General features: G+C 69.8%; 52 protein-coding genes (2 of these 52 cut by a window edge). 26 read left to right on the top strand and 26 right to left on the bottom strand.

Going from position 1 to position 56,284, the window contains the following annotated elements:
- Both WFJ97_RS13850 and pth read left to right on the top strand, forming a co-directional pair.
- Positions 1-149, top strand: the end of a protein-coding gene (locus WFJ97_RS13850; RefSeq protein WP_247624845.1) for a 50S ribosomal protein L25/general stress protein Ctc. 460 nt of this gene lie to the left of the window's left edge; only the last 149 of its 609 coding nucleotides appear in the window; its start codon lies beyond the left edge, outside the window; it ends in the stop codon at positions 147-149.
- Positions 150-249: 100 nt separating this feature from the next.
- Complete coding sequence (gene pth / locus WFJ97_RS13845; RefSeq protein WP_336641943.1) at positions 250-831, top strand: aminoacyl-tRNA hydrolase; 582 nt, start codon at positions 250-252, stop codon at positions 829-831.
- A 79-nt stretch (positions 832-910) separates the two neighbouring features.
- On the opposite strand, the gene WFJ97_RS13840 is transcribed toward pth, so the two are convergent.
- From WFJ97_RS13840 to sdhC, 8 genes are all read right to left on the bottom strand, one after another.
- The gene (locus WFJ97_RS13840; protein WP_247624843.1) at positions 911-1,558 is read right to left on the bottom strand and encodes a hypothetical protein; all 648 of its coding nucleotides are present in this window, start codon (positions 1,556-1,558) and stop codon (positions 911-913) included.
- A 22-nt stretch (positions 1,559-1,580) separates the two neighbouring features.
- Positions 1,581-2,585, bottom strand: a complete 1,005-nt coding sequence (gene trpS / locus WFJ97_RS13835; RefSeq protein ID WP_336641942.1) for a tryptophan--tRNA ligase — start codon at positions 2,583-2,585, stop codon at positions 1,581-1,583.
- 41 nt (positions 2,586-2,626) lie between these two features.
- Positions 2,627-3,466, bottom strand: coding sequence for an exodeoxyribonuclease III (locus WFJ97_RS13830; protein ID WP_247634313.1), 840 nt, complete (start codon positions 3,464-3,466; stop codon positions 2,627-2,629).
- Between the two features lie 10 nt (positions 3,467-3,476).
- Entirely contained in the window at positions 3,477-4,631 is a 1,155-nt protein-coding gene (locus WFJ97_RS13825; RefSeq protein WP_336641941.1) for a YihY/virulence factor BrkB family protein, read from the bottom strand.
- 97 nt (positions 4,632-4,728) lie between these two features.
- On the bottom strand, positions 4,729-5,496 hold the full coding sequence (locus tag WFJ97_RS13820; protein WP_247624840.1) for a succinate dehydrogenase iron-sulfur subunit: 768 nt from the start codon (positions 5,494-5,496) through the stop codon (positions 4,729-4,731).
- 2 nt (positions 5,497-5,498) lie between these two features.
- Complete coding sequence (sdhA, locus tag WFJ97_RS13815) at positions 5,499-7,325, bottom strand: succinate dehydrogenase flavoprotein subunit (RefSeq protein WP_336641940.1); 1,827 nt, start codon at positions 7,323-7,325, stop codon at positions 5,499-5,501.
- 19 nt (positions 7,326-7,344) lie between these two features.
- A complete protein-coding gene (locus WFJ97_RS13810) occupies positions 7,345-7,788 on the bottom strand; it encodes a succinate dehydrogenase hydrophobic membrane anchor subunit (RefSeq protein WP_336641939.1) in 444 nt (147 codons plus the stop codon).
- Complete coding sequence (gene sdhC / locus WFJ97_RS13805; protein WP_247624837.1) at positions 7,788-8,225, bottom strand: succinate dehydrogenase, cytochrome b556 subunit; 438 nt, start codon at positions 8,223-8,225, stop codon at positions 7,788-7,790. The genes WFJ97_RS13810 and sdhC overlap by 1 nt, the downstream gene beginning before the upstream one ends.
- 178 nt (positions 8,226-8,403) lie before the next feature.
- Here sdhC and WFJ97_RS13800 point away from each other — a divergent pair, with 178 nt between their 5' ends.
- The 9 genes from WFJ97_RS13800 to WFJ97_RS13760 all read left to right on the top strand — a co-directional run bounded on the left by WFJ97_RS13800 (position 8,404) and on the right by WFJ97_RS13760 (position 18,917).
- Complete coding sequence (locus tag WFJ97_RS13800) at positions 8,404-9,519, top strand: mannose-1-phosphate guanylyltransferase (protein WP_247624836.1); 1,116 nt, start codon at positions 8,404-8,406, stop codon at positions 9,517-9,519.
- Between the two features lie 149 nt (positions 9,520-9,668).
- Positions 9,669-10,763, top strand: a complete 1,095-nt coding sequence (locus WFJ97_RS13795; protein WP_247624835.1) for a BMP family lipoprotein — start codon at positions 9,669-9,671, stop codon at positions 10,761-10,763.
- A gap of 98 nt (positions 10,764-10,861) precedes the next feature.
- Complete coding sequence (locus WFJ97_RS13790) at positions 10,862-12,370, top strand: ABC transporter ATP-binding protein (RefSeq protein WP_336641938.1); 1,509 nt, start codon at positions 10,862-10,864, stop codon at positions 12,368-12,370.
- Complete coding sequence (locus tag WFJ97_RS13785; protein ID WP_336641937.1) at positions 12,367-13,638, top strand: ABC transporter permease; 1,272 nt, start codon at positions 12,367-12,369, stop codon at positions 13,636-13,638. Before WFJ97_RS13790 ends, WFJ97_RS13785 begins: the two co-directional genes overlap by 4 nt.
- A complete protein-coding gene (locus WFJ97_RS13780) occupies positions 13,635-14,915 on the top strand; it encodes an ABC transporter permease (protein WP_247956569.1) in 1,281 nt (426 codons plus the stop codon). The genes WFJ97_RS13785 and WFJ97_RS13780 overlap by 4 nt, the downstream gene beginning before the upstream one ends.
- 7 nt (positions 14,916-14,922) lie before the next feature.
- Positions 14,923-15,321 (top strand): cytidine deaminase, encoded by a 399-nt coding sequence (locus WFJ97_RS13775; protein WP_247624831.1) that lies wholly within the window; start codon positions 14,923-14,925, stop codon positions 15,319-15,321.
- Positions 15,318-16,613, top strand: a complete 1,296-nt coding sequence (locus WFJ97_RS13770; protein ID WP_336641936.1) for a thymidine phosphorylase — start codon at positions 15,318-15,320, stop codon at positions 16,611-16,613. Before WFJ97_RS13775 ends, WFJ97_RS13770 begins: the two co-directional genes overlap by 4 nt.
- 67 nt (positions 16,614-16,680) lie before the next feature.
- Complete coding sequence (locus tag WFJ97_RS13765; RefSeq protein ID WP_336641935.1) at positions 16,681-17,796, top strand: adenosine deaminase; 1,116 nt, start codon at positions 16,681-16,683, stop codon at positions 17,794-17,796.
- A gap of 2 nt (positions 17,797-17,798) precedes the next feature.
- Entirely contained in the window at positions 17,799-18,917 is a 1,119-nt protein-coding gene (locus WFJ97_RS13760; RefSeq protein WP_336641934.1) for a polysaccharide deacetylase family protein, read from the top strand.
- 9 nt (positions 18,918-18,926) lie between these two features.
- Here WFJ97_RS13760 and WFJ97_RS13755 read toward each other — a convergent pair whose 3' ends face one another.
- From WFJ97_RS13755 to WFJ97_RS13720, 8 genes are all read right to left on the bottom strand, one after another.
- Positions 18,927-19,685, bottom strand: a complete 759-nt coding sequence (locus tag WFJ97_RS13755) for an alpha/beta hydrolase (RefSeq protein ID WP_336641933.1) — start codon at positions 19,683-19,685, stop codon at positions 18,927-18,929.
- A 37-nt stretch (positions 19,686-19,722) separates the two neighbouring features.
- The gene (locus tag WFJ97_RS13750) at positions 19,723-21,018 is read right to left on the bottom strand and encodes a flavin-containing monooxygenase (RefSeq protein ID WP_336641932.1); all 1,296 of its coding nucleotides are present in this window, start codon (positions 21,016-21,018) and stop codon (positions 19,723-19,725) included.
- Between the two features lie 81 nt (positions 21,019-21,099).
- Positions 21,100-22,257, bottom strand: a complete 1,158-nt coding sequence (locus WFJ97_RS13745; protein ID WP_336641931.1) for a mannitol-1-phosphate 5-dehydrogenase — start codon at positions 22,255-22,257, stop codon at positions 21,100-21,102.
- Positions 22,254-22,688, bottom strand: coding sequence for a PTS sugar transporter subunit IIA (locus tag WFJ97_RS13740; protein ID WP_247624824.1), 435 nt, complete (start codon positions 22,686-22,688; stop codon positions 22,254-22,256). The genes WFJ97_RS13745 and WFJ97_RS13740 overlap by 4 nt, the downstream gene beginning before the upstream one ends.
- Positions 22,689-22,751: 63 nt before the next feature.
- Positions 22,752-24,368, bottom strand: coding sequence for a PTS mannitol transporter subunit IICB (locus tag WFJ97_RS13735; protein ID WP_336641930.1), 1,617 nt, complete (start codon positions 24,366-24,368; stop codon positions 22,752-22,754).
- Complete coding sequence (gene ptsP / locus WFJ97_RS13730; RefSeq protein WP_336641929.1) at positions 24,365-26,050, bottom strand: phosphoenolpyruvate--protein phosphotransferase; 1,686 nt, start codon at positions 26,048-26,050, stop codon at positions 24,365-24,367. The genes WFJ97_RS13735 and ptsP overlap by 4 nt, the downstream gene beginning before the upstream one ends.
- Positions 26,050-26,325, bottom strand: coding sequence for an HPr family phosphocarrier protein (locus WFJ97_RS13725; RefSeq protein WP_247624821.1), 276 nt, complete (start codon positions 26,323-26,325; stop codon positions 26,050-26,052). Before WFJ97_RS13725 ends, ptsP begins: the two co-directional genes overlap by 1 nt.
- A complete protein-coding gene (locus WFJ97_RS13720; protein ID WP_247624820.1) occupies positions 26,322-26,636 on the bottom strand; it encodes a PTS sugar transporter subunit IIB in 315 nt (104 codons plus the stop codon). Before WFJ97_RS13720 ends, WFJ97_RS13725 begins: the two co-directional genes overlap by 4 nt.
- Before the next feature lie 171 nt (positions 26,637-26,807).
- Here WFJ97_RS13720 and WFJ97_RS13715 point away from each other — a divergent pair, with 171 nt between their 5' ends.
- Complete coding sequence (locus WFJ97_RS13715; protein WP_336641928.1) at positions 26,808-28,727, top strand: BglG family transcription antiterminator; 1,920 nt, start codon at positions 26,808-26,810, stop codon at positions 28,725-28,727.
- 38 nt (positions 28,728-28,765) lie between these two features.
- Here the strand turns inward: WFJ97_RS13715 and WFJ97_RS13710 are convergent, their stop codons facing one another.
- The 3 genes from WFJ97_RS13710 to WFJ97_RS13700 form a co-directional block, all read right to left on the bottom strand.
- Entirely contained in the window at positions 28,766-29,029 is a 264-nt protein-coding gene (locus tag WFJ97_RS13710; RefSeq protein ID WP_247624818.1) for an HPr family phosphocarrier protein, read from the bottom strand.
- A 66-nt stretch (positions 29,030-29,095) separates the two neighbouring features.
- Positions 29,096-30,766 (bottom strand): phospho-sugar mutase, encoded by a 1,671-nt coding sequence (locus WFJ97_RS13705; RefSeq protein WP_336641927.1) that lies wholly within the window; start codon positions 30,764-30,766, stop codon positions 29,096-29,098.
- Positions 30,763-31,596, bottom strand: a complete 834-nt coding sequence (locus tag WFJ97_RS13700; protein WP_247624816.1) for a purine-nucleoside phosphorylase — start codon at positions 31,594-31,596, stop codon at positions 30,763-30,765. Before WFJ97_RS13700 ends, WFJ97_RS13705 begins: the two co-directional genes overlap by 4 nt.
- Positions 31,597-31,645: 49 nt before the next feature.
- On the opposite strand from WFJ97_RS13700, the gene WFJ97_RS13695 reads away from it, so the two are divergent.
- Positions 31,646-33,094 (top strand): NAD(P)H-quinone dehydrogenase, encoded by a 1,449-nt coding sequence (locus WFJ97_RS13695; RefSeq protein WP_336641926.1) that lies wholly within the window; start codon positions 31,646-31,648, stop codon positions 33,092-33,094.
- Between the two features lie 60 nt (positions 33,095-33,154).
- On the opposite strand, the gene WFJ97_RS13690 is transcribed toward WFJ97_RS13695, so the two are convergent.
- Both WFJ97_RS13690 and WFJ97_RS13685 read right to left on the bottom strand, forming a co-directional pair.
- A complete protein-coding gene (locus WFJ97_RS13690; RefSeq protein ID WP_336641925.1) occupies positions 33,155-34,921 on the bottom strand; it encodes an acetyl/propionyl/methylcrotonyl-CoA carboxylase subunit alpha in 1,767 nt (588 codons plus the stop codon).
- 78 nt (positions 34,922-34,999) lie between these two features.
- Positions 35,000-35,656, bottom strand: coding sequence for a Maf family protein (locus WFJ97_RS13685; protein WP_336641924.1), 657 nt, complete (start codon positions 35,654-35,656; stop codon positions 35,000-35,002).
- Positions 35,657-35,695: 39 nt separating this feature from the next.
- Between WFJ97_RS13685 and WFJ97_RS13680 the strand changes: the two genes are divergently transcribed.
- From WFJ97_RS13680 to WFJ97_RS13655, 6 genes are all read left to right on the top strand, one after another.
- Positions 35,696-36,943, top strand: coding sequence for a class I SAM-dependent RNA methyltransferase (locus WFJ97_RS13680; RefSeq protein WP_336641923.1), 1,248 nt, complete (start codon positions 35,696-35,698; stop codon positions 36,941-36,943).
- A gap of 13 nt (positions 36,944-36,956) precedes the next feature.
- On the top strand, positions 36,957-37,616 hold the full coding sequence (locus WFJ97_RS13675; RefSeq protein WP_247624811.1) for a response regulator transcription factor: 660 nt from the start codon (positions 36,957-36,959) through the stop codon (positions 37,614-37,616).
- The gene (locus WFJ97_RS13670; RefSeq protein ID WP_336641922.1) at positions 37,606-38,841 is read left to right on the top strand and encodes a sensor histidine kinase; all 1,236 of its coding nucleotides are present in this window, start codon (positions 37,606-37,608) and stop codon (positions 38,839-38,841) included. The genes WFJ97_RS13675 and WFJ97_RS13670 overlap by 11 nt, the downstream gene beginning before the upstream one ends.
- Complete coding sequence (locus tag WFJ97_RS13665) at positions 38,838-39,848, top strand: hypothetical protein (RefSeq protein ID WP_336641921.1); 1,011 nt, start codon at positions 38,838-38,840, stop codon at positions 39,846-39,848. The genes WFJ97_RS13670 and WFJ97_RS13665 overlap by 4 nt, the downstream gene beginning before the upstream one ends.
- A gap of 277 nt (positions 39,849-40,125) precedes the next feature.
- Positions 40,126-41,382, top strand: a complete 1,257-nt coding sequence (locus WFJ97_RS13660) for an ROK family transcriptional regulator (RefSeq protein WP_336641920.1) — start codon at positions 40,126-40,128, stop codon at positions 41,380-41,382.
- 56 nt (positions 41,383-41,438) lie between these two features.
- The gene (locus tag WFJ97_RS13655) at positions 41,439-44,447 is read left to right on the top strand and encodes an alpha-mannosidase (RefSeq protein ID WP_336641919.1); all 3,009 of its coding nucleotides are present in this window, start codon (positions 41,439-41,441) and stop codon (positions 44,445-44,447) included.
- 29 nt (positions 44,448-44,476) lie between these two features.
- Here the strand turns inward: WFJ97_RS13655 and WFJ97_RS13650 are convergent, their stop codons facing one another.
- From WFJ97_RS13650 to WFJ97_RS13635, 4 genes are all read right to left on the bottom strand, one after another.
- Positions 44,477-44,698: an acyl-CoA carboxylase subunit epsilon gene (locus tag WFJ97_RS13650; RefSeq protein ID WP_247624806.1), complete on the bottom strand. Its 222-nt coding sequence runs from the start codon at positions 44,696-44,698 to the stop codon at positions 44,477-44,479.
- On the bottom strand, positions 44,695-46,284 hold the full coding sequence (locus tag WFJ97_RS13645; RefSeq protein WP_372491583.1) for an acyl-CoA carboxylase subunit beta: 1,590 nt from the start codon (positions 46,282-46,284) through the stop codon (positions 44,695-44,697). Before WFJ97_RS13645 ends, WFJ97_RS13650 begins: the two co-directional genes overlap by 4 nt.
- A gap of 90 nt (positions 46,285-46,374) precedes the next feature.
- A complete protein-coding gene (locus tag WFJ97_RS13640; protein WP_336641918.1) occupies positions 46,375-47,367 on the bottom strand; it encodes a hypothetical protein in 993 nt (330 codons plus the stop codon).
- 96 nt (positions 47,368-47,463) lie between these two features.
- Entirely contained in the window at positions 47,464-48,156 is a 693-nt protein-coding gene (locus WFJ97_RS13635; RefSeq protein ID WP_336641917.1) for a phosphocholine cytidylyltransferase family protein, read from the bottom strand.
- Between the two features lie 240 nt (positions 48,157-48,396).
- Here WFJ97_RS13635 and WFJ97_RS13630 point away from each other — a divergent pair, with 240 nt between their 5' ends.
- From WFJ97_RS13630 to WFJ97_RS13620, 3 genes are read left to right on the top strand one after another with little or no spacing between them, the layout of a single operon-like run.
- Complete coding sequence (locus tag WFJ97_RS13630) at positions 48,397-50,172, top strand: ABC transporter ATP-binding protein (RefSeq protein WP_336641916.1); 1,776 nt, start codon at positions 48,397-48,399, stop codon at positions 50,170-50,172.
- A complete protein-coding gene (locus tag WFJ97_RS13625) occupies positions 50,148-51,707 on the top strand; it encodes a hypothetical protein (RefSeq protein WP_336641915.1) in 1,560 nt (519 codons plus the stop codon). The genes WFJ97_RS13630 and WFJ97_RS13625 overlap by 25 nt, the downstream gene beginning before the upstream one ends.
- A 40-nt stretch (positions 51,708-51,747) precedes the next feature.
- The gene (locus WFJ97_RS13620) at positions 51,748-52,014 is read left to right on the top strand and encodes a DUF3039 domain-containing protein (RefSeq protein WP_247624800.1); all 267 of its coding nucleotides are present in this window, start codon (positions 51,748-51,750) and stop codon (positions 52,012-52,014) included.
- A gap of 16 nt (positions 52,015-52,030) precedes the next feature.
- Here WFJ97_RS13620 and WFJ97_RS13615 read toward each other — a convergent pair whose 3' ends face one another.
- Complete coding sequence (locus tag WFJ97_RS13615; protein WP_247624799.1) at positions 52,031-53,356, bottom strand: nicotinate phosphoribosyltransferase; 1,326 nt, start codon at positions 53,354-53,356, stop codon at positions 52,031-52,033.
- A 62-nt stretch (positions 53,357-53,418) separates the two neighbouring features.
- Between WFJ97_RS13615 and murI the strand changes: the two genes are divergently transcribed.
- From murI to WFJ97_RS13595, 4 genes are all read left to right on the top strand, one after another.
- A complete protein-coding gene (murI, locus tag WFJ97_RS13610) occupies positions 53,419-54,255 on the top strand; it encodes a glutamate racemase (RefSeq protein ID WP_247624798.1) in 837 nt (278 codons plus the stop codon).
- Positions 54,256-54,288: 33 nt separating this feature from the next.
- The gene (gene rph, locus WFJ97_RS13605) at positions 54,289-55,026 is read left to right on the top strand and encodes a ribonuclease PH (RefSeq protein WP_336641914.1); all 738 of its coding nucleotides are present in this window, start codon (positions 54,289-54,291) and stop codon (positions 55,024-55,026) included.
- Between the two features lie 2 nt (positions 55,027-55,028).
- Positions 55,029-55,622 (top strand): RdgB/HAM1 family non-canonical purine NTP pyrophosphatase, encoded by a 594-nt coding sequence (rdgB, locus tag WFJ97_RS13600; RefSeq protein WP_247624796.1) that lies wholly within the window; start codon positions 55,029-55,031, stop codon positions 55,620-55,622.
- 100 nt (positions 55,623-55,722) lie between these two features.
- Positions 55,723-56,284, top strand: the 5' portion of a protein-coding gene (locus WFJ97_RS13595) for a cation diffusion facilitator family transporter (RefSeq protein WP_336641913.1). Its footprint extends 359 nt past the window's final position; the window shows 562 of its 921 coding nt (coding positions 1-562); it begins with the start codon at positions 55,723-55,725; the stop codon falls past the right edge of the window.

Below are 56,284 nucleotides of genomic sequence, written 5' to 3'. Positions count from 1 at the left end.
CCGACGTGAAGCTCCCGAAGGGCTCGACGCTGCTGACCGACGCCGAGGTGCTCGTCGTCGCCATCTCCATCCCGGCCCTCGAGGTCGAAGAGGACGAGGCGCCCGCCGAGGGCGAAGAGGCTGCCGCCGAGGAGCCCGCCGCGGAGTGATCTCCGGCTGAATCACCGACAGAGGGGGCGCGATCCGATCGCGTCCCCTCTGTCGTACCCCGACCGGGCGGCCGCTGCGCCCGTGCGAGAGGATGAGGACATGACTTCCCCCTGGCTGGTGGTGGGGCTCGGCAATCCGGGTCCGCGCTACGAGGCGACCCGTCACAACATCGGGCAGATGGTGGTCGACGAGCTCGCCGCGCGCCGCAACGAGAGCTTCCGCGAGCACAAGGGCGGAGCGCGCGTCGTCGAGACCTGGCTCCGACCCGGCGGCGACAAGCTGGTGCTCGCGAAGCCGAACACCTTCATGAACGTGTCGGGCACGCCCGTGGCGGCCCTCGCGCGCTTCTACTCGGTGCCGGCGGAGCAGATCATCGTCGTGCACGACGAGCTCGACATCCCCTTCGACACCGTCAAGCTGAAGACCGGGGGAGGGCATGGCGGTCACAACGGCGTGCGCGACATCGCGCGCGCGATCACCACTCCCGATTTCCCTCGTGTACGGGTCGGCATCGGGCGCCCCGTCGGACGCCAGGATCCGGCGGACTGGGTGCTCTCGCCGTTCGGCAAGGACGAGAAACCCAACCTGCCGATCCTCGTCTCGGATGCCGCGGACGCCGTCGAGCTCCTCATCGGCGAGGGACTCCTCGCCGCCCAGCAGAAGCACCACGCACCGCGCTGAGGCGCAGGGCGCGGAGTCGTGCTGTGCAGGGTGCGGACTCGGGCTGCGTAAGGCGTCGCGTCGTGCTTCGTCGGGCGCCTCAGCTGTAGAGGCCGATCCCTCCGGCTGCCGCTCCGGCGCCGAGCGCGACCCCGGCGATGAGGAAGAAGATCGCGGGGCCGACGACCGCGACGATGAGCGCGCCGATTCCCTGGCCGCGACCGCGCTTGCGTGCGATGGCCATGATGCCCAGCACGATCGCGGCGATGCCGAGGATCGTGCCGGCCCAGAACGAGATCTCCGCCCACAGCACCTGGTCGCGGGCGGGGGAGAGGACGGCGAGCGACGAGAGGTCGTCGCTGTTGAGGCGCACGATCGCCTCGGGCACCCGTCGGCCGATCTCGTACGAGGCGAACGCCGCCACGATCGGCGTGACGACGGCGGCGACGAGAGCGAAGACCAGCGACAGCGTGCCGGTCAACTTCGACGGCCGGGGTGCCGGGTCGGGGACGGTGTAGGCACCGGTGGGGGCCGCGTATCCGCCGACCGGCACCTGATAGGCCCCGGGAGGCGCGGCGTAGCCGGGCGCCGGCGGAACGGGCGGAACGGACGCCCCGTACGCCGCAGGTGCGAGAGCCGGAGCGGCTGCGGGCGGTGCGGGCGCGACGGGCGGTGCGGCCGGCGGAGCCGGGGGAACGAAGCCTGAGGGCACGGAACCGGACGGCGGAGGAAGCTGGGGATCGGTCACGAGGTCATCCTAGGGTGAAGGGTCAGACCCGGCGGAGCAGGCCGACGCGGTCGTAGACCTGCGCGAGGGTCGCGTCGGCCACGGCATCCGCGCGTCCGGCGTTGTCCGCCAGGATGCGGTCGAGCTCGGCCGGATCGTCGAGGAGCTCGAGCGCGCGGGCGCGCACCGGTTCGAACTCCGACACGACGACCTCCGCGAGGCCCCTCTTGAAGTCGCCGTAGCCGCGTCCGGCGTATTCGTCTTCGATCGACGCGACCTGGCGGCCGGAGAGGGCCGCGTAGATCGTGAGCAGGTTCGAGACGCCGGGCTTGCTCTCACGGTCGAAGCGCACGGAGCCCTCGTTGTCGGTCACCGCGCGCATGATCTTCTTCGCGGACTTGGCCGGATCGTCGAGCATCCACAGCACGCCGGCGTCGCTCTCGGCCGACTTCGACATCTTCGACGTCGGGTTCTGCAGGTCGTAGATGCGCGCGGTGTCCTTCTGGATCACCGGCATCGGCACCGTGAACGTCTCGCCGAAGCGCGAGTTGAAGCGCTCCGCGAGGTCGCGGGTCAGCTCGACATGCTGCTTCTGGTCGTCGCCCACGGGAACCACATCGGTCTGGTACAGCAGGATGTCGGCGGCCATCAGCACCGGATACGTGAACAGCCCGACGCTCGTGGCGTCCTGTCCGTACCGCGCCGACTTGTCCTTGAACTGCGTCATGCGCCCGGCCTCGCCGAAGCCGGTGATGGTGCTGAGGATCCAGGCGAGTTCGGCGTGCGCCCGCACGTGCGACTGCACATACAGGGTCGACTGCGAGGGCTCGATGCCGGCGGCGATGTACTGCGCGGCGGTGCGGCGCGTCTTCTCGCGCAGCACTGCGGGGTCCTGAGCGACGGTGAGGGCATGCAGGTCGACGACCGAGAAGTACGCGTCGTACGAACTCTGCAGATCACGCCACTGGAGGAGCGCCCCGATGTAGTTGCCGATCTGGAGGGAGTCGGCGGAGGGCTGCATTCCTGAGTAGAGGCGAGGCTTGGTCACGCGTTCAATCCTATGGGGCGGGGGAAGCCGCCGGTGCCGGGTCAGTAGGTGTAGTCGACGACGACCGGAGCGTGGTCGCTCCAGCGCTGGTCGTACGCGGCGGCGCGGGCAACGTGGTAGCCGGTGGCGCGCTCGGCGAGTGCAGGCGTCGCGAGGTGGTAGTCGATGCGCCACCCGGAGTCGTTGTCGAACGCCTGTCCGCGCATCGACCACCAGGTGTAGGGCCCCTCGACCTCTCCGTGGAAGCGGCGGCCGACATCGACCCAGCCGAGCCCGGTGCCGACCGTGCCGTCGACACCCGTCACCTCGGTGCCCGCTGCGCCGAGGAAGCGATCGAAGTAGGCGCGTTCACGGGGGAGGAACCCGGCCTTCTTGCGGTTGCCGCGCCAGTTCTTGATGTCGAGTTCACGGTGGCCGACGTTGAGGTCGCCGGTCACCAGGGCGAGCGCATCGTCGGCGCCGAGTTCGCTCAGGCGCGGGCCGAAGGCATCGAGGAACTTCCACTTCTCGTCCTGCTTCGGGGTGTCGGCCTCGCCGGAGTGCACGTAGGCGCTGACCACGGTGAGGGGACGGTCGCCGAGCAGGAAGTCGGCCTCGATCCACCGGCCCTTCGAGTCGAAGTCCTCGGCGCCGAACGCCGTGCGGGAAGCGAGCGCCGGAACGCGGCTGGCGATCGCGACGCCGGCGCGACCCTTGGCGGTCGCCTCGTCGTGCACGAACGACCAGCCGGGCAGGGCGGCTGCGAGATGCTCGTCCTGACCGCGGACCTCCTGGAGCGTCAGAACGTCGACGTCGGCGGCGTCGAGCCATCCGCTCATGCCGTTGCGGGCGGCCGCCCGGATCCCGTTGACATTGACCGAGGCGATACGCAGATGAGGCATGTGATCCAGCCTACGGGCGGGGTCGGACATTGCCTGTCGTCACGGCGTCCGCCTCGGCGTCCGCCCGCGCATCCGTCAGCCTCTGCTGCGCGGCCTTCAGCGCGCGTCGTGCAGCCGGTCGCCGGTACCAGGGCGCCGTGTCGACGGCCTCCTGCGCTCGGCGCACCTGCACGCGGGCGGCGAGCAGGAGCGCCTGCTTCTCGGCCCGGCGCGCCGTCTCCTCGTCCGCGCGCTCGAGCGGCTGATCCTTGTCCTCGGCCGCCACCGCGATCCACGAGGCCGCCATCAGCACCACGATCGCCAGCCAGCGGCACCACAGCAGCAGACCGATGATCACGGTGAAGGAGGCGAGCAGCGGATTGCTGGGCACGTGCGAGAGCAGCAATCCGGCACCGAGCTGCAGCACGACCATCGCGCCTCCGCCGAGGATCGCACCGGGCCAGATGAATCGCCAGTGCAGATGCGTACCCGTCAGGAAGCGCACCAGCATCGCCAGCGCGGTCGCATCGAGGGCGAAGGCCACGACGACCGAGACGGTCTGCGCGCCGAACGAGAAGAACCAGGTGCCGGTGCTCCAATCGAAGAGCAGGAAGATCTGCTCCAGCGCCCAGACGCTCAGGGAGATGAGCACCGCGCCGACGAGCATGGCCCCGCCGAAGACGATCGCCGCGAAGAAGTCGCGCACCTTGAGCAACCAGTACGGGCGCGCATCGAACGGCAGTCCGAAGAGGTCGCGCACCGCGCGTCGGGTGAAGGTCACCGCGCTCACCGCCGTCCACAGCGCCACGCCGACGGCGATCGCTCCGGTGACACCGAGAATGCCCGTGGAGTCCTGAGCGATCTGGGTGACGTCCTCGACCGAGAACAGGCCGCCCTCCGGGGCGATCAGCCCCGGGATGTACGTGTTGACCAGGCGCACGAGGGCTTCGATCGCGAGGCTGCTCGCTCCGAGCCAGAGACCCGCGCCCGCGAAGCCGACGTACAGCAGCGCGAAGAGGGCGAAGAGCACGTAGTAGCTCATCCCCGCCGACAGCAGGAAGCCGTTGCTGAACGCGAAGTTGCGCCAGACCCGTACGGGGAAGGCGGCGAGGGTGCGGTCCTTCAGCTCCGTCACACGCTCGATGGGTGCCTCGAGCCGCGCGCGGAGGGGACGGGGAGCGGACATGCCCTCCACATTATCGATCGGTGACAACGGGCCGAAACGCGAGAACGGGCGGCTCCCCGAGGGAGCCGCCCGTTCTCGAACGAATGCCGGATGCAGGTCAGGGGCGTCCGCGCAGAACGGCCTGCTTGACCTCGGCGATCGCCTTCGTGACCTCGATGCCACGGGGGCAGGCCTCGGAGCAGTTGAAGGTCGTGCGGCAGCGCCAGACGCCCTCCTTGTCGTTGAGGATGTCGAGACGCACGGCGGCGTTGTCGTCGCGCGAGTCGAAGATGAAGCGGTGCGCGTTGACGATCGCCGCCGGGCCGAAGTACTGACCGTCGGTCCAGAAGACGGGGCACGACGAGGTGCACGCGGCGCACAGGATGCACTTGGTGGTGTCGTCGAAGATCTCGCGGTCGGCGATCGACTGGGTGCGCTCCTTGCCCTTCTCGGGAACGGAACTCGCGACGAGGAACGGCTGCACCTCGCGGTAGGAGGCGAAGAACGGCTCCATGTCGACCACGAGGTCCTTCTCGAGGGGAAGTCCCTTGATGGCCTCGACGTAGATCGGCTTCGAGATGTCGAGGTCCTTGATCAGCGTCTTGCAGGCGAGACGGTTGCGACCGTTGATGCGCATGGCATCCGATCCGCAGATGCCGTGCGCGCAGGAGCGACGGAAGGTCAGCGAGCCGTCGACCTCCCACTTGATCTTGTGGAGCGCGTCGAGCACGCGGTCGGTGGAGTAGAGCTCCACGTCGTAGTCGACCCAGTGCGGCTCGGAGTCGACCTCGGGGTCGAAGCGGCGGATGTTGAAGGTGACGATGAAGGACTGGATCCCGGTCTCTTCGGTCGTGTCTGCGGGGGCCTCGGCGATGGCGTTCGACATGCTCAGTACTTCCTCTCCATCGGCGGGTAGTTCAACTCGCCCTGCTCGTTCTTGGTGAAGACGACGGGCTTCCAGTCGAGCTTGATGTGGTCGCCCGGGTCGGACGAGTGCGCGTCTCCGGTGAGGTACGCCATCGTGTGCTGCATGTAGTTCTCGTCGTCGCGCTTCGGGAAGTCGTCGCGCATGTGGCCGCCGCGGCTCTCCTCGCGGTTCTGCGCGGCGTAGACGACGACCTCGGCGATGTCGAGCAGGAAGCCCAGCTCGACGGCCTCGAGGAGGTCGGTGTTGAAGCGGTGGCCCTTGTCGTCGACGTGCACGTTCTTGTAGCGCTCGCGCAGCTCGGCGATGACGCCCAGCACGTGCTGGAGCGACTCGTGCGTGCGGAAGACCTGGGCGCCCTTGTCCATCTCGTCCTGCAGCGTCTTGCGCAGTACGGCGATGCGCTCGGTGCCCTGGTTGTTGCGCAGGCCCTCGAGCATGTCGGAGACGAAGGCCGCCGGGTTCTCGGGGAGCGGAACGAACTCGGCCGTCTTGACGTATTCGACCGCGTTGCGGCCGGAGCGCTTGCCGAACACGTTGATGTCGAGCAGCGAGTTGGTGCCGAGACGGTTGGCGCCGTGCACCGAGACGCACGCGCACTCGCCGGCTGCGTAGAGACCCGGGACGATCGTGTCGTTGTCGGCGAGCACCTCGCCGTTGTTGTTCGTGGGGATGCCGCCCATCGCGTAGTGCGCGGTCGGCATCACGGGCACCGGCTCGACGACCGGGTCGACGCCCAGATACGTGCGGGCGAACTCGGTGATGTCGGGGAGCTTGGTCTCGAGGACCTCGGCACCCAGGTGCGTGCAGTCCAGCAGCACGTAGTCCTTGTGCGGGCCGGCGCCGCGGCCCTCCGCGACCTCCTGCACCATGCAGCGCGCGACGATGTCGCGAGGAGCGAGGTCCTTGATGGTCGGCGCGTAGCGCTCCATGAAGCGCTCGCCCGAGGCGTTGCGCAGGATCGCTCCCTCACCGCGGGCACCCTCGGTGAGCAGGATGCCGAGGCCGGCGAGACCGGTCGGGTGGAACTGGAAGAACTCGAGGTCCTCGAGCGGGAGGCCCTTGCGCCAGACGATCCCGACGCCGTCACCCGTGAGGGTGTGCGCGTTGGAGGTGGTCTTGAAGATCTTGCCGAATCCGCCGGTGGCGAAGATCACGGCCTTCGCCTGGAAGACGTGCAGCTCACCGGTGGAGAGGTCGTAGGCGACGACGCCGGAGACCTGCGTCTTGCCGTCGGCATCCTTCACCGTCAGCAGGTCGAGCACGTAGAACTCGTTGAAGAAGTTGATGCCGAGCTTGACGCAGTTCTGGAACAGCGTCTGCAGGATCATGTGGCCGGTACGGTCGGCCGCGTAGCAGGCGCGGCGCACCGGCGTCTTGCCGTGCTCGGCCGTGTGACCGCCGAAGCGACGCTGGTCGATCTTGCCCTCGGGCGTGCGGTTGAAGGGGAGGCCCATGTTCTCGAGGTCGATGACCGCGTCGATGGCCTCCTTCGCGAGGATCTCCGCCGCGTCCTGGTCGACGAGGTAGTCGCCGCCCTTGACCGTGTCGAAGGTGTGCCACTCCCAGGAGTCCTCCTCGACGTTGGCGAGCGCCGCGGCCATGCCGCCCTGCGCCGCGCCCGTGTGCGAGCGGGTCGGGTACAGCTTCGAGATCACCGCGGTCTTCGCACCGGGGCCCGCCTCGATCGCCGCGCGCATGCCGGCGCCGCCGGCGCCCACGATGACGATGTCGAACTGGTGGTAGTGCACGCCGTCACGGACGACGGAATCCTGCGTCTCGGTAGTCACTTCTCGTATGCCTTCTTCTTTAGTTGCCCAGCGACTGGCACGAATCCCACAGCGTGCTCGACTCGGTCACACCCAAGCAGGGGTCGAACGTGAACACGACGAGCGTGCCGAGCAGGATCAGCAGTCCGGCGGCGAGGCCGAGTGCCCAGATGAGCGCCTTGCGGGCGGTGTTGTTCGTGACGTAGTCGTTCACGATCGTGCGCATGCCGTTCGCGCCGTGGATCAGTGCGAGCCACAGCATCAGCACGTCCCACCACTGCCAGAACGGGGTCGCGAACTTGCCGGCGATGAACGCGAAGTCCAGGGCGTGGATGCCCTCGCCGACCATGAGGTTGATGAAGAGGTGGCCGAAGATCAGCACGACGAGCACGATGCCCGAGGCGCGCATGAAGATCCAGCCCCACTTCTCGAGGTTGAATCCGCGGCGGCGACGGGCCGGCGCTGCGATGGTCTGCGCGGACATCAGTGTCCACCTCCCGTGAATCCGGCGAACGCGAGCATGAGGTGTCGCGGCACGAAACCGGCCATGATGATGCCCCACACCAGCAGCACGCCCCAGAAGAGCTGTCGCTGGTACTTCGCGCCCTTCGACCAGAAGTCGACGGCGATGATGCGGAGGCCGTTCATCGCGTGGAACACGATGCCCGCGACCAGGACCACCTCGCCGATCGCCATGATCGGGTTCTTGTAGGTGCCGATGACGGCGTTGTACGCCTCGGGTGAGACCCTGATCAGCGCCGTGTCGAGCACGTGCACCAACAGGAAGAAGAAGATGGCGACTCCGGTGATGCGGTGAAGCACCCACGACCACATGCCTTCGCGACCCCGGTAGAGGGTGCCGCGGGGGGTCTTGGACGTGGTTTCCGAAATCGACGGTGTCAAGCGAGCGCTCGTGGACACGGTCGTCCTCCCTGGATCGATGTGCGTCGGTCGCATGCCGCCAGGCACGCCCGATCGGTGTCCATCCTATTCCCGTCTTCCAGCGGGGGGCGACGAAGGGGAACCTAACTCCGGCGCGTCTTGAGGCGTTCTTGAGCAGCACCGGGAGTCTGCGATCACCCCGGGATACCCTGGCGGCATGACGCAACCGATCGAAGACTTCTACGCCGTGATCCCCGCGGGCGGAATCGGCAGCCGGTTGTGGCCGCTGTCCCGGGCGGATGCGCCGAAGTTCCTGCACGACCTCACCGGATCGGGTCATTCGCTGCTGCGCGACACCTGGGATCGGCTCGTCCCCCTGGCGGGCCCCGATCGCATCGCCGTCGTCACCGGTCGCGCCCACCGCGCCGCGGTCGAGGAGCAGCTGCCCGGCATCGCCGATCTCAACGTCTTCCTCGAATCCGAGCCGCGCGAGTCCGCTGCCGCGATCGGCCTCGCCGCCGCCATCCTCCACCGCCGCGACCCCGATGTGATCATCGGGTCGTTCAGCGCCGATCACGTCATCCGCGGTACGCGCGTGTTCGAGTTCGCAGTGCGGGATGCCGTGGAGGTCGCCCGCGAGGGCTACATCTGCACCATCGGCATCTCACCCACGGAGCCGGCCGTCGGATTCGGCTACATCAAGATGGGCGCCGAGCTCGTGGTCGACGGCGCGCGCGAGGCGGCGCTCGTCGACACCTTCGTCGAGAAGCCGGACCTCGAGACGGCGAAGGGATATCTCGCCGACCGCGGTTATCTCTGGAACGCGGGGATGTTCATCGCGAAGGCGAGCGTGCTGCTCGACGAGCTCGCGGCGAACGAGCCCGAGCTGCACGCGGGACTGCAGGAGTTGGCCGAGGCCTGGGACGACCGCGAGGCCCGCGGTCCCGCGGTCGATCGGATCTGGCCGCGTCTGAAGAAGATCGCGATCGACTACGCGGTGGCCGAGCCCGCCGCGCGCCGCGGGCGCCTCGCCGTGGTCCCGGGCCACTTCGACTGGGACGACGTGGGGGACTTCGCCTCGCTCACGAAGCTCATCACGAACGGGCGCAAGAACGATCTCGCGGTCCTCGGGCCGCACGCCCGGGTGCTCTCGGATGCCGCGACCGGAATCCTCGTGAGTCAGACCTCGCGGGTGATCAGCCTGGTGGGCGTTCAGGACATCGTGGTGGTCGATACGCCCGATGCGCTGCTGGTCACGACGGTCGAGCACGCGCAGCGGGTGAAGGGTGTCGTGGAGTCGCTCAAACTCACGGGACGGGGCGACGTGCTCTGATGAGCAGCGCCTCGTGCTCATCGGCGCTCCAGGTTTCGAGTTTGTAAAGATTCACCGGAGCGAGGGCCGCCGGTATACGAAAAGCGTGAAACAGTAGGTAACTTTGATCGATCCGCGAGGGACGCGGTTCCGTTCAGGGAGGCACTGAGTTGACCATCTCCACCACCAAGAAGCTTCTCGGCGCGACCGTCGCCGCGAGCGTCATCTTCGCTCTCGCCGGCTGTGGCCAGGCACCGGCCGAATCGGGCGGCGACGCGGGCGGCGACACCCCCGACTTCCTGCCCTGCATCGTCTCCGACATGGGCGGCTTCGACGACAAGTCGTTCAACCAGCTCTCGTTCGAGGGCGCCACGAAGGCCGCCGATGAGCTCGGTGTCAAGCTGAAGGACGTCCAGTCCAACGCCGAGACCGAGTACGGTCCCAACATCACGAACCTCGTCGACGAGGGCTGCAACGCGATCGTCGCCGTGGGCTTCGCCCTCTCGGCCGCCACGGTCGAGGCTGCCACCGCCAACGAGGACGTCGACTTCATCCTCGTCGACGACGCCGCCGACAACGACTTCGACGGAACCAAGGACGCGGACAACATCAAGCCGCTCCTCTACGACACCGCCCAGGCCGCCTTCCTCGCGGGCTACCTGTCGGCCGGCTACTCGAAGACCGGCAAGGTCGGCACCTTCGGTGGCATGGAGTTCCCGACCGTCACGATCTTCATGGACGGCTTCAAGCAGGGCGTCGACCACTACAACGAGGTCAAGGGCACCGACGTCCAGGTCGTCGGTTGGGACGGCAAGACCGGCTCGTTCACGGGTGGCTTCGAGGCCAACCAGGACGCCAAGCAGGTCGCCGTCAACGTTCTCGACCAGGACGTCGACGTCATCTTCCCCGTCGGCGGCCCGATCTACCAGTCGGCGCAGCAGGCCATCAAGGAGTCCGGTAAGGATGTCGCGCTGATCGGCGCCGACGCCGACCTGTTCGAGACCGACCCGAGCACGGAGGACGTCGTGCTCACCTCGGTCCTCAAGGCCATGGACCTCTCGACCTACGAGGCCGTCCTCGCCAGCGGCAAGGGCGAGTTCGACCCGGAGACCTACATCGGCACGCTGGAGAACGAGGGCGTCGGCATCGCCGACCTCCACAACTTCGCCGACAAGGTCGACGCCGGCCTGCAGGACGAGGTCACCCAGCTGCAGCAGGACATCATCGACGGCACCGTCACCGTCAACTCCTACCTGAGCGAGTGATTCACTGAGAACGGGGAGGCCGACGCTCGTCGGCCTCCCCGTTCCGTCCTGTCGGGAGGCATTCCCGACGCTCCGGTCTGCTGAATAGGATCGAATACATGAAGCTTGAACTGCGCGGCATCACGAAGAGATTCGGGGCGCTGACAGCCAACGACCACATCGATCTCACCGTCGAAGAGGGTGAGATCCACTGTCTTCTCGGAGAGAACGGCGCCGGGAAGTCGACGCTGATGAACGTTCTCTACGGCCTCTACCAGGCCGACGAGGGAGACATCCTGCTGGACGACGTCGTCCAGCACTTCGACGGACCCGGCGACGCCATGGCGGCCGGCATCGGCATGGTGCACCAGCACTTCATGCTGATCCCCGTCTTCACCGTCGCCGAGAACGTCATGCTCGGCCATGAGCAGACCCGATTCGGAGGTCGTCTCGACCTCGCGGCCGCTCGCGCGAAGGTGCGCGAGATCTCGGACCGCTTCGGATTCGCCGTCGACCCCGACGCCCTCGTCGAAGACCTCCCGGTCGGCGTGCAGCAGCGCGTCGAGATCATCAAGGCGCTGTCGCGCGAGGCGAAGGTGCTCGTGTTCGACGAGCCGACCGCCGTGCTCACCCCCCAGGAGACCGACGAGCTGATGGCGACGATGCGCCAGCTCAAGTCGCAGGGCACGTCGATCGTCTTCATCACCCACAAGCTCCGCGAGGTCCGTGAGGTCGCCGATCGCATCACCGTGATCCGTCTCGGCAAGGTCGTCGGCGAGGCATCGCCCACGGCCTCGAACGAGGAACTCGCCTCGCTCATGGTCGGCCGCGCGGTCGAGCTCACCGTCCACAAGGACGTACCGACGCTGCGCGAGAACGGTCTCAGCGTGCAGGGCCTCACCGTCACCGACCGCTCCGGCATCGTCCTCGTCGACGACGCGAGCTTCGAGGTGCACGGGGGAGAGGTCCTCGCGATCGCCGGTGTGCAGGGCAACGGCCAGACCGAGCTCACCGAGGCGATCCTCGGCCTGCAGGACCACGTGCGCGGAAGCATCCGCCTCGACGGCGAAGAGCTCGTCGGACGCAGCGTGCGGCAGATCCTCGACGCGGGTGTGGGCTTCGTGCCCGAGGACCGCAGCGTCGACGGTCTCGTCAAGGAGTTCTCGATCTCGGAGAATCTCATGCTCGACCGGTCGTTCGGCGGGGAGTTCGTCTCCGCCGGAACCGTGCGCCGTGGCGCTCTCGACGAATTCGCCCGCGCCAAGATCGCCGAGTTCGACATCCGTACGCAGGGACCGGCGCAGGCCGCCGGCCGTCTGTCGGGCGGTAACCAGCAGAAGGTCGTCCTCGCCCGCGAGCTCAGCCGCGACCTCGCGCTGTTCGTCGCCGCGCAGCCGACCCGTGGAGTCGACGTCGGATCGATCGAGTTCATCCACAAGCGCATCATCGACACGCGCGATGCCGGTGTTCCGGTGATCGTGATCTCGACCGAGCTCGACGAGGTCGCCGCCCTCGCCGACCGGATCCTCGTGATGTACCGCGGCCGCGTCGTCGGCATCGTGCCCGGCAACACCCCCCGCGATCAGCTCGGTCTGATGATGGCGGGCATGAACGGAGAGAGCGCATGAGCGTCGCAGAGACCAAGGGACCGCTCGCCGAGCCGGAGACCGTCGTGGCCCCCTCGCGGTGGCGCGTCGCGTTCCAGCAGATCGTCTCGGGCAACGCGATCATCTCGGTGCTCGCCGTCCTGATCGCGGTCGTCGTCGGCTCGATCATGATCGCGGCGACGAACGAAGAGGTGCAGGAGACGGCGGGGTACTTCTTCGCCCGTCCCGGTGACATGATCGCCGCCGTCTGGCAGGCCGTCAGCGGTGCGTACGCCGCGCTGTTCCGCGGCGCGATCTACAACTTCAACGCCGACGACTTCGCCACCGGCATCCGTCCGCTGACCGAGACGCTCAAGTTCGCGACGCCGCTGATCGCGGCCGGACTCGGCGTCGGCCTCGCGTTCCGCGCCGGGCTGTTCAACATCGGTGGTCAGGGGCAGATGCTCATGGCGGCCGCGGCCGGCGGATACGTCGCGACGCAGATCGACATGCCGTTCCCGCTGCACCTGATCGCCGCCGTCATCGCCGGTATGGTCGCCGCAGCCCTGTGGGCCGGTATCGCCGGACTGCTCAAGGCGCGCACCGGCGCGCACGAGGTGATCACGACGATCATGCTCAACCACATCGCCTTCTACCTGCTGGCCTGGATGCTGGCGACGCAGGGCATCCTGCAGGCTCCGGGGTCGAGCAACCCGAAGACGGCTCCGATGCCCGACTCCGCGGTGCTCCCGTCGCTGCTCGGCGATTCCTACAAGCTGCACTGGGGCTTCGTCGTGGCACTCGCCGCCGTCGCCTTCACGTGGTGGCTGCTCGAGCGTTCGTCGCTCGGTTTCCGCTTCCGCGCGGTGGGGGAGAACCCCGCGGCGGCCCGGGTCGCGGGTATCGACGTCGGCAAGATGTACTTCGTCGTCATGCTGATCGCCGGTGCGCTGGTGGGTATCGCCGGCATCAGCCAGATCCTCGGCACCGAGACCAGCGGTTTCGGCGGTTCGATCGACGCGGGCATCGGCTTCGACGCCATCACGGTCGCTCTGCTCGGGCGCTCCTCGCCGATCGGCATCCTCGGCGCCGGACTCCTCTTCGGGGCGTTCAAGACCGGTGGTTTCACGATGCAGTCCTCGCAGGGCATCCCGATCGAGATCGTGCTCGTCGTGCAGTCGCTGATCGTGCTCTTCATCGCCGCGCCCCCGCTGGTGCGCGCGATGTTCGGTCTCCCGCAGCCCGGGCGTCCCTCACGCAAGAAGACCCGAGCGGCCAAGAAGTCGCAGAAGCAGGAGGTGTCGGCATGAGCGCCGTCACGAATGCCGCCGTCGCGATCGAGGAGCCGCGCGCCGTCGCCGTCGCCTCGTGGAAGGCGCCGATCATCTTCGGGATCTTCACGGTCCTGTTCGCCCTCCTGCCGTTGCTCGCCCCGCGCGACGGGGAGACGACCTTCCGGCTGGCCTCGGCCGACGCGTTCTTCGCGATCCCGGACGTGATCCTGCCCGCGAACGCGACCGCCTGGGTCGCCGTCGTGGTGCTCGCCGCGGTCACCGTCTTCGCGTTCGTGCGGGCATCCGCTCGTCGCAGCATCCCGCTCTGGCTGGTGATCGTCTACGTCGCGGCCCTCCTGCTGGGCTTCCTCGCCTGGGCCGCCGCCGGTGAGACGCTGCGCATGATCAGCCTGCTCGGGGGAGCGCTGGCCCTGGCCACGCCCCTGATCTTCGGCGCCCTGGGCGGCGTGATCGGTGAGCGCGCCGGTGTCGTGAACATCGCGATCGAGGCGCAGCTGCTGGCGGGTGCCTTCTCGGCGGCGATCGCCTCGTCGATCACCGGTTCGCCGTGGGCGGGTCTGGTCGCCGCGATGGGGGCGGGCATGCTCGTCTCGCTCGTGCTCGGCGTCTTCACGATCACGTACTACGTCGACCAGGTCATCGTCGGTGTCGTGCTCAACGTGCTGGTGATCGGTCTGACGACCTTCCTCTTCCGCGTGGTGCTCGCCCCGAACACCGAGACCCTCAACAGCCCGGCCACGTTCGACACCGTGTCGATCCCCGTGCTGAGCGAGATCCCGGTCATCGGCCCGATCCTGTTCCGCCAGTCGTTCATCGTCTACCTGATGTTCTTCGTGGTCGCGCTCGTCTGGTTCGGTCTGTACCGCACCCGGTGGGGTCTGCGCCTGCGCGCGGTCGGCGAGCACCCGCAGGCGGCCGACACGGTCGGCATCAAGGTTCTGGCGACCCGCTACCGGGCGATCCTGCTCGCCGGTGCCGTCGCCGGCATGGGCGGCGCGTTCTACACGCTCGTTTCGGTGCCGCGCTTCAACCAGGAGATGACGGCGGGCGCGGGCTTCATCGCCCTCGCCGCGGTGATCTTCGGTAAGTGGGACCCGATCAAGGCCACACTCGCGGCGCTGCTGTTCGGCTTCGCCACCAACCTGCAGGGCGTGCTCAGCGTCATCGGATCCCCGGTGCCGAGCCAGTTCATGCTCATGCTGCCGTACGTCGTGACGATCTTCGCGGTCGCCGGCCTCGTCGGGAAGTCGCGGGCCCCCGCGGCTGACGGCGAACCGTACATCAAGTCCTAGGAGAGACATGACAGACATCGACTGGGACGAGCTGCGCCAGGTCGCCACGTCCGCCATGGAGAAGGCCTACGCCCCCTACTCGCGCTACCGCGTGGGGGCTGCGGCACTGGTGGGAGACGGGCGCATCGTCGCCGGCTGCAACGTCGAGAACGCGTCGTACGGCGTCACCCTGTGCGCCGAGTGCGCTCTCGTCGGCGATCTGCACATGTCCGGCGGCGGCCAGCTCGTCGCCTTCGTGTGCGTGAACAACGACGGGCAGACGATCATGCCGTGCGGCCGCTGCCGTCAGCTGCTGTTCGAGCACGCGATGCCCGGAATGCTGCTCGAAACCGTCTCCGGCATCCGCACGATCGACGAAGTACTGCCGGATGCGTTCGGCCCCCGCGACCTGGAGGACGCACGATGAGCACGGTGGAGCCCTACGACGCGGTCGACGTCATCCGCGCGAAGCGCGATGGCGGAGCCGTTCCGGAACCCGCCCTGCGATGGATGGTCGACGCGTACACGCGCGGCTACGTCTCGGACGCGCAGATGGCCTCGTTCGCGATGGCGATCTTCCAGCGCGGCATGGAGCGCGACGAGATCCGTGTGCTCACCGACGCGATGATCGCGTCGGGGGAGCGGATGAGCTTCGCCGCTCTCGGCAAGAAGACGGTCGACAAGCACTCCACGGGCGGCGTGGGCGACAAGATCACGCTGCCGCTCGCTCCGCTGGTCGCGGCGTTCGGGGTGGCGGTGCCGCAGCTCAGCGGCCGCGGCCTCGGCCACACGGGCGGCACGCTCGACAAGCTCGAGTCGATCCCCGGCTGGCGCGCGGCGCTCAGCAACGAGGAGATGTTCGCCCAGATGCAGGGTGACGTGGGTGCGGTGATCTGCGCGGCGGGTTCCGGTCTCGCCCCCGCCGACAAGAAGCTCTACGCGCTGCGCGACGTGACCGGCACGGTCGAGGCGATCCCGCTGATCGCGTCGAGCATCATGTCGAAGAAGATCGCGGAGGGCACGGACGCCCTCGTGCTCGACGTCAAGTTCGGCTCGGGCGCCTTCATGCAGGACATCGATCGTGCGCGTGAGCTCGCTCGCACGATGGTCGCGCTCGGCACCGATTCGGGCGTCGCGACGACGGCCCTGCTCACCGACATGAACGTGCCCCTCGGCTTCGCGATCGGCAATGCCAACGAGGTGCGCGAGTCGGTCGAGATCCTGGCCGGCGCAGGTCCCGCCGACGTCCGCGAGCTCACGATCGCGCTCGCCCGCGAGATGCTCGCGCTGGCCGGTCAGCCGGATGCCGATGTGGAGGCGGCTCTCGACGACGGGCGCGCGATGGATCAGTGGAAGGCGATGATCCGCGCGCAGGACGGCGACCCGGATGCCGCGCTTCCGGTCGCCCGCGAGACCCACGTCGTCACGGCGCCCGCCGACGGCGTCATCAGCCGCATGGACGCCCTGCCGTTCGGCATCGCGGCCTGGCGTCTCGGCGCCGGCCGTGCGCGCGCCGAGGACCCCGTGATCTTCGAGGCGGGGATCGACCTGCACGCGAAGCCGGGCGACCGCGTCGTCGCCGGACAGTCGCTGTTCACGCTCTCGGCGGCCGACGAGGCGCGCTTCCCGCGCGCGATCGAGGCCCTCGAGGGAGCGTGGGAGATCGGAGCGGATGCACCCGCGCGCGGACCGATCGTGCGCGAACGCATCACGGCCTGACCTCCGGCCCGCTACCCTGAACACGGCGGTCACCACCGCCACACTTTTCTGCGACTGGAGGATCCCCATGGCGATCGATGCGAACGGCGACGTCAAGATCCAGGGGATCTCCCTGCGGAGTCTGCCGAAGGTGTCGCTGCACGACCATCTCGACGGCGCGCTGCGTCCGGCGACGATCGTCGAGCTGGCGGATGCCGCGGGCATCGAGCTGCCGCAGAGCGATGCACGCTCGCTCGGGCGCTGGTTCGCGAAGCAGAGCGATTCGGGCTCGCTGGTCGAGTACCTGAAGACGTTCGACCTCACGATCGCGGTCATGCAGACCCCGGAGGCGTTGACCCGGGTGGCCCGGGAGTTCGTGCAGGACCTGGCGAAGGACGGCGTGATCTACGGCGAGGTGCGCTGGGCACCCGAGCAGCACCTGGCGGGCGGCCTCAGCCTCGAGCAGGTCGTCGAGGCCGTGCAGCAGGGGATCGAGGAGGGCGAGGACGCCGCGGACGCCGCGGGGCACAGCATCCGCGTCGGCCAGTTGCTGTCGGCGATGCGCCAGCACGATCGCGCCCGGGAGATCGCGGAACTCGCGGTCGACTTCCGCGGCCGCGGCGTCGTGGGCTTCGACGCCGCGGGCCCCGAGGACGGCTTCCCGTCGTCGAACTATCGCGAGGCCTTCGACTACCTCGCCGACAACTTCTTCCCCGTGACGGTGCACGCCGGCGAGGCGGCCGGACTCGACTCGATCCGCTCCGCCCTGCTCGACGGACGCGCCCTGAGGCTCGGGCACGGCGTGCGCATCGCCGAGGACCTCGAGGTCATCACGCGCGAGGGCGATGAGGTGCAGGTGCAGTTCGGCGAGGTGGCGCGCTGGGTGCGCGACCGCGAGATCCCGCTCGAACTGTCGCCGTCGTCGAACCTGCAGACCGGGGCGGTCGCCGCCTGGGGCTCGGAGCTCGCCGATCACCCGTTCGATCTGCTCTACCAGCTCGGCTTCGCCGTCACCGTGAACGTCGACAACCGCACCATGAGCGCGACCTCGCTCACCCGTGAGCTCGCCCTTCTCGTCGAGGCGTTCGAGTACGACCTCGACGACCTCGAGACCTTCCAGTTCAACGCCGCGGCCGCGACGTTCCTCCCGGTCGAGGAGCGCGAAGAGCTCGTGGAGATGATCGCCGAAGGCTTCGACGCCTGACCATGACGACTCGGGGGAGCCGTTCGCGGGCACGGCGCAGACGCCGGGGGATCTGGATCGGCGCGGTCGTCGCCGTGGCGGTCGTGGCGGGTGGTGCTGCTGCCGCCTTCACGTGGATGAATCGCGAGCCGGAGCCCGTCCCGCGCGTCGAGGCGACGCCGATCGAGCGCCCGCTGACCGCGGCGCAGCAGCTCGTCGCCGACTCCGGTGATCCGAACGGGTGCGCCGTGTCGTTCACGGGCGAGGGCATCGCGCTCGACATGCAGGTGCAGTCGCAGGGCGCGCTCTACCAGTACCTGCCGATCCCGGCGCAGGACGGTCGCGTGTTCGCCGGGTGGTACGCCACGGCCGACGATGCGGCGGCCCAGAACGTCGCGGCGCGCGTCAACGGTGCGGACGCGGTCGTCTGCACGGATGCCGAGGTCGAGCTGTTCGGCGCGTGGACGACGCCCGAGGCGAACACGGCGGCCGATGTGCAGGTGCCGATCCTGATGTACCACCAGTTCACCCCGAACCCCGAGGGGGAGTCCGGGTGGCTGCGCGGCAACTACGCCTACATCGGCGACTTCGACGCGCAGATGAACCACATCGCGACGACCGGGTTCTACCTGCCCACGTGGGACGAGCTGAGCGCGTTCATCGACGGCCGGCTGTCGCTACCCGCGCGCTCCGTCATCATCACCGATGACGACGCCGACCAGACGTGGTTCGACCTCGCCGTGCCGGTCATCGACAAGTACAAGCTACTCTCGACATCGTTCATGATCACCGCCTACCGGCAGGACCCGCCGCCGTCGCCGTACGTGCTGCGCCGCTCGCACACGCACGACATGCACCAGGCCGGTGCCAACGGTCGGGGCCGAATGGAGAACTGGACCGCCGACGAGATCGCCGCCGACCTCAACACCTCCGGCGACGTGCTGGGCGTGCGCGAGGTCATCGCCTACCCGTTCGGGCACTACAACGACACGGCGAAGCAGGGCGTGACGCAGGCCGGCTTCGAGATGGCGCGCACCATCGAGCCGGGTTACGTCGAGATCGGCACCGACAAGCTGGCGCTGCCGGTCGTGCGCATCGACTACGGCATGGGCCTCGAGTCGCTGATCTCGCGGATCGGCTGACCTCCGCGCTCAGCCCGCGGCGGCCAGCGCGTCCTCGGAGAGGAACGCACCGAGGAGTTCGGTGACCGTGGCGTGCATCTCTTCGTCCGAGATCGACGGCGTGCCGTCGCCGGCCTGCGGGCCGTAGTCCCCGAACGAGGCGTGCGAGGCGCCGTCGATCTCGACGAGGTCGGCATCGGCGGGCAGGTTTCCGCGCGCATCCGAGATCTTCGCCGGCGTCGAGAGGCCGTCCTCGGAGCCGGCGAGGCTGAGCACCGCGAGATCGGTGCCGGATAGATCGTTGGCGCAGTACGAGCCGAAGAGCACGAGGGCGTCGGCATCCGCCGCGAGCTGGCAGGCGCGCACGCCGCCCAGGGAGTGGCCGCCCACGGCCCACACGTCGACGTCGGGCGCGGCGGAGGTGAAGGAGTCGAGGGGGCGCGGGTCGAAGAAGGCGAGGTTCAGCCAGGGGCGCGTGATCACCACAGTGACCCCCTCCTCGGCGACGCCCTGCAGGATCGCGGCGTACGCCCAGGGGTCGACCTTCGCGCCCGGCACGAAGACGAGACCGATCTCGGAATCCCCGTCGGCGGGCGCCAGGACGATGCCCTGCTCCGCGTCGTCGACCGAGATCGCGGGGTTCTCGCGCACGGCGGCGAGGGGGGCCTTCTCCGCCCCCATCACACCGATCTGGCTCCAGGCGACGATGCCGCCGGCGCCGAGGAGGACGAGGATCAGGATGCTCCACAGCGTCCACTTCAGGACGCGCCGGCCACGCTTCTTCTGCACCTCTCCAGGGTACGCGCGATGCCTGGGAGAGCACCGCTCACGCGGGTTGCGCGAGAGCCTGCTGCTCCCGCCGGACAGCGCCGCGGTAGGCGTCCTTGTTGACGTAGTAGGCCATGCGGTCGAGGCCCAGGTAGTGATACCCGCCGGTGAGGTCGGGCCAGGCGGAATCGGTCACCCTCGCGCGGAACCGCGCCGCGCGGGCCGGGTCCCGCTCCGCCGCGTCGAGATACGTGGCGAGGAGCTCCGCCTGCTCGTAGCGGCCCTGCCAGCCGATCCCGGATGCCTCGATCATGCCCATCACGAACAGCCCGTTGAACGACGACGGGAACACGTGCAGGAAGAGCCGGGGGGAGGCGCCGCGCCAGTTCAGGTGCGCGGGATCGACGAACGGATAATCGAGTCGGTAGCCGGTCGCGAGGAGCACCAGGTCGTACTGGCCGGACGATCCGTCGCGGAAGTGCACGGTCGAGCCGTCGAAGCGGTCGACGTCGGGCCGGACGCGCAGATCGCCCTGGCCGAGGTGATTGAGCACCATGGTGTTCACGATCGGATGCGACTCGTAGATGCGGTGGTCCGGCTTCGGGAAGCCGAACCGCACGGGGTCGCCGGTGAAGGCGCGCAGCACGCGGGAGTCGACGGCCTGCTTGAGCCGGGCGGGCAGCGGACGGCCCTGGTTCAGGGTGTCGCTCGGGCGACCGAAGAGGTAGCGCGGAACGAAGTAGTAGCCGCGACGCACGCTCATGTCGATCGCGTCGGCGTGGTGCACGGCATCCACTGCGATGTCGCAGCCCGAATTGCCGGCGCCGATGATGAGCACCCGGCGTCCCGCGAGCTGCGCGGGGGAGGAGTAGGCGCTCGTGTGCAGCAACTCGCCGGTGAAGTCGCCCGGGAAGGTGGGGACGTTCGGCTCGGCGAGCGTGCCGTTCGCGAGCACGACGCCGGCGTACCGCCGCGTGCGCTCGCCGTCCGGGCCGACGCTCGTCAGGTCCCAACCGCCGTCGTCGCGGGGGTTGAGCCGGGTGACGCGCGTGTCGAAGCGGAAGAGCTCGGTGAGACCGAAGTGATCGGCGTACTCCCGGAAGTACTCGAGCAGCGCCGCGTGCCCCGGATAGTCGACCGTCGATCGCATCGGGAACTCGCGGAACTCGGTCGTCGTGCGCGACGAGATGAGGTGCGCCGACTCGTACATCGTGCTGCGCGGATTGGAGATGTCCCAGAGGCCGCCGACGCCGTGCGAGGCCTCGTAGCCAACGACGGGGATGCCGCGCTTCCGCAGAGCGCGGACGGCGGCCAGGCCCGACGGTCCCGCGCCGATCACGGCATAGGTGTCCATGTTGCCCCCGCACGTCCGTGTACCGAAAACGCCCCCGCACCCCGATCGTATCGGGGTGCGGGGGCGTCCGAGATCGATGGATCAGGCGGCGCGGAGAGCGTCCTGTCGGGCGGCTACGACCGCCTCGACGGCGACGAAGAGCGGATGCTGCGGCTCCAGCCCCGTCGTGCGCGTCGTGAACGTCTGCGCGTCCAGCGTGCCGAGCAGCTGGCGCAGCTCGACGGCCTGGGTGTCCTCGGCATCCTCGAACTCGAGGGTCGCGGCGATGGCCGCCACGAGCGCGTCCGTCGACAGGCCGTGCTCGGCGGCGGCGGCGGCAGGTCCGATGAACCGCTCGTGCCGCGAGATCTTGCGCAGCGGCTGGCGTCCGACGCGCTGCACGGTGTCGACGAGCGCCGGATTGCGGAAGCGCTCGAGGATGGTCGCGCGGTACTCGGCCAGATCGGCCGGGTCGAGCCCGTGGGTCGCGGCGAGCACCGCCGAGGTCTCCTCGAGGGCCGCGCCGACCGCCGCGGCGATCTGCGGATCGGCGAGGGCGTCGGAGATCCGGTCGATGCCGGCGCGGGCGCCGAAGTACGCGGTGGCCGCGTGACCGGTGTTGACGGTGAACAGCTTGCGCTCGATGTACGGGGCGAGGTCGTCGACGAAGTGCGCGCCGGGGATGCTCGGCAGCGAGCCGCCGAACGGGCCCTGCTCGATCGTCCACTCGAAGTACGGCTCGACCGTGACGTCGACTCCCGCACCCTCGGGCTGGGCCGGCACGATGCGGTCGACGGCGGTGTTCGCGAACACGGCCTTCGCGAGCAGCTCGCGCGCGTCGGCGCCCGCGGCGCTCTCGATCTCGGCGCGGAGCAGATCGGTCGCGCCGATCGCGTTCTCGCACGCCATGATCACCAGCGGCGCGGCGTCGGGGGAGCGGCGGGTGAGACCCGCGACGATCGTCGGCGCGATGAAGCGCAGGACGGTCGGGCCGACCGCGCAGGTCACGACGTCGGCCGTGGCGACCTCGTCGGCCGCGGCATCCGGATCGGTCTTGCTGTTGACGGCCCGGAACCCGGTCACGGTGCGGTCGACGCCCCCCGGCCCGACCTCGTGCACCGTGTACGCGTCGACGGCGTTGATCGCATCGACGAGCGCATCCGCCACATCGGAGAAGACGACCTCGTAGCCGCCCTCGTGGAGCAGGAGGCCCACGAACCCGCGGCCGATGTTGCCGGCGCCGAACTGGACGGCCTTCATCCCTCGTTCACCGCCGAGAGCAGGGCGAAGAGCTCGTCGGGGGTCTGCGCCGCCGTCAGCTTCGCGACGTCGTCCTCGTCGGAGAACAGGATCGCGATCTGCGAGAGGATCTCGAGGTGCTCGTCCCCGCGTCCGGCGATGCCGATCACGAACGTCGCCGGCTCGCCCGCCCAGTCCACGCCGCCGTCGTAGCGCACGACGGAGAGGGCCGAGGCGAGGATCGCGTCCTTGGTCTCGTTGGTGCCGTGCGGGATCGCGAGACCGTTGCCCATGAAGGTCGAGACCGTCTCCTCGCGCTGACGCATCGCGTCGACGTAGGCCGGGGTCACGGCGCCCACCGAGACCAGGATGTCGGTCGCCTCCTGCAGGGCCTCCTCCTGCGTCGCCGATCCCGGGTGGATCCGGATCTGGTCGAGGGTGAGAACGCTCATGATGTTTCCTTTCTGAGAATGGTCCGGTGGGCGGATGCCGCAGCATCCGCCCACCGGGGTGTGTCACGCGTCGGTGTCGCGCTGGGCGCGCACCATCTCGACGACCTCTTCATACTTCGGGGAATTCATGAAGTTGTCGACCGATACGTGCAGGGAGTTCGGCGACTGGGCCCTCGCGCGATCGGTCAGCTGCTGCTGCGTGATCACGAGATCGGCCGTTCCGTCGAGGTTCGCGATCGCCTGATTGGTGACCGTGACGCCCTCGACGCCCGCCTTCTTGAACTTGTTGCGCAGGACGCTCGCGCCCATGGCGGAGGAGCCCATACCGGCGTCGCACGCGAACACGACGTTCTCGATGCGGCGATCGGTCGCGACGGCCGTGCCACCGGCGGCTGCGCCGCTCGAGGTGCGCAGCGCGTCCATCGCAGCGGAGGACTTGCCCTTGTTGGCTTCGGTCTGTGCGATCGCGGCGCCGAAGGTGTCGCCCTCTGCCTCGAGGTCGCGCCTGCGGGAGGCCCGCAGGATGACGGCCGTGATGAGGAAGGTCACGGCCGCGGCGATGAGCACCGACAGGTAGACGACGACGAGGTTGCCGACGCCCGAGCCGATCGCTCCGGCGGTGACGGCGATGATGCTTCCCGGTGCGGCCGGGAAGCCGAGACCGCCGCCGAGGAGCATGTTCGTCGTGACACCGGCCGCGCCACCCGCGATGAGGGCGAGGATGGTGGTCGGCTTGCTGAGCGCGTACGGGAAGTAGATCTCGTGGATACCACCGAAGAACTGGATGACGGCCGCGCCCGGAGCCGAGGCCTTCGCCGCGCCGACACCGAAGAAGGTGAAGGCGAGCAGCAGACCGAGGCCGGGGCCGGGGTTCGCCTCGATGAGGAAGAGGATCGATTTGCCCGTTTCGGCGGCCTGCTCGATGCCGAGCGGGGTGAAGACGCCGTGGTTGATGGCGTTGTTGAGGAACAGCACCTTCGCCGGCTCGACGATGATCGAGACCAGGGGCAGCAGGTTGAGCGAGACGAGCCAGTCGACCGCCGCGCCGAGCACGGCGCTGATGCCGAGCATGACCGGGCCGAAGGCGAAGAAGCCGACGATCGCGAGGATCATGCCGAGGATTCCGGCCGAGAAGTTGTTGACGAGCATCTCGAAGCCGGGGCGGATCTTGCCGTCCCACAGCTTGTCCATCTGCTTCGTGATCCAGGCCGCGATCGGGCCCATGATCATCGCGCCGAGGAACATCGGGATGTTGGTTCCGACGATGACACCCATGGTGGCGATGGTCGCCACGACGCCACCGCGCTCGCCGTAGACCATGCGGCCCGCGGTGTTGGCGATGAGGAGCGGCAGAAGGTATGTGACCATCGGTCCGACCAGACCGACGTAGGCGAAGATGTTGCCGTCGGCGCCCTCGGCGACCGCCGTCATGGCCCCCTGCCATCCGATGACGGCGGAGTCTCCGCCGCCGCCGATGATCTCGGCCACCGGAGCCCAGTGCCAGCCGAAGGGGCTCTTGGCGCCGAAGAACCCGGCCGGGATGAACAGCATGGTGATGAAGCCCCACGCGATGAACGCCGCGATATTGGGCATGATCATGCCGGAGAGGAACGTGCCGAAACGCTGCACGCCCGTTCGGAGCCCGTTCGCCTTCGCGGGGGCTGGTGACGTCGTCGTCATGATGTCGTCTCTTTCTGGTGAGGAGGGAGGGCCGTGGATGCTTCCACCACGGCCAGGCGTGCACCGGCGGCGTCGTCCGCCGCCAGTGCGAGCTCGGCGAGGTTACGGGCCTCGTCGAGCGTGCGTTCGGAGAGCGCGTGGCGGACGTCCGCCAGCGCTGCGGGAGCCATCGAGAGGCTCGTGGCGCCGAGGCCCACGAGCACGACGGCGAGGAGGGGATCGGCGGCGGCCTCGCCGCAGATGCCGACGGGCTTGCCGAGACGAGAACCTGCGGCCCCGACCTCGCGCACGAGGCGCAGGACCGCGGGGTGCCAGGGGTCCTGGAAGCTCGCGACCGATCCGAGCAGGCGATCGGCCGCCATCGTGTACTGCGTCAGGTCGTTGGTGCCGATCGAGGCGAAGTCCGCGTGCGCGAGCACCCGGTCGGCGAGCAGCGCGCTCGCCGGAACCTCGACCATGACGCCGGCGGTCTTCAGCCCGTATTCGCGGGCGAGGCCGGTGAAGTACGCGGTCTCCTCGACGGTCGTGACCATCGGCGCCATGACCCACAGGTCGGCGGAGGTGGCGGCATCCGCCTCGGCGAGGGCCGTGAGCTGCTCGCGCAGGATGTCCTCGCTCGCGCGCAGGGAACGCAGGCCCCGGAGCCCGAGTGCCGGGTTCTCCTCGTGGGCGTCGTTGAGGAAGGCGAGGGGCTTGTCGGCGCCCGCGTCGAGCATGCGCACGACGACCTTCTTGCCCGGGAAAGCCGCGAGCAGCTCGCGGTACGACTCGCGCTGCTGAGCGATCGTGGGCGCCTGCGTGGCCGAGAGGAACAGGAACTCGGTGCGGAAGAGACCCACGCCCTCGGCGCCGCGCTCGACGGCGTCCGCGGCATCCGCGGGCTTGCCGAGGTTCGCCAGCAGCGGGATCGCGGTGCCGTCGGCCAGCGCCCCCGGCGTCGCGGGTGCGGCGTCGGCGGAGGCGCGCTCCGCGGCGCGCTGGGCGGCGCGGTCGAGGGCGTCCTGCGCGGGGTCGGCGGTGACGATGCCCGCCGCGGCGTCGACGATGACCGTCGTGCCGGTCGCGAGCGTCGCGGCCTCGGTCGCTCCGACGATCGCGACGATGCCCTTCTCACGCGCGAGGATCGCGGTGTGCGAGGTGGGGCCGCCATCGCTCGTGATCAGCGCGAGCACCTGGTCGAGATCGAGCAGGGCGGTGTCGGCGGGCGCGAGATCGCGCGCCACCAGGACGAACGGATGCCCCGGGTTCGGCACACCGGGCGCCTCGACGCCGCGCAGGCGGGCAAGCACCCGCTGGGCGATGTCGTCGAGGTCGGCGGCGCGTTCGCCGAGATAGCCGCCGACGGCCTCGAGCGTGGCCTTGAATCCCGCGAAGGCGTCGTGCACGGCCCACTCGGCGGTGGAGCCGGCGTCGATGCGCTCGTCGACCTCGTCCTGGAGCGTCGGGTCCTCGGCGATCATCGCCTGGGCTTCGAGCACTTCCTGGGCCGACCCGCCGGCCGCCTCGCCGCGGGCGGTGAGCTCCTGGGCGACGACCGCCACGGCCTCGCGCACGCGGGCGCGCTCCGCCTCGGCGCCGACGGTGCTGGGCGTCTGGTCGGGCGCGGGCAGCGCCTCGGTCATGCGCACGACCGGGCCCTGCGCGACGCCGAGCCCGATGCCGACTCCGCGCAGCTCGCTCATCAGGATTCCTGGTCGTGGTCGGTGGTCAGCAGTTCGGTGAGCGTGTCGAGCACACCCTCCGCGCTGTCGCCGTCGGCCGTGAGGGTGACGTAGTCGCCGTGCTCGATCGCGAGGGCGATGACCCCGAGGATGCTGGCCGCGTTGACGGCCTTGCCGGAGTCCTTGGCGATCGTGACGGGGATGCCCGCCTCCTTGGCGGCCTGCGCGAAGAGCTTCGCGGGGCGCGCGTGCAGTCCGTGGGAGGAGCCGATCCGAACGGTGCGTGAAACGGTCATGGTGTTCCTTTCGGGGTGGTCTCCGCGGCGAGCAGCGCGCGCACCAGGGCGAGCGTCCGTTCCCCGTCGCGGTCGGCGAAGATGTCGGCGGGCAGGAGGGCGACGGGAACCCCGGCGCTCGCGCGCAGGGCGTCCACCCGGTCCGCGAGGTGCGGGCCGACGAGGAGCGCATCCTGTGCGCCGGGGAAGACGGAGGACTCCACTCCGGCGACGGCATCCCATTCGAGACCCGCGTCGGATGCGGCGCGCCGCAGTCGCTGTGCGACGAACGTGCTCGACGCACCCGCGCCGCACACAATGAGGATCCTCATCGATTCCACCTTCCTGAGAACAGTCTGTGAAAGACCGGGGGTGGGGTGCCAACAGGATCCTTTCCGCCCCTGCGGAACCCCGCTTCCGGCCCCCGCTCCGGCCGCGGCCTGACATCATGGGAGGGCGGCGCACAGAGAAGTCGCGCACGTACGACGAGCAGAGGGAGGATCATGTCGCGCCAGCGCCAGGACCAGATCCTCACCGCTCTGCTGCGTCGGGGATCGTGGGCGACAGCTGCCAGCCTCGCCGATCTGGTCGGGGTGACGCCCCGCAGCATCCGTTCGTACGTCGCCGCCCTCAACGCCCGCGTCGGCGGCGACGCCGTGGAGTCCGGTCCCGCTGGTTATCGCGCGGGCCCCGCCGCGCGCGATGCGCTGCGCGCGCGGTCGGGTGGCGAGTCCGCTCCTCGCGATCGCCTGCACGCCGTGGTGCGGATGCTCCTCGACGAGCCGGACGGCATCGACATCTACGCGACCGCCGACCGGATGCACGTGAGCGAGGCGACCCTCGAGTCCGATCTCGCCCGTGTCCGCAGCCTTCTCGACGGCACGAACCTCGTGCTCGAGCGCGATCGCGAGATCGTGCGCCTGCAGGGCACCGAGGAGGAGCAGCGCCGGCTGATCTCGCGCCTCGCCCACGACGAGATGGATGCCGCGTCGTTCCACCCCGAGACGTTCCGTCGTGCGCTCGCCGGCACGGGCATGTCGGCCGAGGCGGTCGGCCCGTTCAAGTCGGCGCTCGTGCGCGAACTCGGAACGCTCGGCTACTTCGTCAACGAGCTCGCGATCTCGGACGTGCTCCTGCACATCGCGATCGCGACGGATCGCGTCGCCGCGGGCTACGCGATCGCGGGCGTCCCGACCGGAGCGCACGACGAGATCCCCCGGGTCGGGGAGACGATCTCACGCCTGGCGACCGAGCACTTCGGCGTCGAGCTGGGGCAGGGCGACAGCCGGCACCTCGCCTCGCTCGTGCTCACCCGGGTCGTCGCTCCCGGCGAGGAGGCGACGCGGGAGGTCGCCCGCAGCGGTGTGGAGGCCGGGGTCGAAGACGCTGTGCGCGCCGAGCTCGCCCGGGCTGCGGCCGAGTACGACGTGGACCTCGTCGAGGATTCGTTCGTGCTCCGCCTCTCGCTGCACGTGCAGAACCTGCTCCGGCGTGCGCAGGGCCAGGCCTTCGCCCGCAATCCGCTCACACGTTCGCTGAAGACCTCCTATCCCATGATCTTCGAGGTCGCGGTGTCGATCGCCTCGGGGCTGCACGACCGCCTCGGCACCCCGATCCACGACGACGAGATCGCCTACATCGCCATGCACGTCGGCGGACGGCTCGAACGCAGCCGCAAGGCCGCGACGATCCTCACCGCCACCATCGTCTGCCCGGGGTATTACGAGCTGCACGAGCTGCTGCGATCGAGCGTCGACCGCTCACTCGGTTCGGCGATCGAGGTGACGAGCGTGGTGACCAGCGTCGACCCGGACTGGTCGTCGTTCGACACCGACCTCGTGCTCAGCACGATCGAGCCCGCCCTCACCGGCGACCGCTTCGTGCGCATCCATCCGTTCTTCACCGACTCCGACGTCGAGCGCGTGCAGCAGGCCGCCGGTCGCATCCGCCGCGGTCGCCGGCTCACGCACCTGCGCGAGGAGCTCGCCCAGTACTTCGATGCCGATGCCTTCGTGCACCCGCTGCCCGACGAGGGCGAGGAGGCGATCATCCGACGCCTCGGAGGACTGCTCGTGGACACCGGCGTCATCGGGGAGGACTACGTCGAGAACACCATCGTGCGCGAGCGGATGTCGTCGACCGCGTTCACCGATGCACTCGCCGTGCCGCATGCGCTGCAGATGACCGCGACGCGCACGGCCATCGCGATCGGGGTGGCCGACGGATCGGCCGCCTGGGCGGACGGGCGTGTGCAGGTGGTCGCGCTCGCCGCCTTCAGCGAGGGCGATCGCGCGGCGTTCCAGACCGTGTTCGAGCAGCTCGTCGAGGTCTTCAGCGAGCGCGAGAGCGTGCAGCGGATCGTGCGCCGCGGAACGACCTTCGAGGCCTTCCTCGACGAGCTCGTCGCCGTCATCGACGGCTGAACGGCCTCGCCGTCATCACCGCAGACAGCGGAGCGGGGTCAGCTCGCCGGCGCGAGGACGGCCGCCAGCTCGTCGAGCAGCTCATCGGCACCCGGACCCGCCGCGGTCTGCAGCTCGACGGCATCGCCCGTGCCGAGCGCGAGGTCCATCACGGCCAGCACGCTGCGCAGATCGACGGTCGTCCCGTCCGAGGTGCGCAGGGTGACCGGTGCCCCGTGCGCCTGCACGAGACGGACGATCTCGGCGACGGGTCGGGCATGCACTCCGTTGTGCGCGCTGACGATGACGTGGCGGGTCGGCATGATCCGATCGTATCCGGGTATGCCGACGGCGCGCGGCCCCGAGGGGCCACGCGCCGTCGTGAGGGATCAGGAGCGCTCGTCGAGGAGTTCCCGCACACCGGTCTCGATCTCGGCGACCGCTGCGCGGGCTTCGTCGGCCGAGGCACCCGCGGCGTCGATGTACACCTTGAGCTTGGGCTCGGTACCGCTCGGGCGCACGATCACCCGTGAGCCGTCGTCGAGCCGGTAGCGCAGCACATCGCCCGAGGGCTGACCCGCGGCTGCGTGCAGAAGATCCTCGGCCGAGGCGACCGGGCGGCCGGCGATCTGGACCGGGGGCAGCGTGCGCATGGCCAGCATGACGCGCCCGATGATCGAGAGATCGTCGACGCGGATCGAGACCTGACCGCTCGAGAAATGCCCGTAGGTGTCGCCGAGTTCCGCGAGCAGATCCGCGATCGATGCGCCGCGGTCGCGGGCCTCGGCGGCGAGGCCGAGGATCGCGACGGCCGCGGAGATGCCGTCCTTGTCGCGCACCGTCTCGGGGTTCACGAGATAGCCGAGGGCCTCCTCGAAACCGAAGACGATGCCGGGCGCACGGGAGATCCATTTGAACCCCGTGAGCGTCTCGTGGAAGTCGAGGCCGTGGTGCGCGGCGATCGCGCCGAGGCCCGGCGACGACACCAGTGAGCACGCGAGCGCTGCGCCGGGCGTACCGGCGGCGGCGCGCGCGGCGCGGGCGCCCAGGAGCAGGCCGACCTCGTTGCCGGTCAGGCGACGCCAGCCCTCGGGGGCAGAGTCGTCGGGGATGGCGACGGCGAGGCGGTCGGCGTCCGGGTCGTTGGCGAGGATGAAGTCCGCGTTCGTGCGGCGGGCACGCGCGAACGCGAGGTCCATCGCTCCCGGCTCCTCCGGATTCGGGAAGGAGACCGTGCGGAAGGTCGCGTCCGGCGCGAGCTGTTCGCCGACGACGGCGGGCCGCGGGTACCCCGCGGCGGTCACGATGCGCGCGAAGGTCTCCCACCCGACGCCGTGCATCGCCGTGTACACCCAGCGCAGGCCCGATGCGCCCGCGGGAGCGGGGGCGACCGCGGCGGTGGCGGCCACGTACGCATCGACGACGTCTTCGCCCGCGACCTCGTAGGAGGTCGAGCGGGGGAGAGCGGCGATGCTGCCGGCATCCGCGACGCGCTGGATGGACGCCGCGATCTCGGCGTCCGCCGGAGCGACGATCTGCGAGCCCTCGTCGGCACCGCCGAGGTAGACCTTGTAGCCGTTGTCGTTCGGCGGGTTGTGGCTCGCGGTCACCATGACCCCGGCATCCGCACCGAGGTGGCGCACCGCGAACGCGAGCACCGGTGTGGGCAGCAGACGGGGGAGCAGCACGGCACGCAGCCCCGCGCCGGCGAAGATCTCGGCGGAGTCCGTGGCGAACACCCGCGAGTTGCGGCGCCCGTCGTAGCCGATCACCACGGTCGGCGTCGCGCCTCCCGAGCGCTCGCGCAGATACGCCGCGAAGCCCGCGGCGGCCTGCGCCACGAGCACGCGGTTCATGCGGTTGCTCCCGGCACCGAGCTCGCCGCGCAGACCCGCCGTCCCGAAAGCCAGGCGGGCGCCGAAGCGGTCGTCGAGGTCGGCGAGCGCGGCCTCCTCGCCGCTCGCCGCGCGCGTGATGATCCCGGCGAGCTGGTCGCGGGTCTCGTGGTCGGGGTCCTGGCGCATCCAGGCGCGTGCCTGGGCGAGCCGCTCCTCGCTCACAGCGCCTCGACCACTCGGGCGAGGAGGGCCGAGATCACCGGCTCCGCCTCGCGGCCGGCCTCGATCACCTCGGCGTGGCTGAGGGGCGTCTTCTGGATGCCGGCGGCGAGGTTCGTGATCAGCGAGAAGCCGAGCACCTCCATGCCCGCCTCGCGGGCGGCGATCGCCTCGAGAGCGGTCGACATGCCGACGATGTGCCCGCCGATGACCTTCGCCATCTGCACCTCGGCCGGCGTCTCGTAGTGCGGGCCGCGGAACTGCGTGTAGACGCCCTCGTCGAGGCTCGGGTCGACGCTGCGGGCGATGTCGCGCAGGCGCTTCGCGTACAGATCGGTGAGGTCGATGAAGGTGGCGCCCTCGAGCGGGGAGTCGGCGGTGAGGTTGATGTGGTCGCTGATGAGCACCGGCTGGCCGGGCGTCCAGGTCTCGCGGATGCCGCCGGCGCCGTTCGTGAGCACCATGATCTTGGCGCCGGTCGCCGCCGCCGTGCGCACGCTGTGCACGACACGACGGACGCCGTGGTCCTCGTAGTAGTGGGTGCGCGCGCCGATGACGAGGACGTTCTTGCCGTCGGGGGTGCGGATGCTGCGCAGGGTGCCGACGTGGCCCTCGAGCGCGGGCTTCGAGAAGCCGGTCACCTCGGTCGCGGGGATGGTCGCGACGGTCTCGCCGATGATGTCGGCGGCCTTGCCCCAACCGCTGCCGAGCGTGAGCGCGATGTCGTGCTTCTCGACGCCGGTCAGCCGGGCGATGTCGGCGGCGGCGGTGGCGGCGACCTCGAACGGGTTGGCGTTCGGGTCGTCCAGGGGGTTGCTGTGAGTCTCGGACATAGGCTCCACTCTAGGAAGGTGACGGCTCGGCTGCCAAGATTGCGGAAGAATGGCTTCCATGTCTTCCACCCCTTTTGAGCGCACTCAGCGCGTCGCCGTCCTCGGCGGCGGTCCCGGCGGTTACGAGGCGGCCCTGGCTGCCGCTCAGCTCGGAGCCGAGGTGACCCTGGTCGAGCGCGTCGGCGTGGGCGGTGCGGCAGTCCTCACCGACGTCGTGCCGTCGAAGAGCCTGATCGCGACGGCCGATGCCGCGGTCGCGATCTCCGAGGCGAGCGACCTCGGTGTGCAGTTTTACGCGAAGGGCGAGAAGGGCAAGCCGCTCAAGCCCGAGATCGCGATCAACCTCGCCGCCGTCAACAAGCGCCTCATGGCCCTCGCCGGGCAGCAGTCGGAGGACATGCGGGCGACTCTCCTCGAGGCGGGTGTGCGCATCCTCTCCGGTCACGGGCGGCTGGAGGGTTCCGACGCGATCGTCGTCTCGACCGGTCAAGGCGGCACCGACTTCGACCGCGTGGAGGCCGACACCATCGTGGTGGCGGTCGGCGCGGCTCCCCGCGAGCTGGACTCCGCCAAGCCCGACGGCCGACGCATCCTCACGTGGACGCAGCTGTACGACATGAAGTCCCTCCCGGAGCACCTGATCGTGGTCGGCTCGGGTGTCACCGGTGCCGAGTTCGCCTCCGCGTACATGAACCTCGGTGCGAAGGTGACGCTCGTCTCCAGTCGCGACCAGGTGCTTCCCGGCGAAGACCAGGATGCCGCCCGCGTGCTCGAGAAGGTCTTCAAGCGCGGTGGCATGACCGTGCTCTCGAAGGCCCGCGCCGACAAGGTCGAGACCACGAAGGACGGCGTCACCGTCACGCTCTCCGACGGCCGCACGGTCGACGGCAGCCACTGCCTCATGGCGGTCGGATCCATCCCCAACACCGCCGACATCGGTCTGGCCGAGGCGGGCGTGGAGCTCACCGAGCAGGGGCACATCCGCGTGAACCGCGTGGCGCGCACCTCGGTCCCCAACATCTACGCGGTGGGCGACTGCACGAACTTCTTCCCGCTGGCCTCCGTCGCGTCGATGCAGGGACGCACGGCCGTGTTCCACGCTCTCGGCGACATCGTGATCCCGCTCGAGCAGATCAAGATCACCTCGAACATCTTCACCGCGCCCGAGATCGCGACCGTCGGGTACTCCGAGAAGGACGTCGAGGACGGTGTGGCCGACGGCATGGTCTACAAGCTCCCGCTGGCCGCGAACCCGCGCGCGAAGATGATGGGCATCAAGGACGGCTTCGTGAAGCTCATCGCCCGCAAGGGGTCGGGAACCGTCATCGGCGGCGTGATCGTCGCCCCGAAGGCCTCCGAGCTGATCTACCCGATCGCGATCGCCGTCGAGCGGCGCCTCACGGTCGATCAGGTCTCGCGCGTCTTCGCGGCGTACCCCTCGCTGTCCAGCAGCATCACGGACGCGAGCCGGGCGATGCACCTGTTCAACATCTCCTGACCGGACGACGCGAAAGGCGCCCCACCTCGGTGGGGCGCCTTTCGCGTGTTCGCGGGATGGTCAGCTGATCGTGAGCAACTGGTGCCCGGCGGAGACGGTGGCACCGGCATCCGCATTGATGTTGCCGACCACGCCGTCCTTGTGGGCCTGCAGAGGCTGTTCCATCTTCATGGCCTCGAGCACGACGACGAGGTCGCCCTTGACGACCTGCTGCCCCTCCTCGACGGCGATCTTGACGACGGTCGCCTGCATGGGCGACTTGACCGCATCGCCCGAGGCGCCCGCGTTGGCGGTGGTGGCGTGGCTGCGACGTGCCGGCGGCACGGCGGCCGGGCGCCCGGCGCTGCCGGCTGCGACGGCCACGCGGTCGGGCAGGCTGACCTCGAGGCGCTTGCCGGCGACCTCGACGACCACCGTGTGGCGACCTGCACCCGGTGCCGGGGCCTCGAGCTCGCCGTCCCACGCGGGGATGTCGTTGACGAACTCGGTCTCGATCCAGCGCGTGAAGATGCCGAAATCGCCGTTCTCGGCGGTGAAGGCGGGGTCGCGCACGACCTTGCGGTGGAAGGGGAGCACGGTGGGGAGACCCGCGACCTCGAACTCGTCGAGCGCGCGGCGCGAGCGCTCCAGCGCCTCCTCGCGGTCCTTGCCGGTGACGATGATCTTCGCCAGCAGCGAGTCGAAGGCGCCCGAGACCGCGTCGCCGGCGGTCACGCCGGAGTCGAGACGGATGCCGGGACCGCCGAAGGTCTTGAAGACGTGGACGGGGCCCGGCTGGGGGAGGAAGCCGCGACCCGGGTCCTCGCCGTTGATACGGAACTCGAAGGAGTGACCCTGGGGCTCGGGGTCGGCGTAATCGATCGTGCCGCCGGCGGCGATGCGGAACTGCTCGCGCACGAGGTCGATGCCGGTGACCTCCTCGGAGACCGGGTGCTCGACCTGGAGGCGCGTGTTGACCTCGAGGAACGAGACCGTGCCGTCGGCGCCGATGAGGAACTCGCAGGTTCCGGCGCCCACGTAGCCGACCTCCTTGAGGATGGCCTTCGACGCGGCGTAGAGCTGGGCGTTCTGCTCGTCGGTCAGGAACGGCGCAGGCGCCTCCTCGACGAGCTTCTGGTGGCGACGCTGCAGCGAGCAGTCGCGGGTCGAGATGACGACCACGTTGCCCTCGGCGTCCGCCAGGCACTGGGTCTCGACGTGGCGAGGCTTGTCGAGGTACTTCTCGACGAAGCACTCGCCGCGACCGAAGGCCGCGACGGCCTCGCGCGTGGCCGACTCGAACAGCTCGGCGACCTCGTCGAGCTCGCGGGCGACCTTGAGGCCGCGCCCGCCGCCGCCGTAGGCCGCCTTGATGGCGATCGGCAGGCCGAACTCCTTCGCGAAGGCCACGACCTCGTCGGCGGTCTCGACCGGACCGGGCGTGCCGGGGGCGAGCGGGGCGCCCACCTTCTCCGCCACGTGGCGCGCGGTGACCTTGTCTCCGAGGGCCTCGATGGCCTCGGGCGACGGGCCGATCCAGATGAGTCCGGCACCGATCACGGCGCGGGCGAACTCGGCGTTCTCGGCGAGGAAGCCGTATCCGGGGTGCACGGCGTCGGCACCGGCGCGCCGGGCGACGGAGAGGATCTTCTCGATCTGGAGGTACGTCTCGGCGCTCGTCGCGCCTCCGAGTGCGTAGGCCTCGTCGGCGAGTCGCGTGTGCAGCGCGTCACGGTCCTGGTCGGCGTAGACGGCGACCGAGGCGATTCCGGAATCCCGGGCGGCGCGGATGATGCGGACGGCGATCTCGCCGCGGTTGGCGATGAGCACCTTGGCGATAGCAGGCATGGTTGCCAGCCTAGCGAGAAGCAGGGGGATCCATTTGACGACTCCCCACAAGAAAGAGCCGAGAACGTGGAGGGGAGTCTACGACGTGGTCGGGGTGTTCCAGAGGTCCGTCCAGACGACGCCGAGGTCGGCGGCGAGGCGCCGCACGGTCGAGAGGGACATCCCCACCACGGTCGATGGATCGCCGTCGACCCGGGTGATGAACGCCCCGCCCAGGCTGTCGACGGTGAAGGCGCCCGCGACCAGCAACGGCTCGCCCGAGGCGATGTAGACCGCGATCTCCGCGTCGGAGATGTCGTCGGCGAAGGTGACGGATGCCGCGGCCGTCGCGGTGGCCTCGACCGGCTCGGCGCCGGGCGAGACGCGGAAGACCGAATGTCCGGAGTGCAGCACGCCGGTGGCGCCGCGCATCTCGTGCCAGCGGCGCGTCGCCTCCTCCGCCGTGTAGGGCTTGCCGTAGACGCGTCCGTCGAGCTCGAACATCGAATCGCCCCCGATCACGATGCCGTCGAAGGAGGGGTCCTCGGACGAGAGGCGACGGGCGACATCGGCGGCCTTGGCCCGTCCCAGCAGCAGCACGAGCTCCGCGGGTGGCAGCTCCGCACCCCGTTCGGCCGCGGCGGTCGCGGCCACCGCGTCCTCGTCGACGTCGGGGGAGAGGGTGAGCGGCTCGATCCCCGCCTGTCGCAGCAGCATCAGACGGGCGGGAGAGGTGGAGGCGAGGCAGACGCGCATGTGGTCCACCGTATCCGTGGACCGCCGTATCCTCGAAGGATGACTTCCCCCGATGCGGACCTGCTCGACCTCGACATCACGGGGATCGCGCACGGCGGCACCTTCGTCGCCCGCCACGACGGACGCGTCGTCTTCGTCTCCGACGCCATCCCGGGCGAGCGCGTCCGTGCCCGGCTGATCGCCCCGGGCGAGGGAGCGGATGCCTCGACCCGCAGCTTCTGGCGCGCCGAGACCGTCGAGGTGCTCGACGCGTCCGAGCACCGTCGTCCGCATCTCTGGGCAGAGGCCGACGTGACCCGTGATCCCGCCGATCGTCCGGGCGGAGCCGATCTGGGGCACATCGACCTCGACCACCAGCGCGTCCTGAAGCGGCAGGTGCTGACCGAGGCGCTCGACCGTTTCGCCGGTGCGGGTCTCGAGGCCCCCGAGATCGAGGCCGTCGAATCGGGCGACGGGAGCGGCTGGCGCACGCGTGTCACGCTGCACGTCGACGACGCGGGGCAGGTCGGTCCGTACGCGGCCCGCAGCCACCGCGTGATCCCCGTGACCTCCCACCCGCTCGCGCGGCCGGCGATCGCCGAGGCCGCACTCTCCCTGCACGGAGAGGCCCCCGGGCGCATCGAACTCGTCGAACCGGCCGACGGCACGGTGCGGGTCATCCGCCGCGACGCCACCGAGCGTCCGGCGAAGGTCGCCCGCGGGTTCCGACGCCGCCCGGCTCCCGAGGTGATCCACGAGGTCGTGAACGACCGGCGGTTCGCGGTCGACTCCACCGGGTTCTGGCAGGTGCATCCGCGTGCGGCATCCGTTCTGGATGCGGCGGTCTACGGCCTTCTCGACGGGCACGTCGACGAGCGGGCGACGCACTTCGACCTCTACGGCGGGGTCGGCCTGTTCGCCGCGACGCTCGCCGATCTCGGCGGCACCGACATCGTGACCGTCGAATCGAGCGCCCGGGCGACCCAGCATGCCGCCGAGAACCTCGCCCCGCTCGCGGTGAACGCCGTGACGGCGCGGGTCGACCGGTTCCTCGCCACGCGCACCGGAGGCGGACGCAGCGGAGCCGTCATCCTCGACCCGCCGCGCGCGGGCGCCGGCCGCCAGGTCGTCGAGGCGGTGCACGCCCTCGCTCCGGAGGCGATCGCCTACGTCGCCTGCGATCCGGTCGCCCTGGCACGCGACCTCGGCACGTTCCGGGGGCTCGGCTGGAATGTCGATCGGCTGCGCGGGTTCGATCTGTTCCCGCACTCGCATCACTTCGAGGTCGTCGCGCTGCTCACCCGCTGACTAGGCTGTGGGGATGAGCACGGTCGCCCTCATCGATGATCACGAGTCCGTCCGCCTGGGACTCGAAGCGGCGTGCGCGCGCGACGGGCAGACCATCGTCTTCTCGGGCAGCACGGTCGTGTCGTACCTCGACTGGCGCGCCGCATCCGGCGCGGCACCCGCCGAGGTCGTCGTGCTCGATCTCACCCTCGGCGACGGGACGACGGTCACCGAGAACGTGACCTCGCTGGTCACCGACGGCGCGAGCGTCGTCATCCACAGCGTCGCCGATCGTCCGGCCGCGGTCCGAGAGGCGCTCGCCGCCGGAGCCGCGGGCGTGGTGAGCAAGTCGTCCGCGCTCGACGACGTGCTCGACGCGATCCGCACCGTCGCCCACGGCGAGGCGCTCAACAACGTGGAGTGGGCGAGCGCGGTCGACGGCGACCGCGACTTCGCCGATGCGCAGCTCTCGACCCGCGAGCGCGAGGTGCTCCGCCTGTACGCCGCCGGGCTGCCGCTCAAGGCGGTCGCCGAGCGTCTCGGTGTCGCGTACTCGACGGCCAAGGAGAACATCACCCGCATCCGCGTGAAGTACGTCGAGGTCGGGCGCCCGGCGCCGACGAAGGTCGACCTGCTCCGCCGTGCGATGGAAGACGGCATCGTCGAACCAGACGGGGCGTCGAGTGGCCGCTGAGTCCCTCAGCATCCGCGAGGCGTGGAACCAGATCCCGTCTCCCGGAGCGGCCGAGACCGAATTCGAACGGTTCACCGGCAAGCGCATGGAGCGCATCCTCGCCACGGTCGTCGCGATCGGGTCGACGGCGCTCGGCGTGCAGGCGCTGTTCGTCGCGATCCCTTCCCTCGCGGATGCGAACGTCGGCCACGCCGTCATCGTCTTCCTCGTCTACGTGCCGTTCGCGGTGATGCTGGTCTGCTGCCTGATCGGCCGGGGAGTCCGTGTCGCGTCCGGCGTCTTCGCCGTCACGTACGTGCTCGTGCTCGCCGCCTGGCCCAACGTCGTGACGATCGGCGACGGGCTCGCGGCCAAACAGCCGTGGATCTTCTTCTTCGTCAACGTCGGCGTCGTGGCCGCGATGCTCGCCTTCCCGGTGCGCGTGCAGTACGCCTGGGCGGTGGCCGTGCCGTTCGTCTACGGCTACGTGCGGCTCGTGCAGGGGGAGTTCTCCCGCGAGTTCTGGACCACGACGGCGTTCGATGTCTCTTTCACGCTGATCCTCGGCATCGTCATCATCTCGCTGGGATGGATGTTCCGCTCGGTCGCCGCGGGCGTCGACGACGCGCGAGGGCACGCAGTCGCCTCCTACGCGGCAGCAGCGGCGGCGGCCGCCGCGGAGGAGGAGCGCATCGCGATGTCGGCGCTCATGCACGACAGCGTGCTCGCGGCGCTGATCGCCGCCGAGCGGGCCGAGAGCGACAGGGCGAAGGAACTCGCGGTGGCGATGGCGCGCGAGGCGCTCACCCGCCTCGCCAACACCGAGGCGGCGGTCGCCCAGGAGGGCAGCGACGAGCCGGTCGCCGTCGGCCAGATCGTGTCCGAGCTGCGTCGGGCCCTGTCGGAGATGGGCGTGGACGCGATCGTCGAGGAGACCGGTACTCCCGGGGCGATTCCCGGCCGCGTGGCGCGCGCGCTCGTGCTCGCCGCGCGTCAGGCGATCGGCAACGCGGTCACGCACGCGGGCGGGCGGGGACTCCACATCCTCGCCGACTCGCAGGGTGACGTCGGCATCCGCGTGATCGTGAGCGATACCGGAGCGGGGTTCGACCTCACGGCGATCGGCGAGGACCGCCTGGGGATCCGCGCGTCGATCCTCGCGCGCATGGCCGGGGTGGCCGGAACGGCTCGGATCGATTCGGATGCCAGGGGCACGACCGTGACCCTGGGCTGGAGCGCCTCATGAACCGGACCGTCCGCAGCGTCGCGACGTCTCTCGCGGTCGGCTTCGCCCTGTACTTCGCTGCGCGCGCCGTGTGGTGGATCGTGCAGCCCACGGCACCGCTGCTCATGGTGCTCGCGATCGCGCTCTACCTCCTGGTCGTCAACCTCGCGATCCTCGGCTCTCCGGATACGGTGAAGCTGCCGTTGTGGACGGCGATGCTGGCGGTAATCGCCAGCGTGATCATCCCGATCGCGGTGACGTTCTCGCTGAACGAGGCAGGGCGGACCGCCCCCTTCGCCACCTGGTACATCGGCGGCGTGGGCTTGCTCAGCGTGATCCTCATCGTCCGGCGGCGGTTCCTGACGGGCTGGCTGATCCTGCTTCTCCTGGTGGCGACGTCGTCGGTCTTCCTGGGCTTCCTCGAGTCCCTTCTCAACTTCGGCCTGGTCGGATCGATCATGTGGGTGGTCGTCGCGAACCTCCTGGTGTGGTTCTGGGACCGGGCGGTGCGCGACACCGAGCGCCTCGCCGAGATCCAGCAGGCCGTGTCGGCCTGGCACGCCACCCAGCTCGTGCGTCAGCGCGAGCGTCGCGTGCGCACCCAGTTCGCGCTCGCGGTCGCCGGCCCCGTGCTCAGTCGCGCGGTGGCGACGCGTGGCTCTCTGACCGAGGAGGAGCGTCTCGATGCCCGGCTCGCCGAGGGGCGCCTGCGTGATGAGCTGCGCGGAGCCGACCTGCTCAACGATGCGGTCCGCGATGCGATCGAAGCAGCGCGTCGGCGCGGTGCGGTCGTCACGGTGTTCGACGAGGGCGGTCTCGAGGGGGTCGACGAGGCGCGTCGCATCGAGATCCGGGACGAGCTCGCCGGCGTCCTGGCGGAGGCCCACGCGGGACGCCTCATCATCCGTTCCGCCAAGGACGATCGCACCGCGGTGACGGTGGTCGGGCGCGTGGGGTCGGGATCGTCGCGCGACGACGACTCCGTCGACGTGTGGCACGAGATCCCGCGCAGCGCCGCCCGCGGCTGAACCACCGGCGATCGCGCGTCTCTTCGGCTCCGGCTGGGGGAGGGCGCCGGAGTCGAAGAAGAGGTGAGAATGGGCGAGGGGCGGCGATATCGCCAGCCCCTCGCCATGCGGCTCAGTTACCCGAAAACCAGCCGCGGATGATCGATCACCGTCTGTCTACCCTGGGACAGAGAGACCGATCGAACGCGAAGCGTCTCCATTAGTTTCGCGGCTCGCAACCCCCGTGTCTGTAGGTATTTTGGGGGACATAGGTGCGCGGATGCGGGAGGATGGCCGGATGAGCACGCGGCGCGGAACGAACCTGCCCCGAATGGGCGACTTCAATCAGGCGGTCGTGATCGAGGCGATCCGCCGCGCGGGTGAGGCGCTGAGCCGTACGGAGCTCGCCGCGACCACCGGACTCTCCGCGCAGACGCTCACGAACATCACCCGCCGCCTCCTCGACGAGGGACTGATCGCCGAGGCCGGGCGTGCCATCAACGGCCCGGGAAAGCCCCGCGTCCTGCTCCGTCTGGTCGCGGAGAGCCGGTACTCGGTGGGTGTCCATCTCGATCCCGCGGTGGTGACGGTGGTGGTCCTCGACCTCGCCGGCGCGGTGGTCGCGCGGCGCCTGATCCCGGTGGGATCACCCGAACCCGGACGAATCATCGACGAGATGGCTCGCGCGATCGATGCCCTCATCACCGAGGTCGGTGTCGATCGCTCGCGGATCTTCGGTATCGGACTCGCCGCGCCCGGACCCCTCGACGAGGCGAACGGGACCGTGGTCGACCCGCCCATGCTGCGCGGATGGCGCCGGGTGCCCCTGCGTGAGCTGCTGTCGACGGCGACCGGGTTCGCGGTGGCGTTGGAGAAGGACACCGCTGCGGCGGCCGTGGGTGAGCTCTGGACGCGCCGAGGTCCCTTGGACGACTCGTTCGTCTTCCTCTACCTCGGCACGGGCCTCGGTGCGGCGCTCGCGCGCGACGGCGATGTCACGCGCGGACGCACGGGCAACCTCGGCGAGATCGGGCACATCGTGGTCGATCCTGAGGGGCCGCGGTGCGCCTGCGGATCCCGGGGATGCGTCGCCGTCACGTGCACGCCGCAGTCGATCGTGGCGGAGGCGGTGCGTGCGGGGGTGCTGTCTGCGGAGGGCGACGATGACGAGCCCGGTGCGCTCGAGGCGCGGTTCGCGCACGTATGCGCGCGGGCGCAGCAGGGGGAGGCGGCGGCCTCGGCCATCCTCGGCCATGCCGCACGCTGCACCGCCGCCCTCCTGGTGGTGCTCACCGACGTCCTCGACGTGGAGCGCATCGTGCTCGGAGGACCCTTCTGGGGGTACGTCTCGGCGGTCTACCTCGCGGAGATCTCGGAGCACGTGCAGCGACTGAGCGCGACGCGAGCCCTGCGGGAGATCCCGATCGACGGCACGGTCGTGGGTGCCGACGTGGGAGCCGTGGGGGCGGCGTGCGTGGTGCTGGATCAGGCGCTCACCCCGCGGAGCGCGACGCTGATGCTGTCGGAACGCTCGGACGTGCCTGTCGCTCCTTAAATCCAATCGATGTAGTATTCGGGTGTTCCTCCGTCATCGTCGATCGGAAACCCGTCATGCACGACAACTCCTCGCTGGTCGAAGCACGCATCCGCCGGTTCGTCCGGGAGCGCCTCGAGCCCGCGCTGTACGCGCACTCGCACGAGCTCACTCTCGAGGCCTGGCAGGTCCCGGGTGAACCCGTGCCGTTCGCCGAGGCTGTCGGGCAGAGGTACGCCCCCTTCGCCGTCGGCTCGCCGTGGGGGCGTGCGTGGAGCACGATGTGGCTGCGGGTGACCGGGACGATCCCGACGACGGATCCCGGGGAGCGGGCCGAACTCGTCTTCGACCTCGGCTTCCACGGCGCGCAGCCGGGGTTCCAGGCCGAGGGCACGGTATACCGGCCGGACGGATCCATCGTCAAGGCGGTCGAGCCGCGCAACGCCTATGTGCCGCTCGACGGTGCTCCGGGCGATGCGATCGAGCTCTACCTCGAGGCGGCGGCGAACCCGGATGTGGGCGACGGGTTCCGCACCTTCGGCCCCACACCGCTCGGAGAGTGGGACTCCGCCGGCGACGAACCGCTGTACGAGCTGCGTCGCGCCGACGTCGCCGTGCTCGACCTCACGGTCTGGGAGCTTCTGCAGGACATCGCAGTGCTCGACGGTCTGCGCGCCGAGCTCCCCGAGAGCTCCTCCCGCCGCGCCGAGATCCTGCGCGCCCTCGAGCACGCGGTCGACGCGACGGATCCGGACGATGTCGCCGGCACCGTCGCCGATGCGCGCGCCGCACTCTCGGAGGTGCTCGGCCGCCCGGCATCCGCGTCTGCGCACTCCGCCCACGCGGTCGGGCACGCCCACATCGACTCCGCGTGGCTGTGGCCGGTGCGCGAGACGCAGCGCAAGGTGGCGCGCACGTTCTCGAACGTCCTCTCGCTGATCGGAGAGGACTCCGAGTTCTCGTTCGCGGCGTCGTCGGCGCAGCAGTACGACTGGATGAAGCGGTTCCAGCCCGAGCTCTTCGAGCGGTTGCGCGCCGCCGTCGCGGCCGGTCGATTCCACCCCGCGGGCGGCATGTGGGTGGAGTCTGACACGAACATGCCGGGAGGCGAGGCCCTCGCGCGCCAGTTCGTGCGGGGCAAGCGTTTCTTCCTCGAGGAGTTCGGGGTCGAGCCCCTCGACGTCTGGCTGCCCGATTCGTTCGGATACTCGGCCGCTCTCCCGCAGATCGCGCGGGCCGCTGGGTCACGGTGGATGCTGACGCAGAAGATGTCGTGGAACGAGACGAACACGATGCCCCATCACACCTTCACATGGGAAGGTCTGGACGGCACCCGCATCTTCACGCACTTCCCGCCGGTCGACACGTACAACTCGCAGCTCTCCGGTGCGGATCTCGCCCGCGCCGAGCGCCAGTTCGCCGAGAAGGGCGCGGCGACCGCCTCGCTCGTGCCCTTCGGATACGGCGACGGCGGAGGCGGGCCGACCCGCGAGATGCTCGCCGCCGCCGCACGACTGCGATCGCTGGAGGGATCACCGACCGTGACCCTCTCCGATCCGCGGCGCTTCTTCGAGACGGCCGAGGCCGAGTACCCCGATCCGCCGGTGTGGTCGGGGGAGATGTACCTCGAGTTCCACCGCGGCACCTACACCTCGCAGGCGCGCACCAAACGCGGTAACCGGCGCAGCGAGCACGCCCTGCGCGAGGCCGAGCTGTGGGCGACGAGCGCAGCGCTGGCGGGTGCCGAGTACCCGTACGACGCGCTGGAGGAGGCGTGGGAGACCGTGCTCCTGCAGCAGTTCCACGACATCCTGCCCGGCAGTTCGATCGGTTGGGTGCACCGCGAGGCCGAGCGCCGCTACGCGGAGGTCCTCGAGACGCTCGACAGCCTCATCGACACCGCGCTCGAGGTCGTCGCAGGCCGCGGGGAGGTGGAACTGGTCGCCAACGCGAGCCCCTACCCGTCGGGTGGTGTGCCCGGCCTGGCGATCGGGGTCACGGAGTCCGCGAATGCGGCGGCCCATGCCGCAAGGCACGGCGAGGAGGTCCTGCTCGAGAACGAGCATCTGCGGGTCGTGGTGGATGCCAATGGGCTCATCTCCTCGCTGAGCGTGCGTGCGACCGGGCGCGAGACGATCCCGACGGGGGAGCGCGGGAACCTGCTGACGCTGCACCGCGACACCCCCACGGCGTGGGATGCCTGGGACATCGACGAGCACTACCGCCGGCACGCCGTCGAGCTGAGGGATGCCGTGGCGGTCGAGGTCGTCGCGCACCCGACCGCCGCCGTCGTGCGGATCGACCGGGAGTTCGGCGGGTCCCGCATCACTCAGGTCCTCACGCTCGCGGCGGGGTCCCCGAGCCTCGACATCGAGACGATCGTCGACTGGCACGAGCGCCAGAAGCTGCTCAAGCTCGGCTTCCCGCTCGACGTGCACAGCGATCGTGCGGCATCCGAGATCCAGTTCGGTCACGTGCACCGGCCCACCCACACCAACACGTCGTGGGACGTCGCCCGTTTCGAGACGGTCGCACACCGCTGGGTGCACCTCGGAGAACCGGGCTTCGGGGTCGCGATCGCGAACGACTCGACCTACGGCCACGACATCACGCGAGCGCCCCGTGAGGGCGGCGGAACGGCGTCGACGGTACGGCTCTCCCTGCTGCGGGCGCCGCTGTTCCCCGATCCGGAGGCGGATCAGGGACGACACGCCTTCCGCGTCGGCATCCGTCCGGATGCGGGGATCGCGGATGCCGTGCGCGAGGGGTACCGCCTGAATCTGCCCGCACGCTCGCTGCGCGGCTCTGGCCCCGTCGCGCCGCTATTCGCGGTGTCGTCGGACGCGATCGTGATCGAGGCGGTCAAGCTCGCGGAGGACCGGAGCGGTGATGTCATCGTGCGGCTGTACGAAGCGCACGGCGGACGGGCAGTGGGGCAGGTCACGCCGTCGTTCGACTTCGGGTCGGTCGTGGAGACCGACCTCCTCGAGCGGGAGACACCGCGGGCCGCGGTCACCGGCGTCGCGACGGGCGTCGAGCTGTCGCTGCGGCCGTTCCAGCTGGTCACGCTGCGCTTCGCGCGCTGATCCACGGTTCCGGGAGAGCCCGGCGGTGCTCAGCGGGCGAAGCGTCCCCAGGGGATGTCCCTGCGCAGCGGCTTGCGCAGGGAGCGCTGCGTGCGCGTCCACGCCGAGACGACCGGCTCCTCGGCGACGGCATCCGATTCCTCGGCCGCGTAGGCATCGCTGACCACCGCGATGAGCGCGGCCAGTTCTTCCTCGGTCGCCGTGCCGCGGGTGATCTCGAGCGCCGGGCGCTCGTCCCTCTCGTCGATCACAGCGGGATGTTCCCGTGCTTCTTCGGCGGCAGTTCGGCGCGCTTGCCGCGCAGGGCGCGGAGTGCCTTGGCGATCGAGACGCGCGTGTTCGCGGGTTCGATGATGCCGTCGAGTTCGCCGCGCTCGGCGGCGAGGAACGGTGAGGCGACGTTGTAGGTGTACTCGTTCGCGAGGCGGGTGCGCACGGCGGCGACGTCTTCGCCGGCTTCCTCGGCCTTCTTGATCTCACCCCGGTAGAGGATGTTCACGGCGCCCTGGCCGCCCATGACGGCGATCTCGGCGGTCGGCCACGCGAGGTTGACGTCGGCGCCGAGCTGCTTCGAGCCCATCACGATGTAGGCGCCGCCGTAGGCCTTGCGCAGGATGACGGTGACCAGCGGCACGGTGGCCTCGGCGTACGCGTAGAGCAGCTTGGCTCCGCGTCGGATCACTCCGGTCCACTCCTGGTCGGTTCCCGGCAGGTAGCCCGGAACGTCGACGAGCGTCACGATCGGGATCGAGAACGCATCGCAGAAGCGGACGAAGCGGCTCGCCTTCTCGCCGGCCTCGATATTCAGCGTTCCCGCCATCTGCGAGGGCTGGTTGGCGATGATGCCGACCGAGCGGCCCTCGATGCGGCCGAAGCCGATGACGATGTTCGGCGCGAAGAGCGGCTGAACCTCGAGGAAGTCGCCCTCGTCGACGACGTGCTCGATCACCGTGTGGATGTCGTACGGCTGGTTGGCCGAGTCCGGGATGATCGTGTTCAGCGTGCGGTCGGCATCCGTCGTCTCGAACTCGAAGACACCCTCGTACGAGGGGAGTTCTGCCATGTTGTTGTCCGGCAGGAAGCTGAGCAGAGTGCGCGCGTAGTCGAGAGCGTCATCCTCGTCCTCCGCGAGGTAGTGAGCGACACCGGAGCGGGTGTTGTGCGTGTACGCACCGCCCAGCTCCTCCATGCCGACGTCTTCGCCCGTGACCGTCTTGATGACGTCGGGGCCGGTGACGAACATCTGGCTCGTCTTGTCGACCATGATCACGAAGTCGGTGAGGGCGGGGGAGTACACCGCGCCGCCGGCCGCCGGGCCCATGATGATCGAGATCTGCGGGATGACACCGGAGGCGCGGGTGTTCAGGCGGAAGATCTCGCCGTACTTGCCGAGCGCGACGACACCCTCCTGGATGCGCGCCCCTCCCGAGTCGAGGATGCCGATGCAGGGCATGCCGCCGGCCAGTGCGAACTCCATGACCTTGATGATCTTCTCGCCGGCGACCTCGCCGAGCGAGCCGCCGAACGTCGAGAAGTCCTGCGAGTAGACCGCGACCGTGCGCCCGTTGATCGTGCCGACACCGGTGACGACCGAGTCACCGTAGGGCCGGGAGCGATCCATGCCGAACGCGGTCGTGCGGTGGCGCACGTACTCGTCGAACTCGACGAAGCTCCCGGGATCGACGAGCAGCTCGATGCGCTCGCGGGCGGTCATCTTGCCCTTGGCGTGCTGCTTCTCCTTCGCCTTCGCTTCTGCGTCGACGACGGCTTCGGTGTAGCGAGCGCGCAGATCCGCGATCTTGCCGGCGGTGGTAAAGAGGTCGGGCTTGTCCGTCACGGATTCCACACTATCGTCGCCGCGGCTCGGCCTGTTGGATGCTCGCCACAACGGGTGGCGTGATCCTTTGGTGAGGTGCTCTCTGTCCGATCAGCGCAGCGGACCGTCGGCGCCCGGATTCTCGGGGAGTTCGTGGTCGCCGCGCGGGGCGGAATCGGACTCCAGCTCTCCGCTCGCGCCGCGTCCGCGACGGGTGGTCAGTTCCCCGACCTTGCGACCCGCCCAGCCCACCCCGCGGACCGCCGTGCCGGCCGCGCCCGCGACCGCTGAACCCGCGTAGCGCGCGCCGCGGAGCACGCGGAGTTCGACCTTCTCGGCGCCGGCAACGGGCTCGAGCTCGGGCGGGAGGTCGAGGGGAGCGGCGCCGAACGCGCGGTGCGAGGTCGTCAGCACGCGTCGGCCGAGGATGTGGTTGCCCGCGCCGCCGATCGCCGCGCCCACTCCGAACGGCAGCGCCTTGCCCAGGAAGGAGGCGCCGCCGCGCGCGGCGAACTGCTTCACGAACATGCTCTTGAGCTGATCGACGAGCGGTCCGACGGCGGCGCGGGGGAGGGATTTCGTCACGAGCTCGCCCCAGTAGGCGTTGCGGGTACCGCCGCGGCCGGCGACCTGACCGGCGAGCTGCCCGACCAGGTCGACGCCCTCCTTGCCGAGCATCAGGGTCATCACCAGCGCCCGGGCGCGATCGGGGTTGGCGACCGCGATGCCGTGCACCTCGGCGACCGACTGCGCGAACAGGGCGGTCGACTCGACGAAGCCGACCGTCTCGACGCCGGAGAGCGCGAGCGTCACGCCGGTGCCGATCCCCGGTACCACGGCTGTGGCCCCGACCGCTGCCCCACCGGTGGTGACGGCGGCGAGGTAGCGACGTTCGAGGATCCGCACGATCTCGGCGGGTGACGCATGGGGATTGCGCAGACGGATGCTGCGGATGTGCGCGAGCACGAGCGGGCGCTGGATCGAGAGCACGCGATCGAGGCCACGGACGACGAACGGATGCTCGGGCGATCCCGTCGGAGGGATGCCCTTGTCCCACGGGGCGTCGTCCGGGAGGGAGTGGATCTTGTGCACCTTCGGGGCCATGCCACGATCCTAGGAACCCCGCCCGCGAAAACGCCGGGAGCCGCACCCCTGAGGGTGCGGCTCCCGGCGTTTTTGCTGGAGGCTCTCGACAGCGACTCAGACGAAGAGGTTCGCCCGCTCGAGGTCTTCGGCGAAGTCGACCTCGACCGCGTACAGGTCGGAGACGTCCATCGGCTCGAGCAGCAGGCCGTCCTCGGCGATCGTGAGCTCGAGGCCGCGCTCGAAGTAGTCCTGGTCGTCGACGCGCTGCAGCTGGCGCATGAACGCCTTCTTCTGCGCCGAGGAGATGTAGTTGATACCCACGGCCTCGCCGAGGCCGCCGGCGACGGTCTTCGACAGCTCCTTGATGAAGCCCTCGGCCGTGACCGTGTACTTCACCTCTTCGTCGCTGACCTTGGAGGTGTTGACCGTGACGAACGACTGATCGCGCTCGATGAACGAGGCCGCGCGGCCGAGGATCATCGGATCGAAGACGACGTCGCCGTTCATCCACAGCACGCCGCCGCGTCCGGTCGCGCCGAGGGCGCGCAGGAGGCTCTTCGACGTGTTGGTCTCGTCGTAGCGCTCGTTGTGCACGTAGTTGGCGGAGGGGAAGGCCTCGATGATGGTCTCGGCGCGGTAGCCGACCACGGTGGTGATGCGCGCGTCGGTGCCGAACGCAGCGCGGATGTTGTCATGCTGCTGGCGCATGATCGTGCGGCCGTCGCCGAGTTCGGTGAGCGGCTTGGGCAGCGAACGGCCCAGGCGCGAGCCCATGCCGGCTGCGAGGATGACGGTCTGAAGAGTCACGAGTGCTCCTTTGGAAGGTGTGTTCATGGCCGGTTAACCAGCCGGACACTTCGTCGTGCCGCGTTCATGCTAGCGATGGACCCTGGGAAACACCGGGTCTCACGGCGCCCGTTGCCGTTTCGTGACCCAGTCCACACCGTATACCCAGGGTCGACGTCGGGGAAGGCGCCCGGGTGATTGTCAGGGTGAATGTTGCGACCGACCCCGGGGAAGTCGGCTCGCGTTGATACCGTAGAACCCGTGACTGCTTCCCCCGACGCCCGCCCCGAAAAGGCGGAAGACCCCACGACCGAATCGAAGGCGACCCCGGAGAAGCGGACGGCGACGTCGAAGCGAGCATCCGCGTCCTCCGCGGCGGCGAAGAAGGCTTCCGCGCCCCGCACGCCCGCCGCGAAAAAGGCTTCCGCAGCCCGCACGCCCGCGAAGCGCCCGAGCACGGCGAAGGCCGCGGCGGAGAAGGCCGCTGCGGGCACCGACATCGTCATCGAGCCCGTCTCGGCGGCGGGCCCGATCGAGAAGAAGGTTCCCGCGCGGCCGGCTGCAGGAGCGCGTGCCACGACGACGCGTACACCCGCGAAGTCCGCTGCGGCGAAAACGGCCGCAGCCAAGTCGGCCGCGGCGAAGAAGACGACCGCCGCGAGCACGACCGCTGCGGCGAAGACCACGGCAGCGAAGACAGCGGCCGCGAAATCGGCTGCAGCGAAGTCGACGGCGGCGAAGTCGACGGCGGCGAAGACCGCTGCGGCCAAGACCGCGGCGACGAAGGCTCAGGCGGCGAAGTCGACGGCACGCACCGCCGCATCACGCGCCGCTTCCACTCGCACGACCGCGGCGAAGACTGCCGCCGCGAAGACCGCTGCGGCGAAGGCGGCCGCGGCTCAGGCCGCAGAGGTCGCCGAGCCGAAGCCGCAGGCTCCCGTCACGATCGAGTCGACCCGGATCGACCCGCCTGAGGCAGTGGTCGAGGTCGACGGGACGGCCGGTGCCGGAGCGACTGTCGGCGTCGACGAGGTGCTCGTCGAGGCGGAGACCGCGGAGGCGGATGTCGTCGAGCCCGAGGTCGTCAAGGCGGAGGTTGTCGAGCCTGAGGTCGTCGAGCCTGAGGTCGTCGAGGCCGAGATCGCTGAGGCCGAGATCGCTGAGGCCGAGATCGCTGAGACGGAGACCACCGAAGCCGGGCCCGAGGTCGAGGCCACGGACGTCCGGTCCGAGGCATCCGCCGTCGCCGCGAAATCTGCCACCCCCGCTGCGTCAGACGTCGAGGCTCTGCACATCCGCGGGCTCGTCAAGCATTTCGGCGACAATCGCGCCGTGCACGGCATAGACCTGTCGGTGCCGGCGGGCTCCTTCTACGGCATCGTCGGACCCAACGGGGCCGGAAAGACGACGACGCTGTCGATCATCGCGGGGCTGCTGCGCGCCGACGCCGGGAGCGTCGTGATCTGCGGCATCGACCAGGCGACGAACTCCCAGGCGGCGAAGCGGGTGATGGGCGTCCTCCCCGATCGCCTGCGCACGTTCGACCGTCTGACCGGCCGTCAGCTCCTCTACTATTACGGGCTCCTGCGCGGCCTGGCCTCCGACGTGATCGAGAAGCGCGTCGCCGATCTCGCGCGCGCGTTCGATCTGGGGGATGCGCTCGGTCGCGTCGTCTCGGACTACTCGGCGGGTATGACCAAGAAGGTCATGCTCGCGGGGGCGATGATCCACTCGCCGCGCGTGCTCGTGCTCGACGAGCCGTTCGAATCGGTCGACCCCGTCTCCTCGGCGGTGATCCTCGACATCCTGCGGGCGTACGTCGCGCACGGCGGCACCGTCATCCTGTCGAGCCACGGGATGGATCTCGTGGAGCGGGTGTGCTCGCGCGTCGCGATCATCGTCGACGGCGAAGTGCTCGCCGAGGGGACGATCGACGAGGTGCGGGCGGGCCAGACGCTCGAAGCGCGCTTCGTCGAGCTCTCCGGCGGTATCGGAGAGGTGGAGGGGCTCGAGTGGCTGCACACGTTCTCCGACTGAGGCTCGCCCTTCTGCTCGGATCGCTGCGCGGCGAGCGCCGGACGCGGTCGATCCTGTCCTTCCTCGTCGTCGTGGCGATCACGGTCGTCGTCTGCACCTCGGTGCTCAGCCTCTCCGGCGCACCGCTCGGGGTCGCCCGCACGGTCACCGTCCTCGGCGGCGCCGCGATCCTCCTCGGCTTCCTCATCGGCCCGATCCTCGTGGGAGCCGTGGACCAGCTCGATCCTCGCCGCTTCGCCGTCTTCGGCGTCGACGAGCGTCAGATGCCGTGGATCCTCGTCGTCGCGTCGCTGATCAGCGTCCCGAGCCTGGCTCTCCTGGCCGTGTACCTCAGCGTCGGCATCGTGGCGGTGCAGCTCGGCGTCGCGTGGCCGCTCGCGGTCGGGATGACGGTGGTGGGCATCGTCAGCACCATCCTGGTCGCGCGCATCGGCATGGCGGTCAATGCGCTGCTGCTGCCCGAACGGCGCTCGCGCGAGCTGACGGCACTGTTCGTGCTCGCGCTGCTCGTCGTCGCGTTCCCTGTCGCCGTGTTCCTCGCGTCGTTCCGGTGGGACGGGGAGGTGCCGGCATCCCTGATCTCGCTGACGGGCGTGATCTCCCTCACCCCGCTCGGAGCGGCGCCCGGCGCGCTCTTCCAGGCGCCCGAGAGCTCGACGACGTGGCTCATCGGCCTCATCGCCGTCGTGACCCTCGCGGGGCTCTGGGTGGTGTGGGAATGGCTGGTCCGCCGCCTGCTCACGACGACCGAGCGGCCCGTGGCCGCGCGCGAACGCACCGGTCTCGGGTGGTTCGCCCTCCTGCCGTCGACGGCCTTCGGAGCCATCGCCTCGCGCAGCCTCGTGTACTGGCTGCGCGACCGCCGCTACATCGTCAACGTGATCGTCGTCCCGGTCGCGGGCGTCCTCACGGTGCTCCCGCTCCTGGTCGCCGGGGTACCGCTCGAGATCGCCGCCCTCGTGCCGGTCCCCGTGATGGCGCTCTTCTTCGGATGGCTGCCGCACAACGACGTCGCCTACGACTCGACGGCCCTGTGGACGCACGTCGCCAGCGGCGTGCGCGGGCTGCCCGATCGACTCGGGCGCCTGGTCCCCGTTCTCCTGGTGTCGATTCCGGTCCTGGCGATCGCCGTTCCGCTCACGCTCCTCGTCATCGACGACTGGCATCTGCTGCTGCCGCTGATCGGCCTCGGATCCAGCCTGCTGCTCTCGGCCCTCGGTCTGTCGAGCATCGTGTCGGTCGTCGCGCCGTACGCGGTGTCACGTCCGGGCGACAGTCCGTTCCAGCAACCGCAGCGTCCGACGTCGCGCGGCGCCTACGGGCCGGCCGTCGCGTTCCTCGGGGCGATCCTCGTCAGCGGTCCGGTCATCTGGCTCTTCGCCTCGAACCTCCTTTCGGGGGAGCAGCAGGCGATGGCGACGTTCTGGGCCGGCCTCGGCACCGGCGTCGGTGTCTTCGTCATCGGAGCGGTCGTCGGCGGCCTCATCTTCGAACGCAGCGGGGAACGCCTCATGGAGTTCGTCGAGACCGCGTGACGCCGCCCCGCGCACGCGTGGACGCGGCTAGACTCACGGGATGAGTACTCCGCTGGACAGCCCCGATCAGGGCGGCGTGGCAACGCTTGATCGCGAACTGGAAGAGCTCCTCCGAGAGGAGAATCTCGAGCCGGGTGACCACGAGCGTTTCTCGCATTACGTGAAGAAGGACAAGATCCTCGAGTCGGCGATCACCGGCAAGCCGGTCCGCGCACTCTGTGGCAAGAAGTGGACGCCGGGGCGCGACCCCGAGAAGTTCCCGATCTGCCCGACGTGCAAGGAGATCTACGAGTCGATGACGCGCTGACCGCGCGGACGCGGTCTCACTCCACGTCGATGTAGACGGTGGGGATGGCCGGGTCGGACTTGCTCAGCGCGAGCGCGCGCACCGGCAGTTCCTCGCGGACGCGGAGGTGATGCTCGCGGGCGGATGCCGTTCCCGCGGCGCCCTCGTGCGCGGAGTCGATCTCGCCGTTGTCGATGAACGTCACCTGGAGCGGGCGCCCGCCGACGGAGGATGCCGGCCCGTCCAGCTTCTCGAAGCCGTCGGCGACGAGAACCTCCTCCGCGGTGGCGACGCCGTCCTCGAGGCGACGGAAGGCGGCCTTGCGGCCGCCGTGCGACGCCTTGTCCGCGGAAGCCTTGGCGACGCCGATCCACGAACCCGTGGCATCCTGTCGGGCGACGAGCTTGTAGACCATGCTGGCCGTCGGATATCCCGATCCCGTGACCACCGACGTACCGACGCCGTAGGCGTCGACGGGCGACGCGGCGAGGGCCGCGATGGCGTACTCGTCGAGGTCGCTCGTGACCGTGATGCGGGTCTCGGTCGCCCCGAGGGCGTCGAGCTGCTCGCGCACGGCGGCCGCCACGGTGGGCAGGTCTCCGGAGTCGATGCGCACGCCGCCGAGACCTGTGCCGGCGACGCGGATCGCCGTCTCCACGCCCGTCGGGATGTCGTAGGTGTCGACGAGCAGCGTGGTGTCGGTTCCGAGGCTCTCGATCTGCGACCGGAAGGCCTCTTCCTCGCTGTCGTGGAGCAGGGTCCAGGAGTGCGCGGCGGTGCCCATCGTCGGGATGCCCCACGTGCGCCCGGCCTCGAGATTGCTCGTCGACCGGAACCCGGCGATGTAGGCGGCACGGGCGGCCGCGACGGCCGACCGCTCGGCGGCGCGTCGCGATCCCATCTCCGCGAGGGGGCGCTCGCCCGCCGCGATGCTCATGCGCGAGGCGGCCGTGGCGACGGCCGAGTCGTGGTTGAGCACGCTCAGCGCCAGCGTCTCGAGGACGACCGCATCGGCGAAGCTGCCCTCGACGGTGAGGATGGGGGAGCCGGGGAAGTACAGCTCGCCCTCGCGGTATCCGCGAATGGATCCGGTGAACCGGTAGTCCTCGAGGTAGCGCAGGGATGCCGCATCGACCACGTCGTTGTCGCGGAGGAAACGAAGCTCGTCGTCACCGAAGCGGAAGTCGCGCACCAGGCTGAGCAGGCGCCCGGTGCCGGCGACGACCCCGAACCGGCGCCCGCCCGAGAGGCGGCGTGAGAAGAGCTCGAACACGCTCGGGCGCGATGCGGTCCCGTCGCGCAGCGATGCGGCGAGCATCGTGAGTTCGTAGCGGTCGGTGAGCAGCGCCGTCGACGAGGTCATGCGCTCAGTTTAGTGAGCGCGGCTCACCTGCGGCCGTGTCGTCGCGACTAGGCTGGGGAGTCATGAACGACGCGCCGATCGGTATCTTCGACTCCGGTGTCGGCGGGCTCACGGTGGCGCGGGCCATCCGCGCCCAGCTGCCCCGCGAGTCGTTCGTCTACATCGGCGACACCGCCCACTCGCCCTACGGGCCGAAGCCCATCGCCGATGTGCGCCGCTACTCGCTCGAGGTGCTCGACACACTCGTCGACCAGGGCGTGAAGATGCTCGTGATCGCCTGCAACACGGCATCCTCGGCCATGCTCCGCGACGCGCGCGAGCGCTACGACGTGCCGGTGGTCGAGGTCATCGGACCCGCCGTTCGGCGGGCCGTCTCGACGACGCGCAACGGACGCATCGGCGTGATCGGCACGGTCGGCACGATCGGTTCGCGCGCTTATCAGGACATGCTCGAGGTCAACGAGCGGCTGCAGGTGTTCACCGCGGCCTGCCCGCGCTTCGTCGAGTTCGTCGAGGCGGGCATCACCGGCACCCCGGAGGTGCTCGCCGTCGCCGAGGAGTACCTCGCGCCGCTGCGCGAAGCCGAGGTCGACACGCTCGTGCTCGGCTGCACCCACTACCCGTTCCTGCGCGGCGCCATCAGCTACGTGATGGGCGAGGGCGTCACGCTCGTGTCGAGCGATGACGAGACGGCCGGCGACGTCTACCGTCAGCTCGTCCGCGGCGATCTGCTCGCCCCGCCCGACGCGACCGCGCGGTACGTGTACGAGGCCACGGGCGACTCCGCCTCGGACTTCACCGCGCTCGCGAACCGCCTGATGGGTCGCGAGGTGCGCGACGTGCAGCTCGTCCAGACCGGCGTCATCCCCCTTCCCGACTCCCTCTCCGAGCCGCGCTGAGCGGTACCCCTCTCCCCGAAACGAAGGAAGCCCATGTCTGACATCGTGCGTGCCGATGGCCGCTCCACCGACCAGCTCCGCGAGGTCACGATCGAGCGCGGATGGAGCTCTCAGGCCGAGGGCTCCGCGCTGATCAGCTTCGGCGGGACGAAGGTGCTGTGCACGGCATCCTTCACGAACGGCGTTCCGCGCTGGCTCACCGGCAAGGGCAAGGGGTGGGTGACCGCCGAGTACGCCATGCTCCCTCGCGCCACGAACAGCCGCAACGACCGCGAGAGTGTGAAGGGCCGCATCGGCGGGCGCACCCACGAGATCTCCCGCCTGATCGGGCGCGCGCTGCGTGCGGTCGTCGACACCAAGGCGCTCGGCGAGAACACGATCGTGATCGACTGCGACGTGCTGCTGGCCGACGGCGGCACGCGCACTGCGGCGATCACGGGCGCGTACGTCGCCCTCGCCGACGCGATCGAGTGGGGCCGTGAGAAGAAGTTCATCGGTCGCAATTCCACCCCGCTGCTCGACTCGGTCGCCGCGGTGTCGGTCGGCATCATCGACGGAGAGCCCATGCTCGATCTGGCATACGTCGAAGACGTGCGCGCGGAGACCGACATGAACGTCGTCGTCACCGGCCGCGGACTGTTCGTCGAGGTGCAGGGCACCGCCGAGGGTGCGCCCTTCGACAAGCGCGAACTCGACGCGCTGCTGCAGCTCGGAGTCGACGGCTGCGCGACCCTCACCGAGCGGCAGATCGCCGCGCTGGCGGCCGAGTGACGATGAAGGTCGTCCTGGCCACGCACAATCCGCACAAGGTCGCCGAGTTCCAGCAGATCGTCGCCCGGGTGCGCCCCGACCTCGAAGTCGTCGGCTACGACGGACCCGAACCGGTCGAGGACGGAGTGACCTTCGCCGACAACGCGCTGATCAAGGCTCGAGCCGCTGCCGCGCACACCGGCCTTCCGGCGCTCGCCGACGATTCGGGAATCTGCGTCGACGTGCTCGGCGGCTCGCCGGGCGTGTTCTCCGCCTACTGGGCGGGACAGAAGAAGGATGCCGTCGCCAACCTCGAGCTGCTGCTCGATCAGCTGCGCGACATCGCCGACCCGCATCGCGCCGCGCACTTCACCTCGACGATCGCGCTCGTCTCACCCGACGGTGCCGAGAAGGTCGTCACCGGTATCTGGCCCGGGCGGCTCGCGCACGCCGCCTCCGGCGGGGGCGGGTTCGGGTACGACCCCATCTTCATCCCCGACGGTCAGCCGGCGGGGGAGGAGCGCTCGGTCGGGGACTTCACCGACGAGGAGAAGCAGGCGCAGTCCCATCGCGCCCGCGCGTTCGAGGAGTTGGCGCCGCTGCTCGCCGACCTCTGAGCCACCGTCCGGCGCAGCGCGTGATGAGACTGGTTCTCGTTACCCTTCCCGACTAGCGAAATCGCGGCTGAACGGCTGATTCCGCGCTTAGCCTGGAGGCATGCACGATCACGCTCCCGCTGCCGGCGGCATCCGCTCGGCCGGTCACCGGCGTCTTCTGACGATCTCGCTGTGCCTCACCGCGACGATCATGGTGGTGCAGGTGGTCGGCGCTCTGCTGACCGGTTCGTTGGCGCTCCTGGCCGATGCCGCGCACATGTTCACGGACGCCTCGGCACTCGTGATCGCGCTCATCGCCGCGGCGGTGGCCGCACGCCCCGCCGACGACCGTCGCACGTTCGGATATCAGCGGGCCGAGGTCTTCGGCGCGCTGATCAACGCGATCATCCTGATCCTGCTCGCGGGGTGGGTGGGGTTCGAGGCCGTCGGCCGCCTGATCGACCCGGGCGAGATCGAGGTGGCGGGTCCGCTGATGCTCGCTGTCGCGGTGGTCGGTCTGCTGGCGAACGCGGTCTCGATGTGGTTGCTCAGCCGCGCGCAGCGCACCAGCATCAACGTGCGCGGGGCGTACCTCGAGGTGATGGGAGACCTGATCGGCTCGGCGGCCGTGATCGTCGCGGCGATCGTGATCGTGGCGACGGGCTGGATGCCGGCCGATGCCA

Origin of the sequence: Microbacterium sp. USHLN272, from assembly GCF_037149655.1 — a bacterium.
GTDB lineage: Bacteria > Actinomycetota > Actinomycetes > Actinomycetales > Microbacteriaceae > Microbacterium > Microbacterium galbinum.
Note: the sequence above shows the minus strand (reverse complement) of the source record. Positions and strands in the feature narration are given on the sequence as shown.

Excerpts from the sequence above, each read along its gene's own strand:
- WFJ97_RS13715 (WP_336641928.1), top strand. The coding sequence starts at position 26,808 with ATGTCGCGCCAGCGCCAGGACCAGATCCTCACCGCTCTGCTGCGTCGG.
- WFJ97_RS13820 (WP_247624840.1), bottom strand. The coding sequence starts at position 5,496 with ATGTCGAACGCCATCGCCGAGGCCCCCGCAGACACGACCGAAGAGACC.
- WFJ97_RS13720 (WP_247624820.1), bottom strand. The coding sequence starts at position 26,636 with ATGAGGATCCTCATTGTGTGCGGCGCGGGTGCGTCGAGCACGTTCGTC.
- rph (WP_336641914.1), top strand. The coding sequence starts at position 54,289 with ATGTCTGACATCGTGCGTGCCGATGGCCGCTCCACCGACCAGCTCCGC.
- WFJ97_RS13800 (WP_247624836.1), top strand. The coding sequence starts at position 8,404 with ATGACGCAACCGATCGAAGACTTCTACGCCGTGATCCCCGCGGGCGGA.
- murI (WP_247624798.1), top strand. The coding sequence starts at position 53,419 with ATGAACGACGCGCCGATCGGTATCTTCGACTCCGGTGTCGGCGGGCTC.
- WFJ97_RS13690 (WP_336641925.1), bottom strand. The coding sequence starts at position 34,921 with ATGCCTGCTATCGCCAAGGTGCTCATCGCCAACCGCGGCGAGATCGCC.
- WFJ97_RS13640 (WP_336641918.1), bottom strand. The coding sequence starts at position 47,367 with ATGGCCCCGAAGGTGCACAAGATCCACTCCCTCCCGGACGACGCCCCG.
- WFJ97_RS13665 (WP_336641921.1), top strand. The coding sequence starts at position 38,838 with ATGAACCGGACCGTCCGCAGCGTCGCGACGTCTCTCGCGGTCGGCTTC.
- WFJ97_RS13685 (WP_336641924.1), bottom strand. The coding sequence starts at position 35,656 with ATGCGCGTCTGCCTCGCCTCCACCTCTCCCGCCCGTCTGATGCTGCTG.
- pth (WP_336641943.1), top strand. The coding sequence starts at position 250 with ATGACTTCCCCCTGGCTGGTGGTGGGGCTCGGCAATCCGGGTCCGCGC.
- WFJ97_RS13775 (WP_247624831.1), top strand. The coding sequence starts at position 14,923 with ATGACAGACATCGACTGGGACGAGCTGCGCCAGGTCGCCACGTCCGCC.
- WFJ97_RS13620 (WP_247624800.1), top strand. The coding sequence starts at position 51,748 with ATGAGTACTCCGCTGGACAGCCCCGATCAGGGCGGCGTGGCAACGCTT.
- WFJ97_RS13830 (WP_247634313.1), bottom strand. The coding sequence starts at position 3,466 with ATGCCTCATCTGCGTATCGCCTCGGTCAATGTCAACGGGATCCGGGCG.
- WFJ97_RS13785 (WP_336641937.1), top strand. The coding sequence starts at position 12,367 with ATGAGCGTCGCAGAGACCAAGGGACCGCTCGCCGAGCCGGAGACCGTC.
- WFJ97_RS13780 (WP_247956569.1), top strand. The coding sequence starts at position 13,635 with ATGAGCGCCGTCACGAATGCCGCCGTCGCGATCGAGGAGCCGCGCGCC.
- WFJ97_RS13735 (WP_336641930.1), bottom strand. The coding sequence starts at position 24,368 with ATGACGACGACGTCACCAGCCCCCGCGAAGGCGAACGGGCTCCGAACG.
- WFJ97_RS13745 (WP_336641931.1), bottom strand. The coding sequence starts at position 22,257 with ATGAAGGCCGTCCAGTTCGGCGCCGGCAACATCGGCCGCGGGTTCGTG.
- WFJ97_RS13710 (WP_247624818.1), bottom strand. The coding sequence starts at position 29,029 with ATGCCGACCCGCCACGTCATCGTCAGCGCGCACAACGGAGTGCATGCC.
- WFJ97_RS13765 (WP_336641935.1), top strand. The coding sequence starts at position 16,681 with ATGGCGATCGATGCGAACGGCGACGTCAAGATCCAGGGGATCTCCCTG.
- WFJ97_RS13770 (WP_336641936.1), top strand. The coding sequence starts at position 15,318 with ATGAGCACGGTGGAGCCCTACGACGCGGTCGACGTCATCCGCGCGAAG.
- WFJ97_RS13760 (WP_336641934.1), top strand. The coding sequence starts at position 17,799 with ATGACGACTCGGGGGAGCCGTTCGCGGGCACGGCGCAGACGCCGGGGG.
- WFJ97_RS13680 (WP_336641923.1), top strand. The coding sequence starts at position 35,696 with ATGACTTCCCCCGATGCGGACCTGCTCGACCTCGACATCACGGGGATC.
- WFJ97_RS13750 (WP_336641932.1), bottom strand. The coding sequence starts at position 21,018 with ATGGACACCTATGCCGTGATCGGCGCGGGACCGTCGGGCCTGGCCGCC.
- WFJ97_RS13615 (WP_247624799.1), bottom strand. The coding sequence starts at position 53,356 with ATGACCTCGTCGACGGCGCTGCTCACCGACCGCTACGAACTCACGATG.
- WFJ97_RS13700 (WP_247624816.1), bottom strand. The coding sequence starts at position 31,596 with ATGTCCGAGACTCACAGCAACCCCCTGGACGACCCGAACGCCAACCCG.
- WFJ97_RS13660 (WP_336641920.1), top strand. The coding sequence starts at position 40,126 with ATGAGCACGCGGCGCGGAACGAACCTGCCCCGAATGGGCGACTTCAAT.
- WFJ97_RS13695 (WP_336641926.1), top strand. The coding sequence starts at position 31,646 with ATGGCTTCCATGTCTTCCACCCCTTTTGAGCGCACTCAGCGCGTCGCC.
- WFJ97_RS13655 (WP_336641919.1), top strand. The coding sequence starts at position 41,439 with ATGCACGACAACTCCTCGCTGGTCGAAGCACGCATCCGCCGGTTCGTC.
- ptsP (WP_336641929.1), bottom strand. The coding sequence starts at position 26,050 with ATGAGCGAGCTGCGCGGAGTCGGCATCGGGCTCGGCGTCGCGCAGGGC.
- WFJ97_RS13790 (WP_336641938.1), top strand. The coding sequence starts at position 10,862 with ATGAAGCTTGAACTGCGCGGCATCACGAAGAGATTCGGGGCGCTGACA.
- rdgB (WP_247624796.1), top strand. The coding sequence starts at position 55,029 with ATGAAGGTCGTCCTGGCCACGCACAATCCGCACAAGGTCGCCGAGTTC.
- WFJ97_RS13725 (WP_247624821.1), bottom strand. The coding sequence starts at position 26,325 with ATGACCGTTTCACGCACCGTTCGGATCGGCTCCTCCCACGGACTGCAC.
- WFJ97_RS13675 (WP_247624811.1), top strand. The coding sequence starts at position 36,957 with ATGAGCACGGTCGCCCTCATCGATGATCACGAGTCCGTCCGCCTGGGA.
- WFJ97_RS13740 (WP_247624824.1), bottom strand. The coding sequence starts at position 22,688 with ATGAGCGTTCTCACCCTCGACCAGATCCGGATCCACCCGGGATCGGCG.
- WFJ97_RS13810 (WP_336641939.1), bottom strand. The coding sequence starts at position 7,788 with ATGTCCGCGCAGACCATCGCAGCGCCGGCCCGTCGCCGCCGCGGATTC.
- WFJ97_RS13825 (WP_336641941.1), bottom strand. The coding sequence starts at position 4,631 with ATGTCCGCTCCCCGTCCCCTCCGCGCGCGGCTCGAGGCACCCATCGAG.